The organism is Streptomyces sp. NPDC032161, assembly GCF_040636995.1.
Taxonomy (GTDB): Bacteria; Actinomycetota; Actinomycetes; order Streptomycetales; family Streptomycetaceae; genus Streptomyces.
On the sequence record NZ_JBEZVN010000001.1, the window covers coordinates 173015 to 230685 of the forward strand.

Consider the following 57671-nt stretch of genomic DNA (forward strand, 5'->3'; position numbering starts at 1 on the left):
CACTCACCAGCAGGAGCGTTAGTTGAGCCCGATGAGTCAGGCCGCGCAGAATCTGAACTGGTTGATCACCAACTTCGTGGACAACACCCCCGGGGTGTCGCACACGGTGGTGGTCTCCGCCGACGGACTCCTGCTGGCCATGTCCGAAGGTTTCCCCCGTGACCGTGCCGATCAGCTCGCGGCCGTCGCCTCCGGTCTGACCTCGCTGACCGCGGGTGCCTCCCGGATCTTCGAGGGCGGCGCCGTCAGCCAGACCGTGGTGGAGATGGAACGGGGCTTCCTGTTCCTGATGTCCATCTCCGACGGATCCTCGCTGGCCGTGCTCGCGCACCCGGAGGCCGATATCGGTCTGGTCGGCTACGAGATGGCCCTCCTGGTCGACCGCGCCGGCACCGTCCTCACCCCGGACCTCCGAGCCGAACTCCAAGGCAGCCTGCTCCAATAGGCGGCCACGAACCGACCACCAGGAAACGCCCTCAGACCCTCGCCCGTCCGGCCGCCTAGAGCCCCCACCGGCCCTTCAGACGGCAAGCCGACACTCTGCTGTCACGCCCGGAGGATTCATGACCCCGCCACCCGCCTCATCCGACCCGTACGGCGCACTGCACCACGCGTCGTACGACGGAGAAGGCGACCAGCCGCTGGTCCGCCCGTATGCCATGACCGGCGGCCGGACCCGGCCCCGCTACCAGCTCGCCATAGAGGCACTGGTCTCCACCACGGCCGACCCCGCGCACATGGCGACACTGCTCCCCGAGCACCAGCGGATCTGCCACCTGTGCCGCGAGGTCAAGTCGGTGGCCGAGGTCTCGGCCCTGCTGTCGATGCCGCTCGGCGTGGCCCGGATCCTCGTCGCGGACCTGGCGGAAGCCGGCATGGTGGCCATCCACCAGCCGGGCAACGGAGAGACCGGCGGCGCGCCGGATGTGACACTGCTCGAAAGGGTGCTCAGTGGACTTCGCAAGCTCTAGCGGCGGAGCGGCCCGGGCCACCACCTCGGCGAAGATCGTGGTGGCGGGCGGCTTCGGCGTGGGTAAGACCACGTTCGTCGGTGCCGTCTCGGAGATCAACCCGCTGCGCACCGAAGCCGTGATGACCTCGGCGTCCGCGGGCATCGACGACCTGACGCACACGGGCGGCAAGACGACGACGACCGTCGCGATGGACTTCGGCCGGATCACGCTGGACCAGGACCTGATCCTGTACCTCTTCGGTACGCCCGGACAGGACCGCTTCTGGTTCATGTGGGACGACCTCGTCCGCGGCGCCATCGGCGCCGTCGTCCTCGTCGACACCCGCCGCCTCGCCGACTGCTTCCCCGCCGTCGACTACTTCGAGAACAGCGGCCTCCCGTTCATCATCGCCCTCAACGGCTTCGACGGACACCAGCCCTACACCCCCGACGAGGTCCGCGAAGCACTCCAGATCGGCCCCGACACCCCGATCATCACGACGGACGCCCGGCACCGCGCCGACGCCAAGAGCGGACTGATCACCCTCGTCGAGCACGCGCTGATGGCACGGCTCAAGTAGGTGCAAGTCGGTAGAGCGGTACGGTAGTTGCAAGCCCGACCCGCGGGGGGCGGGACTGTGTCCTTAGACACGATCCGCCCCCGCCTTCATAACGTTTCGACAGAGAATTGCCGCGTATTCAGCACCCGATGCGGTCAATCGGTGCCGCTGCGCTCACATGAGCCTCGCCTTTTGGCGGGGCTCGCTCTTTATGCCCGTTTTATCCGAGGCTTGGACCACTCGGAATGGCTGATTCCGAGTGTTTGGAACGCGACCGCTCCCCGTGCTGGAATTCGACGAACTTCTGAGTAGTACGGCCCTGAACGAAATACGGCACACCGTAGGTGCCGACGCCGAGAGGTTGTTGTTCGAGTGAGGCGAAGCAAGGATGGCTCCGCGGCGCAGCCTGAGCGGGGCAATTTCACTCCGCCGTCGCGTGCCGCGGCGCCGCCCGCCGATGCGCCCGCGCACACGGGGTCGGGCGGCAGCACCAGTCGACTGGCCCCGCGCAACTGGCGGGTGCCCACCCGGCTGAACGCCATCCTCCTCATTCCGGTACTGGTCGGCCTGGTCATGGGCGGCTTCCAGGTGAAGGGCTCGGTCGACACCTGGCGCGGGGCCCAGGACGCCGAGAGGACCGCGCTGATCGTCCGCGCGGCCTCCGAGTACGGCCAGGCCCTCCTCGACGAACGCGACCTCTCGGCCCGCCCCCTCCTGTCGAACGAACGCGACAACGCCACGATCGACCGGGTCCGGGCCACCACCGACGCCGCCGCGGCCAAGTTCGACGAGGCCGTGAAGGGGATGCCCGCCAAGCGCGGCCTGGAACGGCGCCTGCAGCTGTTCCGGCTGGAGGAGCCCAAGCTCCCCGAGCTGCGCAAGTCCGCCTACGCCGAGGGCATGGACCCGGTGAGGACGGAAGAGGGCTACGTCCAGGTGCAGCACTCCCTCATGGAGTTCGCCAACGAACTGGGCCTGGGCACCGGCAACATCACCAGCTACGGCCGCACGGTCTACGCGATCCAGCTGGCCCAGGCCGCAGAATCGCTTCAGCGCTCCATCGGCATGCATCTGCTGGTGCGGCCGAGCCGGAAGGGCGCCACCTTCGACGCCCAGGTGAAGGCGTTCGGCTCGTACAACTACCTGGAACGGATCGCGCTCGACGAGTTCGGCTCCGGTGGCACGGAGGCCGACTCGAAGCGGCTGAAGCAGGTCATGACCGCCCAGGCGGCCGCCGGGGCGAAGGAGCTGAAGAAGGCCGAGGAGCGGGCCGAGGCGGCCGGCACCCCCTTCGTCGACCCGCCGAGCGTCGACGGCTCGGTCTTCGACGGCATGGCCCAGCAGATCGCCCGGGGCGAGTCCCCCGAGAAGCTGGCCGCGAAGGGCATCACGCCGGAGACCTGGCTGGCGGCCGCCACCGCCAAGTTCGACGGCTACGCCACGATCGAGAAGGAACTCGTCGACAAGGCGGTGGCCGAGGCGGCGGACATCTCGTCCGGCGCCCGCAACGACGCGATCGTCGACGCCGCCGTCGTGGTCGTCGCGCTGCTGGCCGCGTTCGTCCTGGCCGGGCTGATGGCACGGCAGATGAGCCGTTCCATGCGCGAGCTGCGCACGGCCGCCTTCCAGATCGCCGAGCAGCGGCTGCCGATGCTCGTCGACCAGCTGTCCAGGAACGATCCGGGGCTGGTCGACACCCGTGTCCGGCCGCTCCCGATCGACAGCCGCGACGAGATCGGCGAGGTCGCCCGCGCCTTCGACCAGGTACACCGCGAGGCGGTCCGGCTGGCGGCCGAGCAGGCCATGCTGCGGGGCAACGTCAACGCGATCTTCACCAACCTCTCGCGCCGCAACCAGTCGCTGATCGAGGGCCAGTTGACCCTCATCACCGATCTGGAGAACAACGAGGCCGACCCGGACCAGCTGGAGAACCTGTTCCGGCTGGACCACCTGGCCACCCGCATGCGCCGCAACGGCGAGAACCTCCTCGTCCTCGCCGGCGAGGAACCCGGCCGCCGCTGGAACCAGCCGGTCCCGCTGGTCGACGTGGTGCGGGCCGCCTGCTCCGAGGTGGAGTCGTACGAGCGCATCGAGGTGTCCGGCGTACCGGAGACCGAGATCCACGGCGAGTCCGTCACCGACCTGGTGCATCTGCTGGCCGAGCTGCTGGAGAACGCCACCACGTTCTCCTCGCCACAGACCAAGGTGCGGGTCACCGCGACCCGGCTGCCCGACGGCCGCGTGATGATCGAGATCCACGACAAGGGAATCGGGCTCACCCCCGAGGACTTCGCCGACATCAACCACCGGCTGGCCAACCCGCCGACGGTGGACGCCGCGGTGTCGCAGCGGATGGGCCTGTTCGTGGTCGGCCGGCTGTCCGACCGGCACGGCATCCGGGTCCAGCTGCGTCCCTCGGGGGAACAGGCCGGGACCACTTCGCTGGTCATGCTGCCGGACGCCATCACCCACGGCGGCGGCGGCGGTGGCGAACCGGCCGAGGCCCAGGGCGACTTCACCGTCTCCTCGATCATTCCCGAGCAGCAGGAGACCGAACAGCCCGCGCCCCGGCCCCAGATGCGCACGGCGGCCGAGCTGGGCTTCGACGACTCCCGTTACGAGCAGCCGCCGGCCGGTGCCGCGCCGCTGGACCCGGTGGGCCGCTCGCTGCTGCGCGAGGAGCGCCGGGCGGCCCTGGGCGCCCAGACGGCCGGTGAGCGGTCGCAGTTCGGCCAGGAGCCGCACGCCGCCGGCCGGCCCGTCGACGGCGCGTACGCGCAGAACGGGTACCCGGAGCACGGGTACCCCGGGAACGAACAGGCCCGGAACGGCTACTCCCAGGAGACGTACGGGCAGGCGCAGTACGGACAGGAGCCCTACGGGCAGGACCAGTACGGTCAGGACCGGTTCCGGCAGGAGCAGTACGGGCAGGAGCCTGGACAGCAGCCGTACGCCCCGGAACAGTACGGGCGGGACCAGTACGGCCGGACCCCGTACGAGGGCGGCTACGCTCCGCACCCCGACGACGACGGCTCGGCCGCACAGCCCGGTGCCGTCGCCCCGGGCGAATATCCGGAACCGGCATATACGGAACCGGCATATGCGCCCGGCGATTCCTCCAGGACGATGCCCGAGGAGACGTTCGCCACCGACCCGCAGCAGGACGAGTGGACGGACCGGGACGGCTACCCGCAGACGCCCGAGCCCTCGCCCGGAACGGAAGCGGAATCTGCCCCGAGCACCTCCGCCGAGGCCCCGGAAAGCGTAGGCTTCAACCGTCCGGGACCCACCCCGAACTCCGGCCACGAGCTGACCGAAGCCGGTCTGCCGCGCCGGGGCAGCCAGCAGCACTGGCAGCCCACCGGGCGCGGAAACACCCGGCCGCTCGCCGCGCAACAGCCGCAGCAGCAGGACGAGCTGCCGCCTCGACAGTCGCCCCCGCGGCAGGACGCGAACGGCTCCGACGACTGGCGTTCGAAGAACGACGAACGCTGGGAGCGGGCCGAGAAGCTCCGTGAGCCGAAGGCGGGCGGGGTCACCCCGTCCGGACTCCCCCGGCGGGTGCCCAAGGCCAATCTGGTCGAGGGTACGGCGGAGCAGACGCCGCAGGGCGGCCCACAGGTCTCCCGCGCACCCGAGGACATCCGCGGCAGGTTGAGCAACCTGCGGCGGGGCGTACTGCGGGGACGTAACGCGGGTTCGGACACGAGTAACACCTACAACCAGGAGCGTTAGTGTGAGCCCGATGAGCCAGGCGGCGCAGAATCTGAACTGGTTGATCACCAACTTCGTGGACAACACCCCCGGGGTGTCGCACACGGTGGTGGTCTCCGCCGACGGACTCCTGCTGGCCATGTCCGAGGGATTTCCGCGTGACCGTGCCGATCAGCTCGCGGCCGTCGCCTCCGGTCTGACCTCGCTGACCGCGGGTGCCTCCCGGATCTTCGAGGGCGGCGCCGTGAACCAGACCGTGGTGGAGATGGAGCGCGGCTTCCTCTTCATCATGTCCATCTCCGACGGATCCTCGCTGGCCGTGCTCGCGCACCCGGAGGCCGACATCGGTCTGGTCGGCTACGAGATGGCCCTGCTCGTCGACCGTGCGGGCAACGTCCTCACGCCGGATCTCCGGGCCGAGCTGCAAGGAAGTCTTCTCAACTAGCAAAAGGAAGTCTTCTTAACTGATAAACGGACAGTGCGTTTCGCGCCACCGGGTCATAAGGTGCGGTGGCGCGGCCCCACTGGGATCGGGACCGGCAGGCGGAGGAGGAATCGTGACAACACCCCCAGACGGGCACCGGTACAACGGCGGCCAGAACGTGCCGGGTGAGCACGGGAGCAATCCCTTCAACTTCCCCTCCGCGCCCAGCGGACAGCGCACGCAACAGCCGTACCGGCCGTTCCGGCCCCATCGGTGGCCGCAGCAGCCGGAACACCCGCAGCAGCCGTCGAGCGGCCCGCAGGAGCCCGCCTGGCCCCCGCAGCGGCCGTACCGCGACACCCCGCCCCGACCGCCCCGTATCCAGCCCGTGCCGCCGCGGCAGGCCCCCGAGCCGGCCGCCCCCGCCGCGCACAATCCGCTCGTCCGTCCGTACGCCATGACCGGCGGCCGGACCCGACCGCGCTACCAACTCGCGATTGAGGCGTTGGTCAGTACCACGGCCGATCCGTCGCGGCTGCAAGGGCAGTTGCCCGAGCATCAGCGGATCTGCCGGTTGTGCTTCGAGATCAAGTCGGTCGCCGAGATTTCGGCACTGCTCTCGATACCCCTCGGCGTTGCCCGGATCCTCGTAGCCGACCTGGCAGAGGCCGGACTCGTCGCTATCCATCAGCCCGGCGGCGACGAGTCCGCCGGTGGCCAGCCAGATGTGACACTGCTCGAAAGGGTGCTCAGTGGACTTCGCAAGCTCTAGCGGCGGAGCAGCCCGCTCCACTACCTCGGCGAAGATCGTGGTGGCAGGGGGCTTCGGCGTGGGTAAGACCACGTTCGTCGGTGCCGTCTCGGAGATCAACCCGCTGCGCACCGAAGCCGTGATGACCTCGGCGTCCGCGGGCATCGACGACCTGACGCACACCGGGGACAAGACCACCACGACGGTGGCGATGGACTTCGGCCGGATCACGCTGGACCAGGACCTGATCCTGTACCTCTTCGGTACGCCCGGACAGGACCGCTTCTGGTTCATGTGGGACGACCTCGTCCGCGGCGCCATCGGCGCCGTCGTCCTCGTCGACACCCGCCGCCTCGCCGACTGCTTCCCCGCCGTCGACTACTTCGAGAACAGCGGCCTTCCCTTCGTCATCGCCCTCAACGGCTTCGACGGACACCAGCCCTACACCCCCGACGAGGTCCGCGAAGCACTCCAGATCGGCCCCGACACCCCGATCCTGACCACGGACGCCCGGCACCGCGCCGACGCCAAGAGCGCGCTGATCACCCTCGTCGAGCACGCGCTGATGGCACGGCTGCGCTAGTGCCGTGACCGGCATGCCCTGGTCCCGGTGGCGTCCGCGGGTGTCACCGGGCACGGGGCGGGTGCCACCGGGAGCGAGGCCCGGGAAGAGAAGTCCGTACGACGTACTGATGCCCCGCACTCACCGGAGGACCGGGAGTGCGGGGCATCAGCGCGTCGTGGTGTCCGTCAGCGCTGCCAGGAGTGCGGGGCACGGAAGCCCGGGGTGCGCTCCAGACGGCGCCACCCGGCGGTGCTGCGGCCGCGGTGGGCGGGGGTGGCGTCGGGCTGCGCGGCGGCGCGGGCGAGCAGGACGGCGGTTATCGCGGCCAGTTCCTCGGGGGCGGCGGTGCCCTTCTCGACGCGCAGCACGGATGCTGTGGCAGTGCTCATGGGAGGTCTCTCCGTCTTCTCGACAGGTCTTCTCGGCAGGTCTTCGCGGACCCGGCGGCTTCGCGGTGTTCCCGCGACCCCGGCCGCGGACTACTGCGGGGGGTTGCCGTGCTTGCGCGACGGCAGGTCGGCGTGCTTGGTGCGGAGCATGGCGAGCGAGGCGATCAGCACCTCGCGGGTCTCGGCGGGGTCGATGACGTCGTCCACCAGGCCGCGCTCCGCCGCGTAGTACGGGTGCATCAGTTCGGCCTTGTACTCCTTGACCATGCGTGTCCGCATGGCCTCCGGGTCCCCGGCCTCGGCGATCTGTCGGCGGAAGATCACGTTGGCGGCGCCCTCCGCGCCCATCACGGCGATCTCGTTGGTCGGCCAGGCGTACGTCAGGTCGGCACCGATGGACTGGCTGTCCATCACGATGTAGGCACCGCCGTACGCCTTGCGCAGGATCAGCGAGATCCTCGGCACGGTGGCGTTGCAGTACGCGTAGAGCAGCTTCGCGCCGTGCCGAATGATTCCACCGTGCTCCTGGTCCACCCCCGGAAGGAAGCCGGGTACGTCCAAAAGAGTGATGATGGGGATGTTGAAGGCGTCACACATCTGGACGAAACGGGCCGCCTTCTCGGATGCCTCGATGTCCAGGACACCGGCCAGGACCTGCGGCTGATTGGCCACGATCCCGACGACCTGGCCGTCCATGCGGGCGAGGGCGCACACGATGTTGCGGGCCCAGCGCTCGTGGATCTCCAGGTAGTCGCCGTCGTCGACGAGTTCCTCGATGACCTTGTGCATGTCGTACGGACGGTTGCCGTCGGCGGGGACCAGGTCCAGCAGGACGTCGCCGCGCCGGTCGGCCGGGTCGTCACCGGCCACGGCCGGCGGGTTCTCCCGGTTGTTGGAGGGCAGCAGGCCGAGCAGGTACCGGACCTCGGCGATGCAGGTCTCCTCGTCGTCGTACGCGAAGTGGCACACGCCCGAGGTCTCGGCGTGCACGTCCGCGCCGCCGAGCCCGTTCTGGGTGATCTCCTCGCCCGTGACCGCCTTCACCACGTCCGGACCGGTGATGAACATCTGCGAGGTGTCCCGCACCATGAACACGAAGTCCGTGAGCGCCGGGGAGTAGGCGGCGCCGCCCGCGCACGGGCCGAGCATCACGCTGATCTGCGGGATGACGCCCGACGCCTTGGTGTTGCGCTGGAAGATCCCGCCGTACCCGGCGAGCGCGCTGACGCCCTCCTGGATACGGGCACCCGCGCCGTCGTTCAGCGACACCAGCGGGGCACCCGCCGCGATCGCCATGTCCATGATCTTGTGGATCTTGGTGGCGTGGGCCTCGCCCAGGGCGCCGCCGAAGATCCGGAAGTCGTGCGCGTAGACGAAGACCGTACGGCCGTCGACCGTGCCCCATCCGGTGATCACGCCGTCCGTGTGGGGCTTCTTCTGCTCCAGGCCGAAGCCGGTCGCCCGGTGCCGGCGCAGCTGCTCGACCTCCCGGAACGACCCCGGGTCGACCAGCAGCTCGATGCGCTCACGCGCCGTCAGCTTGCCCTTGGCGTGCTGCGCCTCGGTCGCCCGGTCACTCGGTCCGCGACGGGCCTGCTCACGCAGCGCCAGCAGCTCGGCCACTCGGCCGCGGGTGTCGCTCGGCTCGCCCGGGGTTTCGTCCACAACGGTCATGCACCGACCCTACGAACCCCGGCAAGCAAATCCTGCCGTCGACTCCGTACAGTCTCCCGACCCGATTCCTGGTGGAGCCTGACAGTGCCAGGGCGCCATGCAGGCGAAGTACCAGCTTTCGCCGGTCCGGAGTTGTGCGGTTCCTATAAAGCTCACCTGTGGTCTGCCGCACACTGCTGTCAGCCTCGGGGTGTGCTCCGGTCGGGTGTTCCGCACGAGGGTACGCCCCCTCGGAGGGGGCGCGGTCCGCGGTGCCGGGGGCTCGGGACGACCGTCGGCCCCGGGCAACGGCCGGGCGGGCCGGAAGCTCCGGGGGGTCTCGTCGGGGGCCGGGCAGGGGAAGCAGGCAGGCCCGGGGAGGCCCGCCGGCTCATGGAGTCCGGCGGGCCTCCCCGGTCGCGGCGTCGCCTATCGGACGTCGCAGCGCAGGGTGCGCCCGTCCGTCCCCGGCCGGACCCTCAGCACCAGGCGCCGCCCGGTGGCGAGCACCTCGATGCCCGGGTCCGCCGAGACGACCCGGTGCACCGGCCGCTCCCAGACGACGTCCACCGGGGCGCCGCTGCGGTCGGGCCCGCTGACGCACACGGTCATGGTGCGTCCGCGCTCGCGCACGAGGACGCTCGCCGGGGCGGTGACGGAGAGCGGGCCGGCCTCGCCCGGCTGCCAGAAGTTGGCGGCGATGACGCCCAGGGAGCGCACGGAGACGGCCTGAGCGGCGGCGGTGTTGGCGTGCACGGTGAGCCACCGCCGGTCGGCGGCGCGGGCGGTGACGGCGCGACGGGAGGCTCCGGGCATCAGCAGGTACGCGTAGGCGGCATCGACCGGGTCGGTGCCGTGGTCGAGCCACAGGGTCTGGTAGCGGCGGGTGCGGCGCTCGGTGGAGCTGGTGGTGTTGATGTCGGACCAGGCTCCGGTGCGGTCCTCGCGCAGCGTGCGCAGTCCGGTGGCGCCGCCGGGGAACACCCAGCCGCCGTGCCCGTCCAGGTGGGCCCAGCGGGAGCCGGGGTCCGTGGTGAACGCGGCGGTGCCGTTCTCGCCGATCATGCGGTTGTCGACGACCGTCTCGACGGGTGTCGAGTCGGTGCCGGTGATACCCGCGCCGAGGCAGACGACCGTGTCGTCGAGGCAGAACCACGACTTGCGGGCCTGGAGCGTCGAGCCGAGGCCCTTGAGGTGCTGGCCGACCGCCGCGAACTCGCCGTCGGTGGTGCCGCCGACCCAGGCCGTCGAGGGCTTGGCCGCGCCCCATTCACCGCCCGCCCGGTCGGCGAGCCGCTTGGTGGACACGGTCGTGCCGGGCAGCCGGTACGGGTCGACGGTCGGCCAGAACCAGTCGGTGTACTGGTCGCCCTGCCGGTCGCCGGGCCACCAGTAGAGCATTCCGGCGCCGGTGTGCCAGCCGCGCGGGTTCTCTCCGTTGCCGCACTCGTAGTACGAGATCCGCTTGGAGGCCATGGAGAGGCCCGCGGCCCAGTGCGGACGGCGGTGCACCGCTCGGTCCATGCCGGCGAAGAGGTGGTGGCCGATCCGCTCGGGCGCGGCGCGCACGGCACTGGCCTGGACGGCGTGCAGCCGGGACAGGTCCGCGATGCCGTACTGGGGTGCGGCGAGGACGGGGCTGGTGCGGTCGCGGGCGATCCAGCCCTTGATCATGCCGTGCCAGCGGTCGCGTTCCTCCGCCGAGGCGCCCTGGGCGAGGAGCGCGATGCCGGCGATGATCCCCTGCCCGTGGAAGTGGTCGCCGCGCAGGATCCTGAGGTCGTCGCTCTTGAGCACGCCGCGGCTGATGGCCCGGCCGTTGACGCTGTCCATGACCAGGCCGTTGTAGATCAGCGGGGCGTAGGCCTTCTCCACGCTGTCGAGGATGATCTGCCGGTTCGGGTCGGTGACGGCCCAGGTGGACCCGGCGAGCAGCGCGAAGAGGCGGCCGAGCCCGTCGAGCATGACCTGGCCGTAGGTGCCGGAGTAGGCGATGGTGGTGTGCTGGATGAACGACCCGTCCGTGTACAGCCCGTCCCCCGTGGTGACGTAGGGGAAGACGGGCGAGAGCGCGTCGCGGGCCAGCTCGATCTTGGCCGGGGTCCGGCCGAGGACGCCGCGCATGACGACGGAGCGGCACAGGTCGACGCGGTTGGCGCCGGTGGAGGTGCCGCTGTAGTCGCGGAGCACGGAGTCGGGAACGAAGTGGTCGACGGCCGCGCAGGCGGCCTCGACGCGGGCGGTGCCCAGGTGCTCGTACAGGACGGCGGTGATGTCCATGAGGAGGCGCGGGCTGCCGATCTGCCATTCCCACCAGTTGCCGTACGGCTTGACGGAGGCGTGGTAGGCGGTCGCGGCGAGGTGGTCGTAGCCGCGCACGATGTCGGCGAGGAGGGCGGCGTCGCCGGTGGAGCCGGTACCGGGCTGGGCGTACGCCTGGGTCATCGTCCACAGCCTGCTGTACGCCTGGGTGATGCCGGCCGGAGGGTCGTAGGGGGCGTCGGGCCACAGCGAGCCGGGCTGCGGGTCCATCGTCGACCGGAACGTCCGCGCCCGGGTGCCGAGGGCGGTGAGGCGGGACGCGTAGGGTTCGGCGGTCGCGTCGAAGCCGGTGCCGAGCGTGATGACGGTCCACCGTCCGCGCAGCTCGTCGAACTCGTCGGCGCCCGCGGCGCCGCTGCCGGTCGCCGCCGTCGCGGAGACGGACCCGGACGTGCTCGCTGCCGCGGCCGTGCCGGGGACGGCGACGGCCAGGGCGGCGCCCGCCGAGAGGGTGAGCAGGGTGCGGCGTGACCATTCGGGCGGTGTGGGCATGTGCGGCTCCGTTCTTCGCGGGGTCGTCGGTGTCGGGGTGGTGTGTGGGGGTGTGGGGACGGGGCGGGTGTCCGCCGGGCGGCGCACCCGCCCCGGGTCTCGGGAGGGGGCTCAACTCCCGCAGTGGAAGCGGGCGTCGCCCCAGTCGGCGTGGTCGTTCCCGTTGCCGTCGCCGCCGTCGTCGACGATCAGGTCGACGTACCGGGCGCCGGTGATGTCGGCGGTGAGCCGCCAGGGGCCGTCGGTGGCCTTCAGCAGCGGTGACCTGGCCTTCTCGGTGCCGTCGGCGGCGACGGCGAACCGCACGCTGCCGCGCGTGGTCTGGATGTCGTCCACTCCCACCTCGGCGGTGAAGGAGGCGCAGTTGCCGCCCAGGTAGTAGCGGACCCGCGCCGGGGCGTGGGTGCCGAGGCCCTTGGCGTGGACGGTGCCGCCGATGGTGAGCGGGGTGCCGTCGCCGGTGCCCTGTTCGCCGTTGGAACGGTCGCGCTCGACCGGCCCCCAGCCGTTCTCGGCGGAGACCTGGTCGAGGTCGCTCGCCCAGCTGTCGGTGGTGGGCGGGGGCGGCAGGGTCCGTACGGAGGTCTGCGCGCCGAGCGTGCGCCGGGCGCCGCCGGCCGTGTAGGAGACCTCCGAACCCAGCTGGTACGTCCGGTACTTCGCGTCGACCGGCGGGGTGACGCGCCAGCTTCCGGTGACCTCGGCGCCCGGGGCGACCGTGTCGAAGGCGACGGCTCCGGCGGGCTCGGCCGTCCACCCCTCGGGGACGGTCAGGCTCAGCGCGACACCGTTCGCCGCGGTGGTCTCGTGGTTGGTGAAGGCCGCCCGGACGGTGTGCGCGGTGCCCGGCTCCAGGGCCTCGGCGCCCGGGTCGACGGTGAGCGTGCCGCAGGCGGCGAGCCCGTCGGCGGGGGCCGGTCCGAGGTCGGTGACGGTGAACGCGTCGAGGACGAAGTCGGCGCCGTCCGGGGCGTCGCCACGCTTGCGCAGCCCGGTCCAGGTGTCGCCGCAGCCCGCGGTGACGGTCTCGGTGAAATGGCCGGTGACGCGCTGCTGCCCGATCGGGGTGGCACGGGTCCCGACGGAGCGCGGTGTGCCGTCGGCGGCGATCCGGTCGTAGCCGTCGACCCACTCGTACGCCCCGGCGTGACTGGACTGGTAGTCGTACTCGACCCGGTAGCGGTGGCCGTCGGTCATCGGCACGGTCCAGGGCGCGGTGCGGTAGACGAGTCCGGGGTTCTCCTCGTGGGACTTGAGGGACTCCCCGCCGCCGATCACGTCGTCGACGAGCTTCCCGTTCCAGCCCGACCGGGTGTACGGGGCGTGCGGCCGGGAGATGACGGTGCGAGGGTCGGTGGAGCCGCCCGCGTCGCCCTTGAGGAAGGGGCCCCAGCCCTGGTCGACGTCCTCGAAGTCCTCGTACACGACGGTGTTCTTCCTGGTCGCCGGGGCGTTGGCGACGATGCGCACGTCGTCGACGCGGACGCGCGCCGCGGCTCCGCCGGCCGCCTCGACGCGCAGGGTGGTACGCCCGTGCGCCGGGGCGGTGAAGTTCACCTTGACGCGCTGGAAGTACGTGTCGTGCCAGTCGGAGGCGGCGACCTGGTCCTTCGCGGTGGAGCGTTCGACGGATACGGCCTTGCGGCCGGTCCTCCCCTTGGTGTCATCGCCCACCGAGAGGGTGGTGCGCCGGGTCTTCCCGGGCTCGACCTCGATGAGCGCGGAGGCGGTGTAGCGCCTGCCGGGCGTGAGCCCGTCGATGCGCTGCTGGATCCCCGCCGGTGAACTCCCTCCGAACCGGGCACTGTTGCGCCCCCGACCGTCGGTGTCGCGTGCGACGGTCCCGGTACGCGTCCAGGAATCGAGCCGGGCGTCGTTGAAGCCGGGGTCGCGGACCGGGGTGTCCTCGCCCCAGCGGGGGTCGGCGGCCTTCGGCGCACGGCCCGGGTAGAGGACGTACGGCTGTCCGGCCTCGGCGGTCAGCGTGATCCTCCCGTCGACGGCCCTGACCGTGCCGGCCCTGACCCGGCCGTTGTCGGTGAGCTCGTAGACGGTGTACGGGCCGTCGGACGGCACGGCCCAACTGGTCCTTCCACCGGTTTGGTTGTAGTGGTAGAGCTTCTTGCCGCCGTCCCAGGGCAGCAGGTAGTCGGTGCCGCTGAGGACCTTGCGCCCGTGGTCGTAGAAGGTGCGCCGGCCGTCCTCGACCGTCCCGCGAAGGCCGCCCGTGAACGTGATGTCGTTCCCGTCCCAGCGCGTGATCCTCTGCTGCTGGAGGAACTTGGCGGGCAGGTCGCGCTGCCAGACGTTGGCGTAGAAGGCGTTCCAGTCGGTCTCGCCGGTCCAGCCCTCGAACTCGGCGATGGCGGTCTGCCCGAGGACCGGATCGTTGTTCCAGGTGTCCCGCTCGCCGTTGCGTATGAAGCGGATGATCTTCGAGTTGAGGCCCTTGTTGGTGGCGCCGCCGTAGTCGAGGTCGTTGGCCCAGTGCGACCAGAGGGTGCCGCGCTCGAACTTGTCGGACCACTCGCTGCCGACGTTCCACCCCTGCTTCCGCAGGATCTGGAGGGTTTTGTCCGCGATCCAGCCGTGCGTGTAGTAGACGTCGATGTAGAGGAAGCCCAGGTTGCGGTCGGTCTCGTCGCGCAGTTGCTGGAAGCGCCGGGCCAGGTCACCGCTGTTGAGGTCGCGGCGCTGGTCGATGTAGTAGCTCTGACCGAGCCAGTTCCAGCCGGGCCTGTTCTTGTCGACGAGTTGCTCGTCGAACTCCCTGGCCTCCGGGTACGCCTCCGTGGCGTTGACGTGGACGCCGAAGGTCGCGCCCCACTTCTTCCCCTTCCTCAGAAGGGAGTTGAGGTCCTTCAGACCCCCGGCGCGCTCGTTGTAGTCGCCGCCGTAGTCGGGGTGGGCGGAGTCGTGCCCCTCGGAGGCGTACCCCTTGAGCACCGCCAACTGCCCGAGCCCGTCGGTCGCGAGCGAGATCCGCTTGACGTCGTCGAGCGTGCGCAGGAAGGGATGGGTGGCCTGGCTGGCGAAGTTGAACGGGATGTGGGTGATGACCCGGTCCGGGGTGTCCTCGCTGCCGGGCGCGGTGATGCCGATGGTCCGGAACGCGATGGCGCCGTCCTGCCAGTCGACCCTGCGGTCGCCGTTGGCGTCGGGGGTGACGACGACCTTCGCCCAGGGCAGGTCGTCGCCGCTCTCCGGCTTCGGCGCGCCCTCGCCCCGGTAGGTCCACTGCCCGGACCAGACGCCGACCCGGACCCCGCCGCCGTCCCCGCCCTTGCGGGCCTGGTGCCAGAACCGGGCGTCGTCACCGCCGGTGGCCCCGGAGGGTTTGTCGTACGAGGAGTTGGACTCGACGGCGGCGGCGAGCGAGCCGGTGTTGACGATCGCGTACGAGGCCCCGACGGGCGCCGCGTCCGGGGCGGTGTCGGCGGTGACCGGGGAGAAGACGTCGGCGGTTCGGGTGGAGTCGTTGTCGAGCCGGGTGAAGGCGGTGGCCGCGCCGGTGTCGGCGGAGCCGACGGAGGCGAGGTCGTGGCCGGGTATCTCGATGGTCCCGACGCGGTGCGCGCCGGTGTCGCGGACGGCCGTGATCCTGAAGGTGGTGGCACGTCCGGAGACGGAGAGCGAGGCGTCGATCTCCACCCCTGGCAGATCGGGGAAGGTGAGCGTGTAGCGGGCGGTGGTGGTGCCGACGCGGGGCGCGCCCTTGAGCCGTACGGGGTGCGGAGTGCCGTCGAGGGTGACGGAGGTGACCGGCCGGGTGCTGCCGAGCAGCCGGGCCCCGCTGGACCTGTCGGTGTACGCCAGGACGCGCGGGAAGTCGTCGGCGACGGCGACGGACAACTGCGCGGAGGCGATGACGGCGGCGTCCGCCGGTACGTCCGCCGTCTCGGCCGCGACGGGTGAGTCGGCGGCGGGGGCCGCGACGGGTGAGGGGGCGGCGAAGGCCGTGGCGGGGAGAGCGGTTCCCACCAACGCCAGTACTGCGGCTGAGGCGGCGGCTGTGGCGCCCGCCGAAGTGAATCTTCGCGACATGTGCACTGCGTAGTCCCCGCGCCCGGACACCGTCAATGACCTGCGACGACTCCGTGCGCTCCAGTCCAACAACCGCGTTACGTAAGTCCAAGTGACGGTGCGTGTCCGCTGCCCGGGGCACGGTGACGGACCGTCCGCCACGCGAACGGCGCCGTCGGCACGGGGCGGGGTGCTCACTCCCCCGCGTACAGCCTCCGCAGGTCGACGAGGACCACTTCGCCCCGCGCTTCCGCCTTCCGCAGCTCGCCGCTGAATCCGGCACCGCTGTAGCACGCGAGCCGTACGGCCGAGGTGTCGGTCCCGCGGTCCGCGAGCAGCGCCGCGATGTGCCGCAGCCGGTCCAGGTGCCCCTCTCCCATGACCTGGTCCCATTTCGCCTCGCCCAGGGAGAGCAGGACGCCGTTGTCCTGTCCGACAGCCCCGCGCACGACCACGTCGACCTCGTGGCCGGTACGCGCCCCCGGGTCGGCGACCGTCCCGTACGAGACATCGATCGGCATGCCCCCGAACGTCTCCGGTGCCGCGAAGTGCGTCACCCATTCGCGGCAGATCTGCTCGAAGTGCGGTCCGACCACCGCCGACCGGAACCGGGCGCGCGAGCTCTCCCAGACCTGCTCGGCGAGTCCCCGGTCGAGCAGAGGGAGCTTGGTCCGGGAGACCACGTGGTCGAACGCGATCAGCGGTTCGCCGATGCGGTACACGCTCCGGTTCCTCCGGAAGGCGTCCACCTCACGGCGTACGAGACCGCATTCCTGGAGCACCGTGAGCGGATGCGTGATGTCCCCCGCCGTCCGGCCCAGACAGCCGGCGATCCCGCCCGCCGTGGCGTTTCCCGCGGCCAGGGCCCCGAGAACGGAGTGGTAGAGCGCCCGGTCCCGCAGATCCGCCTCGTCGGCCAGCAGGTAGCGGGCCTCCCGGTAGAGCGGCGAGCGCGGCGACAGGGCCGTACGACACACCCACGCGTCGAAGTCGTCGAGCCCGTCCGGGACGTCGTCGCGTACGAACTCACGGCGGTAGGCGGGGGTCCCGCCCACCACACTGTGCACGAGCAGCGCGAGCCGGGGATCGTCGATGCCCCAGAAGGCCGCGGCCTGCCGGAAGTCGAGCGGCTGGACGATCAGTTCGAGGCTCGCCCGCCCCCTGAGCGGCGATGTGCCACCGAGCAGCCCGCCCATGAACGCGAGCGAGCTGCCGCACAGCAGAAGCCTGGTCCGGGACTCCAGCCGCTCGGGTCGGCGCGGACCGTAGGCCACCTGGACGATCGACGGCAGCGACGGCGTGGCACGGGCGAGGTACGGGAACTCGTCGATCACCACCGGCACCGGCTGCTCCCGCCCGAGCGCGAGCAGCGCGTCCACGCCCTGCTCCCACCGATCGAACCGCAGCGCCCCGGCCGCCCCCGTGTACTGGCCCAGTTCCTCCCCGAACCTCCGCAGCGACTCCGCTTCCGTCGCCTCGTACGCGCAGAAGTAGAAACCTCCGGCAGCCCGTGCGAGCGAGTCCAGCAGGAACGACTTCCCTTGCCGACGCCGCCCGGAGACCACGCCCAGCGTGGCCTCGGGGCCGGGATCGGCGGCGAACGCGGTGAGCTCGCTCCATTCCCAGTCCCGGTCGAACATGTCGGAGGGTTTCGCGAACGTGCGGGGTGCGGCGGAGCCGCGAAGCTTCCCGGTCACAGGGCCACCACCTAGCGCGGTTTACGGAATCACACTTCCCAGAAGTACGTTTCCGTTAACGACGCCACCCACCTCGGGACACGGGTTCGCCCCGCGCCGCCGCGCCGCGAACTCGCACCACACCACCTTGCCGGGGTTCCCCTCCCCCACCCCCCATTTGTCCGCGAGCGCCGCCACCAGCAGCAGCCCCCGCCCGCCTTCCGCATCGGGAGCCGGTACCGCATCGACCGGTCCCACCTTCCCGTCGCCGCTGTCGTGGACCTCGACGCGCAGGATGCCGTCCGCCGGTTCGAGCCGCATGCACACGAGGTACCCGCGCCCCGGCGGGACACCGTGCAGCAGCGCGTTGGTGACGAGTTCACTCACGCAGAGCAACACGTCGTCGGCGCGGGACTCGCACGCCCAGTCGATGAGCGCCTTGCGCACGAACTGCCTTACGAGCGGCACGGATCGCCGTTCACGGCTATGGAACGACTTGCAGAAGTACGGGAGGTGATTTGACTCATTCACACCACCAAGGTCACACAACGTCACTAGCGTTGATCAGTGTGTGAGGCCGTACGTCGCACACGTACGGCCTCTGACGGGCCATCCAGGTTTCACAACGGGGAGAGGCAATCCATGCACGCGGCGAAGAGGAACAAGCGGATCACGTCCTGGCATCTGATCGGCGCCCAGTTGGCGACGTTCCGCAAGGCGACAGGGATGACGCAGGCGGCACTGGCGGACCGGTGCTGCGTGGGCGAGGAGACGATCGCATCGATCGAACAGGGGCGCAGGCCGCTACAGGCGGACTTCGCGGCCCAGCTCGACGAACTGCTGGAGACGAAGGGGGTGTTGCAGGTCGCGGTGGCGAAGGTGCCGAAGAAGGAGCGGTTCCCGGCGTTCGTGCAGGACTTCATCGACTACGAGCAGGATGCGGTGACGCTGCTGTCGTACGAGAGCCAGGCTGTACCGGGCCTGCTCCAGATCGAGGAGTACATCCGGTTCCTCTTCTCCTGCCTCTACCCGCCCCTCGAAGAGGAAGAGCAGGAAGAGTGGGTGGCAGCCCGACTCGACCGGCAAAGGCTCCTCGAACGCAAGCCTCGCCCCATGCTGCACTTCATCCTGGAGGAGAGCATCCTTCGCAGCGAGCTGGGGAACCCCGCCATAATGCGACGACAGATCGCACACCTGCGCCACTGCATGGAACTCCCCTTCCTGGGGCTCCAGATCATGCCGATGAAACTCCCGAGGCATGCCGGGCTCTCGGGGCCCATGGTGCTGCTGGAAACTCCCGATCACGACCATCTCGCTTACGTCGAGGGACAACTGACCAGCTACCTGCACGAGGAGCCCGACGACGTCAGTGTGCTCCAGCAGAAATATGGGATGCTGCGTTCGCAGGCGCTCTCCGTCGAGAAGAGCGCGCGCCTACTGGACGAACTGCTTGGAGAGAAATGACCAGCGCAGCACACCCGGCTCCCCGTACCACCGCCCTGGCCTGGTTCAAGTCCAGCTACAGCACCGACCAGGGCGGCAACTGCATCGAAGTCGCCTACGACTGGCGCAAGTCGAGCCACAGCAGCGACCAAGGCGGCGCCTGCGTCGAGGTGGCCGCCCACCCCGCCGCCATCCACATCCGCGACTCCAAGGTCACCAACGGCCCCGTCCTCACCGTCCAGCCCACCACCTGGACCGCCTTCATCACCACCGCCACTGTCTGACAACTCGCCGTCCTCGGCCCGCCCTTCGGGCCGGGGTGGTCGGCGGGTGGTCTACGGCGCCGACAGGGCGGTGCGCTCGACTTTCTCCAGCCAGCCGGTGTCCCAGCGGGCGAACCTCACCGGCACAGCATCGTCGTCGCCTTCCCGGGCGACGGCCACCGACCCCAAGGCAGCCCTCCGCTGCATTCACCGGCAGCCACGCGCTGATGCACCCGGGGACCGGTTTGTCGCCATCGGCATCGTGACAGCGGACGGGAACGCAGGCAGCATTCTCCGCTCAGAGCTCCGGACAGCCCCTTGGAGGGTTCACGTGATCCGCGCAGCACACCCGGCTCCCCTTACCACCGCCCTGGCCTGGTTCAAGTCCAGCTACAGCAGCAGTCAAGGCGGCAACTGCATCGAAGTCGCCTACGACTGGCGCAAGTCGAGCCACAGCAGCGACCAAGGCGGCGCCTGCGTCGAGGTGGCCGCCCACCCCGCCGCCATCCACATCCGCGACTCCAAGGTCACCAACGGCCCCGTCCTCACCGTCCAGCCCACCACCTGGACCGCCTTCATCACCACCGCCACTGTCTGACAACTCGCCGTCCTCGGCCCGCCCTTCGGGCCGGGGTGGTCGGCGGGTGGTCTACGGCGCCGACAGGGCGGTGCGCTCGACTTTCTCCAGCCAGCCGGTGTCCCAGCGGGCGAACCTCACCGGCACAGCATCGTCGTCGCCTTACCTTCGTGAACTCCTCAGGGATGTCCCGCTAAATGATCTCCGGGCCTCTCCGGGGGCCTCAGCGAAACTCGTGGACCACCTGGATCTCGCCGACCATGTGAGCGTTGAAGTCGTCCAGTTCCTCAGCCGGAATCCACAGTTCGAGGATCGTCCGCCCTCCGGCCTGCCGGACGGGGTACCGGCTCAAAAAAGCCGACTCGACCTCGAATCGCGTCACGAAGCCGACACCACTGTGCTTCACGTTCCAGTCCCTCGCGATCTTGATCGCGTAGTCCTCGTTGAGGACCGGGTAGAAGATCGGCTGCTCGGGGAGCCGAGGCGGCCAAGCACGCCAGTTCAGCTCACGGACCAGGTCCAGTTCCTCGGGGCCGGTGGGGCGCCACAGGGTCGTCGTTGCTCGTCGGCTGGTCATGTGGTGAATCGCCCTCTGAACGCGGGAGGCGCCGCTGGTACGGCTGCTCTGGGACCGGACGATACCGCTCCTCCGCGCCTACGCACCCTGACCGGTCGGCCGCGCCGGGCCGGGCGGTGAATCCGGCCCCCGCGCTACCGGCCTGTCGCCGCGGACGGCATATGCGCCGCCGTCGTCCCGGAACCCCGGCCCATCAGGACCGTCACCGCGTAGACGGCGAGTCCCAGCAGGGTCATCGCTCCGGCGAAGAGGTTCACGGCGATGAAGCCTCCGCCATTGTTGAGGACGGCGGCGCCGAGGAGCGATCCGAGGGTGATGCCCGCGCCGAAGGCCGCCGTGTTCGCGGTGCCGACGAGCACGGACCCGCTTCCGGCGAAACGCAGGACGAAGGTCTGGAGCGGGGTGAGCAGGCCGAACCCGCAGGCGCCGAGGACGAACAGCATGGGGATCGTGACGGCACGGGACGAGGCGGTGAACGCGAGCACCGCGAGCGCGGCGGCGAGCAGGAGCAGCAGGGTGACGACGGTCGCGTGAAGTGCCCGGTCGGCGGCCCTTCCCGCGAGCCAGTTGCCCACGACGAGCCCGGCTCCGTAGATCACGAGCAGCCATACGACATCCGTGGCGGAGAAACCGGTCACGGTCGTCAGGAGCGGCTCGATGTAGGTGAACGAGGCGAACAGGCCACCGAACCCGATCGCCGTCGCCGCCAGTGCCGACCAGAGGCGTGGGTTCGCGAAGGGGCGCAGGCTGCTGCGCAGATCCGTCGAGATGGCGCTGTCGTGTCCGGTGGGCACGAGTGCGGAGATGCCTGCAAGGCTCACGGCACTCACGACGGTGACGACGAGGAACGCGCCCCGCCACCCCCAGACCTGTCCGGTGAGGGTTCCCAGGGGCATCCCGAGCACGTTCGCCAGGCTCAGCCCGGTGAACACCACCGCGATGGCGGCGGCCTGCCTCCCGGCGGGCACCATCCGGGAGGCGGCGACGGAGGCGACACCGAAGAAGGCGGTGTGCGACCAGGCCGTGGCGAAGCGGCTCGCGAGAAGGAACGTGAAGGTCGGACTGAACGCGGCGACGAGATTGCCGACGGTGAAGATCACCATCAGGATCACAAGCACCTTCTTCATCGGCAGCCGCAGGGTCGCCAGGGCCAGCAGCGGCCCGCACATCTGCCCGACCGCATAGGCCGTGGTCACGAGTCCCGCGTCCGCGACCGAGATGTCGAAGTCCGCGGCGAGCGGGGACAGCAGTCCGTTGGTGAGGAACTCGGTGGTTCCGATGGCGAAGGCGCTGAGAGCGAGCGCCACGAGGGCGAGAGGCATCGAGCTGATCGTTCCTGGGGTCGCGGATCACGGTGACGGTCCTCAGGGTCGATCCGCGTGCCGGCGCCTGCCAGCCCTCCCTTCTTCCTACGCTCCGCGTTCCTGTCACTGACAGGGTCACCCTGGGGCCCCTCCCGGGCCTCGGCGGGCCGATACCCTGGGGGCATGAAGGTGCGTACCGAGCTCGGGGAATTCCTCCGCGACCGACGCGCCCGCATCACCCCGGAACAGCTCGGGCTGCCCACCGGACGGGCCAGACGCGTTCCGGGGCTGCGGCGGGAGGAGATCGCCCGGCTCGCCGGGATCAGCCCGGCGTACTACACCCGGCTCGAACAGGGGACCGGTACCAACGCCTCCGACCAGGTCCTGGGCGCTCTCGCTCGGGTGCTGATGCTCGACACCACCGAGTCGGCACACTTGTTCGACCTCGCTCGCCCCGCCCCGTCGGGCGGACTCCGCCCGCCGCCCGCCGAGCACGCCCCGGAACCGGTCCACGGTCTGTTGAACGCGATGCCGCAGGTACCGGCCGTCCTGCTGGGCCGCCGCAACGACGTGCTCGGGTGGAACCGCCTCGGACACCGGCTGCTCGCGGGCCACCTCGACTTCGACGCCCCGGCCGACCCCGTCACCCGGCCCTCCGCCTCCCGGATGCTGTTCCTCGATACGCGCACCCGCGCCATGGAGGCCGACTGGGAGCACTACGCCCGGACCCATGTCGCCTACCTCCGCAGACTGAGCGGGCGACACCCGGGCGACCGGCGCCTTGCCGACCTCATCGGCGAACTCACCGCCCGAAGCACCGAGTTCGCCGCCATGTGGGCGCGGGGCGACGTCCGTGAGTGCACCTATGGCGACCGCACCCTGCGCCACCCCGAGGTCGGTACCCTGACCGTCACGTATCAGGTCATGAACCAGCCCGCCCTGCCCGACTGCCGGATCGAGTTCTACACCGTCGAGCCCGGCACCCCGTCCTCGGACGCCCTGGTCCGCCTGGCCGACGCCGCCCTCGGGGGCAGGCAACGGTGACGCGGGGCCGCGACGACACCCCGACCGGAGCGCCGCCGTCAGGTGCTCGTGAGGACGACGAGCTGCCGGGTCGCCCGCGTCATCGCCACATAGCGGTCCACCGCTCCTTCGACGCCCTCGCCGAACGCGTCCGGGTCGACGAGAACGACCAGGTCGAACTCCAGCCCCTTCGACAGCTCCGGGGTCAGCGACCGGACGCGGGGCATCGGCCGGAATGCGGGATCGCCGATGACGCAGGCGATCCCGTCGGTGTGCTCCGCGAGCCAGGCGTCGAGGATGGTGTGCAGGTCCGAGACCGGTCCGTGGACGACGGGGACGCCACCGCTGCGGATGGAGGTCGGCACGTTGGCGTCGGGGAGCGCGGCCCGGACGACCGGCTCGGCCTCCGCCATGATCTCCTCGGGCGTGCGGTAGTTGATGCTCAGGGAGGCCAGGCCGATCCGGTCGAACCCGACGCGCTCCAGCCGTTCCCGCCACGATTCCGTGAACCCGTGCCTGGCCTGGGCGCGGTCCCCGACGACGGTGAAACTCCGGGACGGGCAGCGCAGCAGCAGCATCTGCCACTCCGCGTCGGTCAGTTCCTGCGCCTCGTCCACGACGACGTGCGCGAACGGACCGGCCAGCAGGTCCGGTTCGATGCCGGACGGGACGGTCCCGCCGGCCAGTGTGTCCTTCATGTCCTGGCCGTGCAGCATCGTCACCGCGCCCTCGCCGTCGTCGTCCGCCTGGAGGATGGTGTCGATCACCCTGGCCATGTGCTCCCGTTCGGCGGCGAGAGCGGCTTCGCGCCGTTGCCTGCGCCGCGACGCCTCCGGGTCGCCGAGCCGCTGCCGCGCCGCGTCCAGGAACGGCAGGTCGGACACCGTCCAGGCTGCGGCTTCCGTACGCCGCAACAGCCGGACCTCGTCCGGGGCGAGCCAGGGGGCGCACATCCTCAGGTAGGCGGGTACGGACCACAGGTCCGCGACGAGGTCGGCCGCTTCGAGCAGCGGCCACGCGCGGTCGAAGGCCGTGAGAAGCTCCCTGTTCCGCAGCAGCGAGGTGCGGAGCAGCTGCTCCGGAGCGTCGCCCCCGTGCTTGTCCACCAGGATCGTGAGCAGTTCCTCCCAGACCTGGTCGCGCGCCTCGTTGTGCGCGGTACCGGGTTCCGCCGCTTCGAACGCCGCGGCCCAGTCGGCCGCGGTCAGCGGGACGTCGGACCAGTGGGTGGTGACCGTCATCGCCTCGGTGGGCGGCTCCTCGTAGAACCGGACGGCCGTCTCGATCGCCCTCACCAGGTCCGCGGACGACTTCAGGCGGGCCACCTCCGGGTCGGTCTCGGTCCCTGCCCCGGCCCCCTCGGCGACCAGGTCCCGCAGGGTGCACGTCTGCACGCCCTCCTCGCCGAGACTGGGCAGGACGTCGGCGACGTAGCCCAGGTACGGCTGGTGCGGGCCGACGAACAGCACGCCGCCCCGGCGGTGACCGACCCGCGGATCGGAGTGGAGGAGGTAGGCGGAGCGGTGCAGGGCGACGACGGTCTTCCCCGTGCCCGGACCGCCGTCGACGACGAGGGCGCCTCGCGATCCCGCGCGGATGATGGCGTCCTGGTCGGCCTGGATGGTGCCGAGCACGTCCCGCATCCGCTCCGACCGGTTGGCGCCGAGGCCGGCGATGAACGCGGACTGGTCGTCGAGCGCGGCGTGACCGACGTACCCGTCCGGGGTGAACACCTCGTCCCAGTAGTCGCTGATCCGGCCGCCGGTCCAGCGGTACCGGCGACGGCTCGCCAGCCCCATCGGATTGCCGTGGGTGGCGCCGAAGAACGGTTCGGCCGCCGGGGAACGCCAGTCGACCAACAGCCTGCGCCCCGAGTCGTCCGTCAGGCCGAGCCGTCCGACGTACACGGGCTCGGCACCGTCCGCGCCGACCATGCGGCCGAGGCACAGGTCCAGGCCGAAGCGGCGCAGGGTGCGCAGGCGGGCGGTCAGCCGGTGGATCTCCGCGTCCCGGTCCATCGCCTGCCGTCCCAGACCTCCGGGCGCCCTGCGCTCGGCGTCGAGGCGAGCGGACAGCTCGGCGATCAGTTCGTCCAGGCATTGCGCGATGGCCGCGAAGTGCCGCTCGTCGTCGGAGACCAGCGCCGGATCGGCCTTGGCGGCGAGGCGGTCGGGAAGGTCGAAAGCGCTGGTGGTCAGGGGGTTCACTGCATCAACTCCGATGTGGGCCGTCGGCGGCACGGTTTCGTCGTACGGCCGCCTGCGGCCATGGGTCGGTCACGGCCATTGGTCGGTCGCACGGCCGATGGGGCCATTGCTCCGCCGTACGCCCGCTCGCGGTCATGGCGCGCGGCGGGGGCGCGGCGAGGTGCGCCGCAAGATCTGCGGACCGGCGTGACAGACCTGCTGGTTGTCGCCGATCGCGGTCGTGGTCCCGGTCGTCGGTTTTCGGTTCCGGTCGTCGGTCCCGGTTTCCGGCTGTTGGTCGCGGTCCCGGTGGTCGGACGCGGTCGCGCTCGTCGGTCACGCGGAGGCGGGCCGCCTCTCCCGGACCGCCAGGTCGAACAGCAGCCGCGCCGCCACCGCTGCCCCGTCGATGCGAACCATGCCGGCCACCGCCTTCGCCCGCGCCCGGGTCTCCGGGGTCAGGACGGTCCCGAGCGCGTCGGACAGGGACTCGGTGGTCGGGGTCGAGCCGTCGTGTGCCGCGCCGATGCCCAGCTCCGCCGCCCGGTCGGCGAAGTAGGGCTGGTCGGCGCCCTGCGGTACGACGACCTGGGGCGCCCCTGCCCAGGTGGCCGTGGTCGTGGTGCCCGCGCCGCCGTGGTGCACGACGGCGGCCACCCGGGCGAACAGCGCCTGGTGGTTGGCCTCGCCGACGGCGAAACAGTCGTCCCGGTCGTCGGACGGGACCAGGTCGGCCCAGCCCCGGGAGACGATGACGCGGCGGCCCCGCGCGCGAACCGCCTCGACGGCCGCGCGGGCGATGTCCTTCATGCCGGGCATGGAGATGCTGCCGAACCCCACGTACACCGGGGGCTCCCCCGCGTCCAGGAACTCCACCAGCTCGCCCGGGAGCGGGCGCTCGTCCGGGAGGAGCCAGGCACCCGTCTGTACGACGTCGAGGTCCGACGGCTCCGGCCACGGGGCCAGGACCGGGTCCGTCGCCAGCCACGGACGGCGCGTGAAGACATGGCCGCGGACGTCGGCCACCGTCGGCAGGCCGATCGACGCCCGGTGGGAGTTGACCGCCGGGCCGAACAGGTCGTTCGCGTCCCGGGCATCCCGCTCCCACAGCACCCGGTTGTCGGTCACGTCCGGTGGCAGCGGCCTGCCGGGGCGCGGGATCGGCGGGTGGTGCGGCGACGGCAGGCTGACCGGCTGGTGACTGGCGTACACGTAGGGGATGCCCCGTTTCTCGGCCACCGCCCGCATACCGGCCGCCGCCGGGAGGATCCCGGTCGCCAGCACCGCATCGCATCCCTCGGCCGCCGCTCCGGCCCGGTCCAGGTACGCGGCCATCAGCTCGGCCGCGCGCCGGGGCACATCCGCCGGTGACGGGGGCGGCGTCCCGGTCATCATGGCGCGCACCGACCAGCCGACCGGCACCATCTCCACACCGACCCCGGCCAGCCGCTGCGCGAACTCCTCGTCCGGCGGCGCGCACACCCGCACCTCCGCACCCAGTTCCCGCAGCCGCACCGTCAGCCCCAGCAGCGGCTCGACGCCCCCGCGCGAGTCGAAGGCCGACAACAACACACGCACACGCATTCCGTGCTCCCATTTCCGCAGAACCCGACCCAGGGCGGAGATTCTGCGGCACGATGGGGGCCTTGCCGCAAGGCCCCCAGTGCGCTATACGTTGAGAGTGGCAAGGAGCGGGAGCTCCCCCTTGACCATCCACCGCACGGACGCCGACCGCCCTTCCGGGCCTGGGGCTCCGCTCAACTCCCCTCAAACGCCGAAGCGTTGGATCAGCGTCCGCATCGTCTCGAATGCGGGCTTCGGGGCGTAGTCGTCGGTGGTGAGCCCGAAGCGGTGGAACAGACCCGGGTTCGTACTGTCCGCGTCGCGCAGTGAGAAGTGGGTGTAGCCGCTCAGGTGGAGTTCCTTCGCGTGCGCGGCGACGACCCGGACGACGGTGTCGACGACCTCGGCCTGACGCCGCGGGGAGCGTTCCGGTCCGGTGGGCCAGCCGTGCTCGGTGATGTGCAGCGGCAGGTGTCCCAGGCCCGCCGGTGCCAGCACCGCGTCACGGTGGTGGCGCAGCAGCCCTTCGACGGAGGCGGCCAGATCGGCGGCGGGCACGGGACGGAACACGTCCGGGAAGAAGTCCAGCCCCACGTAGTCGAGTTCGGCGATGAACTCGGCTCCTCCGAGAGCGGTGAGGTCGGTGACGAAGGAGGCACCGGGCCCGAAGAGCGGCGTGGTGTTGAAACCGACCCGCAGATGCGTGTGTCCGAGTTCGCGCGCCCGCGCCTTGGCGGCGGACACGCCCCGGACGATCGCCTCGCGCACGCCCGGGTAGTAGCCGTCGAGCACGGGGTTCGACGTGACGTTCGGCTCCTCCGCCACTTGCAGCGCGTCGGTCGACGCCCCGTATTCGGTGACGAGTTCGCGCAGGAAGGCGCAGTATCCGTCTGCGTCGGCGTCTGTCGGGCGGTACTGGGCCACCAGGTCCAGGCGGCGGCCCCGGACGGCGTAGCGGGTCGCGTCGGCGGGCGTCTCGATCGGGTGCGGCCCGTCGCCGAGGCGGGTGTCGCTCCTGAAACTCGTGTAGGCGCGCACCAGGAACGGGCGCCCGGCCGGGCCCTGGAGTCGGTCGAGGGCGTGGGAGATGCGGGCGGGGTCGTCCGGCGGGCCGACGGCCAGCTCTCCGCTGTCGTCACCGGCGACCGAGCCCGGGTAGATCCCGAAGAGCAGTCCTGCGGGATCTGTCGGGCGCAGCCCCTCACGGGCCTTTGGGAGCAGCCCTTCGGAACCGGCCGGGCGCAGCCCCTCGCGGGCGTTCGGGAGCAGCCCTTCGGAACCGGCCGGGCGCAGCCCCTCGCGGGCGTTCGGGAGCAGCCCTTCGCGGGCGTTCCGGGGCAGCCCCTCCTGGGTGTCCGGCGTCATGCGTCCTCCCCCGCTCCACTTTCCCGATCCCGCTCCTGCCCGGCCGCGGGCCGCGCGGCCGGGGCTCCGGGCCAGGCCAGTCTCCCGGTCCGGATGTCGTCGACGACCGTGTCGATCCAGGCCAGTTCGGCGCGTGCCAGACTCGACGCGTACTCCGCCTCGATGACGTGCAGCCGGGGCACACCGGCCGTCAGCGCTTCCGCGAGGCGTTCCTCGTCCGCCGCCGTACGTCGCCCGAGGCGCCGGGCCCGTTCGGTGAGGGCCTCGGCGGCCCCCTCCGGCCCGAGTGCTCCGAGGTAGCTGACGGCGCCCAGGAACTGCGAGAACTCCCTTTCCGGCGTACGGATCTGCTCGTCCAGCCGCCGTACGAGTTCGTCGCGCCCCGCGCCCGTGAGCGCGTACACGGTCCGCTCCGGGCGATTGCCCGAGCGCTGTCGGCCCTGAGCCGTCACCCATCCCGCGTCCGTCAGGGCGGCGACGATGTTGTAGAGCGTGCCGCGCGTGATCGCGGCCGCGTGGTTGTCGCTGCGTCTTCGCAGCTCGGAGAGCATCTGATACGGGTGCGAGTCCTGCTCCAGGAGCAGGCCCAGCACGGCGAGCACGATCGGGTTGTCGAGTGCGCGACGAGGCATGGTCGAAATCTATCAGTCCAAATAGACTGATGAGCGACGCCCTGACGAAATCGGCCAACTCACGTGAGCGGCGGGAGTGATAGAGAGTCTGGGCATGGAGTTCTTCTGCTACCACCGCGACCGACCCGGCTCCACCGCGCTCCGATACGCACTGCTGGAGGAGCACTTGCGCTACATGGACCGGTACGAGAAGGAGATGACCGCCCGCGGCCCCACGCTCGCGGACGACGGCGTCACCCCCACAGGGAGCGTGCACATCGTCGGCCTGGCGGATCCCGCCGCCGCGCGGGCGTTCGCCTTCGACGAGCCCGGCTACCAGGCCGGCGCGTACCGGGACGTGCTGCTGCGCCGATGGCGCAATGAACTCGGGCGCAGCATGTGGGACTTCTCCGGCGGCCGCGCCGGGGGCCGCCGGTTCCTGGTGCTCGGCCTCGGCGCGGAGCCGGGCACCGGCCCCGACACGCCCACGGGCAGGGACGAGTTGATCGCGTACGGCCCGCTGCTGTCCGACGACGGCGCCACCTGGCTAGGTACGGCGGCACTGGTCCGGGCGCCGGACCGGGACACGGCCCGCGCCGCGCTGACCCCGGGCCTGTACGCCGATGTCGAGGTCCACAACTGGCGTTTCGGCGGGCGGCCCGTCACGGGCTGAGAGGGCCCCAGGATCTCCCGCCCCTCCGGTACTCCGAACCCCGGGATCCTGGAATGTCCGGAGCCCCGGACTCCCGGGTTCTCGGGATTCCGGGGCTTCGCCTCTCCACAAACGCCTGCCTCTTCACAAACGTCTGCCGCTCCACAAACGGGTGTCGGCCCCCGACCGGTCGCCGGGGGCCGACATCACGCGCGTGTGCAGTGCGCGTGCGTGGTGCGATGTGCGGCGTACGGTCAGCAGCCGCCGCAGTTGTAGTACGTGACGTCCCAGTGGTTGCCCTCGTCGGCGTAGATGTTGCCGGAGCCGGCCTTGTACTGCGGGGCGCCGTCACCGCGCACCCCGATGTAGGTGAAGGTGTTCTTGACGTAGTTCGTCAGGCAGGTCGACTTGGCGAAGTCGAGCTTGTAGCCGTTCCAGTGCGAGTACGTGCCACTGGCGTGCCCGGTCTCGGTGCCGCCGGTGATGTTCAGCGCGCAACCCGTGGCGCTCTTGAGGGTCTGGGCGCCCTGGGCGGTGGGCAGGTTGAGCTGGTCGAACGAGGTGCAGGTCGAGACGTTGCGGTCGGAGCAGCCTCCGGAGGACGACCACGTGATCCCGGACGAGCTGAACCGGGCGGTGGCCTGGGAGTGGGTGAGCTTGGTGACGGCATGCGCCTCGGTGGCACCGCCGCCGAGGACACCGATGCCGGGCGCGAAGAGGACACCCAGGACGAGGGCGAAGGCGGTCAGGACGGGGCGCAGTGTCATACGGGACACCATGGGGGACTCCTCCTGGTCATGACAAACAAGGGCCAGGGAGATGGTGCCCGACTTCTACGCGCGTCGCCAGGGGGTGACGGGATCGAGTGGACCGTATCGCCGACTCCGGCACCCACACCCGAACGAGGCCACATGTTGAAACTTGAACAAGACGGCTGCTACAGTCATTCTCGTTGAAGGTTAAACAACACCTCGATCGCCGCTCGCCCAGTCCCCCGAGGAGAAGTCATGGCCCTGTTCAGCCGCAAGAAGAACGACACCCTGTCCGCCCCCGCCGTCGCCGCCCCCGACGTGGATCCGGCCCTGGCCGCCCTCACCGGCGAATACACGATCGACCCGGCCCACAGCAGCATCGGCTTCACCGTGCGGCACGCCATGGTCACCAATGTGCGCGGCGCCTTCGGCGAGTACGAGGGCAAGCTGGACCTCAACGGTCACAACCCGGCCCACTCCAGCGCCTCGATCGACGTCAAGATCGCCAGCATCGACACCGGCATCGCCGACCGCGACGGCCACCTGGTGAGCGGCGACTTCTTCGACGCCGAGAAGTTCCCGGTCATGACGTTCCGCTCCACGCACGCCGAGCAGCTGGGCGGCGACAAGTACCGCATCGCCGGCGACCTCACGATCAAGGACGTCACGCGTCCGCTCGCCATCGACCTGGAGTTCAACGGCTCCGCCACCGACGTCTACGGCAACGAGCGCGTCGGCTTCGAGGGCAGCGCGGACATCCTGCGCTCCGACTGGGGCCTGACCTGGAACGCGGCGCTGGAGACCGGTGGCGTGATGGTCAGCGACAAGGTCAAGCTGAACTTCGACATCTCCGCGATCAAGGCCGCCCCCCAGGCCTGACGCCCCTGACGCCCCTGACGCGTTCTCCTCCCCCTCGTGCTCCCCGCCCCCGGCCGGTCCGGGCCGGAGCACGACCACGAGCGCGCCCGCCTTCCCCCTACTCCCCCGCCAGGGCCGGAAGGCGGGCGCTCGGCATACGCGGTGCCGGACCGGTCACCGGTGGCCCGGCTCGTCCTCACCGCCCCGCCGCCCACCGTCCCCGCCGTTCGGGGTGCTCCCGCCGTCGGGGGCGGTCCCGCCTTCCCCACCAGCCCCGCCGTTCTCTCCGTTCCCGACGCCGGTGTCCATGTCGTGGCCGTCGGTGCCGAGTCCGTCGAGGTCGAGGTCGAGACCGGTGCCCGTGTGGTCCTCGGACTGCTCCCCGACCGTCTGCTCCGACCAGATCACCTTGCCCGTCTCGGTGTAGCGCGTGCCCCAGCGTTCGGCGATCTGGGCGACGAGGAACAGGCCCCGGCCGCCCTCGTCCGTCGTCGCCGCGTAGCGCAGATGCGGCGAGGTGTTGCTGGTGTCGGACACCTCGCAGGTCAGGCTGCGGTCGTACAGGAGACGGACCTCGATCGGTCCGGTGCCGTAACGCACCGCGTTGGTGACGAGTTCGCTCAGGATCAGCTCGGTGGTGAACGCCTCCTCGTCCAGGCCCCGTTCGGCGAGCCATTCGGCGACGTTCTTGCGGACCCCGGCCACGGCCGCCGGATCGGTGGCCACGTCCCACTGCGCGACCTGGTCGGGATCGAGGATGCGGGTACGGGCCACGAGCAACGCGACGTCGTCGATCGGCGGGTCGGGCAGCATCGCTTCGAGCACGTCGTCGCAGGTCTCCTCAGGCGTGCGGTCGCGGCCGGCGAGCGCGTCGCGCAGCAGCTCCAGCCCGGCGTCGATGTCCCGGTCGCGGCGCTCGACGAGACCGTCGGTGAAGAGGACCAGCCGACTGCCCTCCGGCACGTGGAACTCGGTCGCCTCGAACGGCATCCCGCCGATGCCGAGGGGCAGACCGGCCGGGCCCTCGGGGAACTCGACGGTGCCGTCGGGAAGGACCAGCGCGGGGCCGGGGTGGCCGGCGCGGGCCACCGAGCAGTTCCCCGACACGGCGTCGTAGATCGCGTACAGGCAGGTCGCGCCGCTGATCTCGGCGCCGCAGTCGTCGGCCGCCTCGGCCAGGTCCATCCGGCTGACGACCTCGTCCAGGTGTCCGAGGAGTTCGTCGGGGGCCAGGTCCAGGGCGGAGAAGTTGTGGATGCTGGTCCGCAGCCGCCCCATGGTGGCGGCGGCGTGCAGACCGTGTCCGACCACGTCGCCGACGACCAGCGCGACCCGGGCTCCGGGCAGCGGGATCACGTCGAACCAGTCGCCGCCCACCTCGGCCCGCGCCGGCAGATAGCGGTGGGCGATCTCCAGGGCGTTCTGCTCGGGCAGGCCGCGGGGCAGCAGACTGCGCTGCAGCGCCACCGCCATCTCGTGCTCACGGGTGTACCGGCGGGCGTTGTCCACGTTGACCGCCGCCCGGGCGACCAGTTCCTCGGCGAAGGACTGGTCGTCGTCGTCGAACGGTTCGGCTCCGCTGAACCGCCAGAAGTTCGCCAGCCCCAGGATGACGCCGCGCGCGTGCAGCGGAACGGAGAGCACCGCCCGGAAGCCGAACCGACGAAGGTTCTCAGCCCGCTCGGGATTCCAGTTCCGCCACCCCAGCCGGGCGATCACATCGGGCCCCAGCCCGCTCTCCGCGATGTCGATGCGCATGGCCGCGGTCCGGCTGGGCAGCAGGCCGACCTGGCGGCCGACCGGATACAGGGGCTGGCGCGGATCCGTGGACGCGATGGCGGTACGGCGCATGTCCAGCGGGACCGCGGCACCGATGGCGGGCTCCTCCCCGGGCGGTGTGGGATCGGCGAGGTCGACGGTGGTGACGTCGGCGAATCCGGGGGTCGCGACATCGGCCAGCTCCTGGGCCGTCCGGGTGACGTCAAGGGTGGTGCCGATCCGGGCACCGGCCTCGTAGAGCAGCATCAGCCGCTCCCTGACCAGGGCCGCGCGGCCGGTGACGGCGCTCAGCTCCGTGGTGTCGCGCAGTGTCACCACGGAGCCGACAGGGCCGCCGTGCTCGTCGGTGTGGCGCACGTTGACGGCCAGCAGCCGGTTGCCGCTGCGCAGCACCTGGTCCGTGACGATCTCACCGCCGGTGAGGAGCGCGGTGGCGTCCGCGTCCAGCCCCAGGTCCGTCACCGCCCTGCCCTCCGCGTCCGGAGGCAGGTCGAGGAGCCTGCGCGCCTCGTCGTTCGCCAGAGTGAGCCGCTGGTCGGCGTCGACGATCAGGACGCCTTCGCGTACGGCGTGCAGCACCGCGTCGTGATGTTCGTACATACGGGTCATCTCGGCGGGCCCGAGTCCGTGTGTCTGCCGACGCAGCCGTCTGCTCAGGAGCACGGCGCCACACGCGGTGACCGCGAAGGCGGCCACCGCGGTGGCGATGCTGAACGAAATGGACCGGTCGGCCACTTTGTTCACAGCCTTGTCGGTGATGGCCACGGACACCAGACCGGCGATCGACCCGTCGGACCGGGTGACAGGCACCACCGAGTTGACCATGGGCCCCAGGGTGCCCGTAAAGCTCTGGGTGAAGCTCCGGCCGGTCAGCGCCTGCTTGTACGGACCGCGGAGCGGCTTGCCGATCAACGCGGGGTCGGGGTGGGTGTAGCGGATGCCCTGGGGGCTGGCCACGACGACGGACGCGACGTGGGCCCGCTCGCGGACCTCCTCCGCGCGTGGCTGCAGGATCGCCGTGGGGTCCTTGCTGTCCAGTGCCGCCACGGTGCCCGGCGAATGGGCGAACGTCTCGGCCACGCTCAGTGTGCGCATCCGTGCCTCCTGCAGGCTGTCACGGCGCCCCTGCAGCACCAGCGCGATCGCGCCGCCGGCGATGAGCAGGAGCACCAGCGCGAGCGTGAAGCAGAAGACCTGGCCGGCCACGGAGCGCAGACTGAACAGGGAGCGCAGATCACGGCCCAGGAAGCGGTGTGTCATGTCTCGGCCGGGCGAGGCTGGGGTGGCTCGGCCCGAACGCCCCCCGTCGTGCCGATGTGATCGCACGGAGTGTCGCAGCCTCGCCCAAGATCGGCCGATACCAGACATAATCTAAGGTCTAGCACGAATCGGACTTGCCCGAGAAGTAGCCGTCCGGCGGCTCAGAATCCGCCGCCGTCGAAGCCACCGCCTCCCCCGAAGTCGCCTCCCCCGCCGAAGTCCCCACCGCCGAAGCCTCCGCCGTCGAACCCGGACGGGTCGAAGTCGGAGCCGGAGAAGTCCCCGCCGCCCCAGCCGCCGAAGTCGCCGCCGCCGTACTCCGCGGCGTACGCCGGGCTCGACAGCATGGAGCCGAGCACGGTGCCGACCAGCAGACCGGGGAGCAGTCCGCCGCCGAAGTAGCCGCCCGCCCAGGGGCCGTAGGCGGGGCCCGCCTCCCAGTACGGGCGGCGGCGGCCGTCGTCCGTCTCGACGTTGCGGCTCAGCGGCTCCTCGCCCGCGCGCAACCGGGCCTCGTCCGCCGCGCAGACCGGGACCTCGCGAGCCGTCCCCCCGGAGGGGGACCACCGGACGTCGGTGACCGAGGGTCCGTGGCGGGGGTCGAAGAAGCACGGCGGGCGCCGGACCGGCGGTTCGCAGCCGGTACGACGGGCCTCCAGCACGGCGAGGGAGAAGCGACCGTCCGCCAGCGCCCGCGTCACCGCGCGTACGTCGGAGGGGTGGCGGGACCGGGCCATGAGGGTCTTCGCGGTCTCGTAGGAGTCGAGGGCCCGTTCGTAGTCGGCGCGCATGGCGTCGTCGGCACCCGGTTCGGCGGGACGGAAGTCGAGGCGCTCCAGGGTCTCGCCGTACGCGGTGATGTCCTCGTCGACGACCACCCGGAGCCTGTCGAGGGCGGCCCGCTCCTCCTCCGCCCTGCGCCTGCGGCCCCGCCGGGCGACCAGGTAGGCCGTGCCGCCGCCCAGCACCAGGATCGCGCCGAGCACGATCAGTCCGGCGGCGGGAGTCCCGCCCCGACCGGTGGAGCCGCCCCAGGAGGCGGGGGCGCTGCCCCTGGCCTGCTCGACGGCCCGGTCGACGAAGGCGTTCAACTGGGTCGCGGCGTCGGTGTCCGTCCCGGGCGTCTTCACGGCGGCGGTGAGATTCCGGACCGCCTGTGTGGGCATGACCTGCGGGTCGGCGCCCGCGGCGAACCCGTCGCCGAGGCGGACCGCATAGACACCGGTGATGCCGGTGTCGGTGCGCAGGGTGGGCAGCACGGTCTGTTCCGGGAAGGCCGCGGTACGCGGCAGGACCGCCACGAACACGGGTTTGTCGGCGTTCTTGATCTTCCGCGCCAGGGCCGCCGCCTGGCTCGGGGAGAGCTGATCGGCGGCGACCGGGTCGACGTACACCGGGCTCTTGCGCAGCGCCCGCGCGACGTCCTCGACGGTCGACGCGCCGACGGCCGCCCCGCGATCCCGTTCCGACACGGCCGGGACGGGCGCGACGGCCGGGGCAATCGGGGCGGACCTGGCGGCGAGGACGGCCGGGGCCGGTGGACTGGCCGGGGCGTGCGCCGTGGCGGGCAGCGCCGACGACAGCACCAGCAGGAGCAGCCCGGCCAGCCAGATCAGGAACGCCCTGTTCCGCATACTTCGACGCTAACCCGGGCGGGCGAACCGTGCTCCGCCGGCCGCCGCGCCACCCGCCACCGACCGCCCCACCGAGCACCGCCGCCCGCCACCTCGCCGGGGCTACGCCCCGCCGGGGACCGCCGCGCCGCCGTGCTACTCCGTGGGCTCGATCCCGGCCCGCAGCAGCCCGTACGTGTACGCGTCCTCCAGCGCCTGCCAGGACGCCGCGATGACGTTCTCCGCCACGCCGACCGTCGCCCACTCGCCGTCGCCGTCGCTCGTGGTGATGAGGACGCGCGTGGTGGACTCCGTGCCGGTGCGGCCTTCGAGGATGCGGACCTTGTAGTCGACCAGTTCCAGCTTGGCCAGCTGCGGGTGGATCCGCTCCAGCGCCACGCGCAGCGCCCGGTCGAGGGCGTTGACCGGGCCGTTGCCCTCGGCGGTGGCGACGATCCGCTCGCCCTTGGCCCAGAGCTTCACGGTCGCCTCGTTGGCGTGCGTGCCGTCGGGGCGGTTCTCGACGATGGCCCGCCAGGACTCGGTGCGGAAGTAGCATCGGCGGCGGCCCTCGGCCTCGGCGCGCAGCAGCAGTTCGAAGGAGGCGTCGGCCGCCTCGTAGGTGTAGCCCCTCAGCTCGCGCTCCTTGACGCGCTCGACGACCCGGCCGACGAGTTCGCGGTCGCCGCCGAGGTCGATGCCGAGCTCCTTGCCCTTGAGCTCGATGGAGGCGCGGCCCGCCATGTCGGAGACCAGCATCCGCATGGTGTTGCCGACCAGCGCGGGGTCGATGTGCTGGTAGAGGTCCGGGTCGACCTTGATCGCGGAGGCATGCAGCCCGGCCTTGTGGGCGAAGGCGGAGACGCCGACGTAGGGCTGGTGGGTGGACGGGGTGAGGTTGACGACCTCGGCGATCGCGTGCGAGACGCGGGTCATGTCGGCCAGGGCGCCCTCGGGCAGGACGGTCTTGCCGTACTTGAGCTCCAGCGCGGCGACCACGGGGAAGAGGTTGGCGTTGCCGACGCGCTCGCCGTAGCCGTTGGCGGTGCACTGGACGTGGGTGGCGCCCGCGTCGACGGCTGCCAGGGTGTTGGCGACGGCGCAGCCGGTGTCGTCCTGGGCGTGGATGCCGAGCCGGGCGCCGGTGTCGGCGAGCACGGTGGAGACGGTGGCCTGGACCTGGGCGGGGAGCATGCCGCCGTTGGTGTCGCAGAGGATGACGACGTCCGCGCCGGCCTCGGCTGCGGCGCGGACCACGGACTTGGCGTACTCGGGGTTGGCGCGGTAGCCGTCGAAGAAGTGCTCGCAGTCCACGAAGACCCGGCGGCCCTGTTCGCGCAGGTGGGAGACGGTGTCGCGGACCATCTCCAGGTTCTCTTCGAGGGTGGTGCGCAGGGCGAGTTCCACATGGCGGTCGTGGGACTTGGCGACCAGGGTGATCACTTGGGCGCCGGAGTCCAGCAGCGCCTTGACCTGCGGGTCCTCCGCGGCCCTGCCGCCCGGTCGGCGGGTCGCGCCGAAGGCGACCAGCTGGGCGTTCTTGAACTCGATCTCCTGCCGGGCGCGGGCGAAGAACTCCGTGTCACGGGGGTTGGCGCCGGGCCAGCCGCCCTCGATGAAGCCGACGCCGAAGTCGTCCAGGTACCGGGCGATCGTGAGCTTGTCAGCGACCGTCAGATTGATGCCTTCACGCTGGGCCCCGTCACGCAGCGTGGTGTCGAAGACATGGAAGCCGTCGTCGGTGGCCTGGGCCGTGGCCTTGGTGGTCATGCTGGTCTGACTCCTGTCGGATGAGTGGATCCGGACGATCTGGCTCCACTTGCCCCCATCATCCCGCGTGCCTCGCCCCGGCCGTGGTGAGGGCCGGAAAACGAAAAAACCCCTCGCGGGTGCGAGAGGTCTGCGCGCGGGTCTGGGGCACGGTGGCCGTGCCGCACGGGTGGTGCGGGACGGTCACTGCGGACCGGCGCGCCTGTTGCCAATAATCATGACGAACGAGGGCACGGAAGCAGTGTCGCACAGGGTCGCCTCCGTGCCGTGCCGTGTCTCAGGATGCGGGCGTGACGCTCGTGGTCCCGGCGGCACCGGAGGGCTCCGCCCGTTCCCCTCCCGGCCTTCCGGTGCCGACCCGCCCGAGGTCGATGTCCCGGGTCTCCCGCATCGTGAGATAGACGACCAGGGAGACCGCGGCGCAGCCGGCCACGTACCAGTAGAAGCCGGACTCCGCCCCCGCCTTCTTGAACCAGAGGGCCACGTACTCGGCGGTGCCGCCGAAGAGCGCGTTGGCGAGGGCGTACGGGAGCGCGACGCCCAGGGCGCGGATGCCGGTCGGGAAGAGTTCGGCCTTCACACAGGCGTTGATGGAGGTGTATCCGGTGACGACGACCAGGGCGAGGAGCGCCAGCCCGAAGGCGGGCCAGAAGGTTCCGGCGTGCCGGAGCAGCGTCATGATCGGCACGGTCAGGAAGGTGGAGCCGATCGCGAAGGTGATCAGCAGCGGGCGGCGGCCGATCCGGTCGGAGAGCAGTCCGGCGAGCGGCTGGAGGCACATGAAGACGAAGAGGGCGCAGAAGCTGACGAGCGAGGCGGTGGACTTCTCCATCCCGGCGCTCTTGGAGAGGAACTTGGTCAGGTAGGTCGTGTACGTGTAGTACGCGACGGTACCGCCCATGGTCAGGGCCATCACCAGGAACGCCTCGCGCCTGTGCCGCCACAGCGCCCGCAGCGTGCCCCGGTCCCGCTGCTCGGCGGCGCCCGACTCGGCGTACACCTCGGTCTCCAGCATCGAGCGGCGCAGGTAGAAGACGACCGCGGCGCCGAGCGCGCCGATGATGAACGGGATCCGCCAGCCCCAGCTGTGCAGGGCCGCCTCGGACATGGTGCGCTGCATGACGATCTGGAGGCCGAGGCCGACGAGTTGGCCGGCGGTCATGGACACGTACTGGAAGCTGGAGGCGAAGCCGCGCCGGCCGGGGGCGGACGCCTCGGTGAGGTAGGTGGCGCTGGCGGCGTACTCGCCGCCGACGGAGAGGCCCTGGAGGAGCCGGGCCAGCAGCAGCACGGCGACCCCGCCGTATCCCGCGGTGTCGTACGTCGGCGCGGCGGCGATGAGGATCGCGGAGGCCGACATGAGGGTGACGGTCAGGGTGAGCGCGGCCTTGCGGCCTCTGCGGTCACCGATCCGGCCGAGCAGCCAGCCGCCGACCGGTCTCATGAAGAAGCCCACGGCGAAGATGCCCATGGTGTTCATGAGGTTGGCGGTCTCGTTGCCCTCGGGGAAGAACGAATCCGCGAAGTAGACGGCGAAGGTCGCGTACACGAACCAGTCGAACCACTCGACCATGTTGCCCGCGGAGCCGATCCAGATCTTCTTCCACTGCTCTCGTCCCATGGTCCGTCACCGTGCCCGAACGGCCGGGAGCGCAACAAGGGCGCAACGGGCAACGATCACACGTACTTACGTGCGTTTCGTTCACGAAGCCGCGGGCGGCTGCGGGGCGATGAGCGATTCGTCGACGAACTCCCGTACCTGATCGAGGACTTGAGTCCGTCCGGTACCGGGAAGACCGACCGCGACATGGACGCTGAACCCGTCGAGCAGGGCCCGGAGCCGGGTGGCGAACCGTTCGGCGTCGACGGTACGGAACTCCCCGCGCGAGGCCCCCTCCGCGAGCAGCGCCACCAGGTCCCGGTGCCAGGCGCCCTCGATCGCGGACTGCCGGGCGCGGGCGTCGTCGTCGGCGTTCTGCGAGCGGTTCCAGACCTCCAGCCAGAGCGTCCAGTGCGGGTCGCGGGGGCCGTCGGGGAGATACAGGCCCAGGTACGCGTCGAGCCGTTCGCGTACCGTCCCGGGCCCGGCCAGCAGGGTGCGCCGCCGCTCGCCGAGTCGGCCCTCGCTCCACTCCAGGGTGCGGAGCAGCAGTTCGTCCTTGGTACGGAAGTAGTAGAGGAGGTGGCCGCTGCTCATGCCGACCTCACGGCCCAGCCCGGCCATGGTGAGGCCGTCGAGGCCCCGTTCGGCGATGGTGGCCATGGCGGCGGCCAGCACCTCCTCGCGGGGCGGGGCGGTGTTGCGACGGCGTGGGGCGGAGGGCACGGTTCGGACCTTCGGCTGCTGTTGTCGGGTGGCCTCGGTCGTCGGGACCCTCGGCCGCTGTGGTGGCCCGGCTCCCGGAGTCCGTCGGGTGACCTTCGACCGGAGGGTCACCCGGGCAGGCTCTCAGACCTTCGGCTGCTGCTGGGTGATGCAGTGGATGCCTCCACCGCCCGCGAAGATCGTACGCGCGTCGACGAGGGTGACCGTGCGGTCGGGGAACAGTTCTCGGAAGATCGCCGCCGCCTCCTCGTCGCGCGGGTCGTCGAAGGCGCACAGGACCACGCCGCCGTTGCAGAGGTAGTGGTTGATGTAGGAGTAGTCGACCCACTCCCCCTCGGCCTGGAGCACGGTGGGGGCGGGGACCTCCACGACGTCCAGGGAGCGGCCCCGGGCGTCGGTGGCGGCGCGCAGGATGCGGACGGTCTCGCGGGTGATCTCGTGGTCGGGGTGGGCCGGGTCCGGCTGGACGTGGACGACGACGGTGCCCGGGCGGGCGAAGGCGGCGACGATGTCGACGTGCCCGAGGGTGCCGTACGTGCCGTAGTCGCCGGACAGCCCGCGCGGCAGCCAGATGGCCTTCTCGGTGCCGAGCCGGGCGTGGATCTCGGCCTCGACCTGCTCGCGGGTCCAGCCGGGGTTGCGCTCCGGGCCGAGCTGGACGGTCTCGGTGAGCAGCACGGTGCCTTCGCCGTCGACGTGGATGGCGCCGCCCTCGTTGACGAGCGGGGAGCCGTGCACGGGGACGTCGGCGAGTCCGGCGACGGCGCGGGCGATGTGCCGGTCGTGCTCCCAGCGGGCCCAGTCCTGGGCGCCCCAGCCGTTGAACGTCCAGTCGACGGCGGCCAGTCGGTGCCCGTCGGTGACGAAGGTGGGTCCGATGTCGCGCATCCAGGCGTCGTCGAGCGGGCGGACCGCCAGGTCGATGTCCGGGCCGAGGAGCGCGCGGGCGCCGTCCTCCTGACCGGGGCCGACGACCATCGTGACGGGTTCGAAGCGGCGGACGGCGCGGGCGACGGCGGCCCAGGCGCGCCGGGCCTCGTCCAGTTCGGCCTCGGTGGCGAAGGTGGGGTTGGGGCCCGGCCAGGCCATCCAGGTGCGCTCGTGCGGGGCCCACTCGGGGGGCATGCGGAAGGTCATGGGGTTGTCCTTGAGTGATTCTCGGGTGCTCGGGGAGACGGGTCGCCGGAGGGCGCCCGGCCGTCGGACGGCGCCGGACGCCGGGGAGCGCCGGGCGTGCGGGAACACCGGACGCCGGGGGCGCCGGGCGTCAGAGGAAGTAGAGGCGGTTGAGGGAGACGGACTCGGCGGGCTCGGAGCGCAGCGGGTCGCCGTCCAGCGTGACCAGACCGCTGCGGGTGTCCACGTCGACCGCTCCGGTACGGGAGTTGTGGACGAGGTCGCCGGGGCCGATGCCGCGGGTGCCGCGTACGCCGACGCGGCGCCGCCGGGTGGGCATCAGGTCCGCGCCCAGCTCGGTCGCCGCCTGCGAGACGAAGGCCACGGAGAGGTCGGCGGCGGTCGCCCCGTACGCCCCGAACTGCGGTCCGAGGACGAGGGGTTCGCAGGTGTCGGTGGCGGCGTTCGGGTCGCCCGTGACCCCGTACGCCGGGAATCCGGCCTTCAGCACGAGTTGCGGTTTGGCACCGAAGAACTCGGGCCGCCACAGCACGATGTCGGCGAGCTTCCCGGTCTCGATGGAACCGACCTCGTGCGCGAGGCCGTGGGCGATGGCGGGGTTGATGGTGAGCTTGGCGATGTAGCGCAGCACCCGGGCGTTGTCGTCCGCCGGTCCGTCGCCGTCCAGCGGCCCGCGCTCGGCCTTCATCTTCCCGGCCATCGCGAAGGTGCGGCGCACCGTCTCCCCGGCGCGTCCCATGCCCTGCGCGTCGGAGGAGGTGATGCCGATGGCGCCCAGGTCGTGCAGCACGTCCTCGGCGCCCATCGTCCCGGCCCGGATCCGGTCGCGGGCCATGGCGGCGTCGCCCGGCAGATCGGTCTTGAGGTCGTGCACGGAGACGATCATCCCGTAGTGCTCGGCGACGGCGTCCCGGCCGAAGGGCAGGGTCGGGTTGGTGGACGAGCCGATGACGTTCTCGACGCCCGCCATCCGCAGGACGTTGGGGACGTGTCCGCCGCCGCAGCCCTCGATGTGGAAGGCGTGGACGGTACGGCCTTCGAGCACGCGCAGGGTGTCCTCGACCGACAGGCACTCGTTCAGCCCGTCGCTGTGCAGGGCGACCTGTACGTCGTGCTCCTCGGCCACGCGCAGCGCGGTGTCCAGGGCGCGGGCGTGGGCGCCCATGTCCTCGTGGACCTTGAAGCCGCAGGCCCCGCCCTCGGCGAGCGCCTCGACCAGGGGGGCTCGTCCGGAGGACGAACCCCGGCCCAGGAAGCCGATGTTGACCGGCCAGGCGTCGAAGGCGTTGAAAGCGTGGCGCAGCGCCCAGGGCGAGTTGACGCCGACGCCCCAGACCGGGCCGAACTCCTGGCCGATGATCGTGGTGACGCCCGAGGCGAGCGAGGCCTCCATGATCCGCGGCGAGAGCAGGTGGACGTGCGTGTCGACGGCGCCCGCCGTGGCGATCATCCCCTCCCCGGAGACGATGGTGGTGCCGGTGCCCACGACGACGTCGACGCCGTCGAGGGTGTCCGGGTTGCCCGCCCGCCCGATGGCCGCGATGCGTCCCTCGCGGATGCCGATCGACACCTTGCGGATGCCCTGCACGGCGTCAATGACCAGGACGTTGCTGATGACGACGTCACAGGTGTCGCGGACGGCCGCCGCCTTGAGGTGCAGCCCGTCGCGGGCGGTCTTTCCGAACCCGGCGAGGAACTCGTCGCCGTACGCCTGGGCGTCGGACTCGACGCGCACGGTCAGCCCGGAGTCGCCGAGCCGGACCAGGTCCCCGGCGCGCGGGCCGTGCACGGAGGCGTACTCGTGTCCGTCGATTCCGTCGATGCTCATCGCCGCCCTCCTCGTTCGGTGCCGTGCTCGGATTCCGCCGCGCCGCCCGGCTCCGGCGCCGGTACGTCCTCCCGTTCGGGCACTGGGCCGGCGCCCAGGTAGCCGCAGGCCGCCGCGCGCCGCAGGGCCTCCTCGCGCGCTCCGGGCGCGTCGAGCGGGCCGTCGACGAGCCCGGCGAACCCGATGGAGATCCGGTCCCCGCCGATGGGCACCAGTCCCACCTCGACGCTCTCCCCCGGCCCGAACCGGACGGAGGACCCGGCGGGGACGCACAGCCGCGTCCCGTACGCGGCGGACCGGTCGAAGTCGAGCCGGGGGTTCGCCTCGAAGAAGTGGAAGTGCGAGGTCACGGAGACCGGGACGGTCGCGGTGTTGCGGACGGTCAGTCGCGTCGCGGGCTCGGGCCCGGGGGTGACGGGACCGGGGACGACGGCCCCGGGCGCGTCCTCGCCGAGCCCGGCGCCGTCGCCCAGCGGGCGGGGCACCACGGCGAGCCGCGAACCGTCGTCGAAGACGGCCTCCACATGGACCTCGGTGACGACGTCCGCGACACCCGGCAGCACGTCGTCGGGCCCGAGCACGGAGCGCCCCGCCTCGATGGCCTCGGCGAGCCTGCGCCCGTCGCGGGCCGCCTCGCAGACCGTGTCCGCGATCAGTGCCGTCGCCTCGGGGACGTTGAGCCGCAGCCCTCGGGCGCGGCGGGCCCGGGCCAGTTCGGCGGCACCGAACAGCAGCAGCCGGTCCCGTTCCGTCGGGGTCAGTCGCACGCCTGCACACCTCCTGTTTAGAGCAGCACTCTAACCATGAGGGTAGGGAAATGAGAAAGATGCCTTCACCACATTCGAGTGCCGCTCGACAGGCCCCGGCGACGGGCGGAGCTGCGGTCGGCGCAACGGGCGGACACGACGAAGGCCGCGCCCGGCATGGAGCCGGGCGCGGCCTCGGGATCGCGCGATCGGGAAGTACTCCTCACAGGACGCACTGCCGCAGAACATGGCGCGAACACACGCGTCGTACGGGACAGCCCTCAGCGGAGCGGGTGCATCCAGCCGTGGGTGTCCTCGGCGACCCCGCGCTGGATGTCCAGCAGCCGCTCACGCAGCTTCAGCGTGACCTCGCCGGGACCGCCGTCGCCCTGGGTCCACTCGCCGCCCTCGCATTTGACGGTGCCGACGGGGGTGATGACGGCGGCGGTTCCGCAGGCGAAGACCTCCGTGAGGGTGCCGTTCCCGGTGTCCTCGCGCCACTGGTCGATGGAGACGCGGCCCTCCTCGGACTCGTAGCCGAGGTCGCGGGCGACCGTGAGCAGCGAGTCACGGGTGACGCCGGCCAGCAGCGAACCGGTCAGGGTCGGGGTGACGATCCTGTTCCCGTACACGAAGTACAGGTTCATGCCACCGAGCTCCTCGACCCACTTGTGCTCGACCGCGTCGAGGTAGGCGACCTGGTCGCAGCCCTTCTCGCTCGCCTCGGCCTGGGCGAGGAGGGAAGCGGCGTAGTTGCCGCCGGTCTTGGCGTCGCCCATGCCGCCGGGGACGGCCCGCACCCGGTTTTCGGAGAGCCAGATGGAGACCGGCTTGACGCCGCCGGGGAAGTAGGCGCCGGCCGGGGACGCGATGACGACGAAGAGGTACTCGTTGGCGGGCTTCACCCCGAGACCGACCTCGCTCGCGATCATGAACGGGCGCAGATAGAGCGACTCCTCGCCGCCGTGCGCCGGAACCCATGCCTTGTCCTGCTGGACCAGCAGGTCGCACGCCTCGATGAACGTCTCGACCGGCAGCTCCGGCATGGCCAGCCGGCGCGCCGACGCCTGGAACCGGCGGGCGTTCGCGTCGGGGCGGAACGTGGCGACGGAGCCGTCGGGCCGGCGGTACGCCTTGAGCCCCTCGAAGATCTCCTGGGCGTAGTGGAGCACGGTGGTGGCGGGGTCGAGGGAGAGCGGACCGTAGGGGACGAGCTGGCCGTCGTGCCAGCCCCGGCCCTCGGTCCACCGGATCGTCACCATGTGGTCGGTGAAGTACCGGCCGAATCCCGGCTTGGCCAGAATGGCCTCGCGCTCCGCGTCGGACAGCGGGTTCGAGGAGGGCTTGAGCTCGATCGTGGGCGTCGTCATGAGTGCGTGTCCTTCACCTGTCGTGTGTGTGGGACCGCACTCGCGCCGCTCCTGCCGGGCGGGCGCCGGGACGTCCGGAACCGGACCGGCCCGCACACGAAGGGTGGGCGTCACGGGTCCTGGCGCGCCTCTCCGCCGTGGTGTCGCCCCTCAGCATGGTCGTGAATCGGCCATGTGCGGTCCGTCACCCGGCAGCCGCGCGCCCCGGTTCCCGCTCCGCTTTCCACCCTTCATGTGCCGGTCTGTCCGGCCGCGAGTCGCGGCCCCGTTCGATTATCGCTCCCGGGAGGCCGCGCACGAAATGACGCGAATGCGGTCCTGTGCTCGGTGGTGGCACCCGGGACCGCACAGAAGAAGCCGCCGGGTGCTGTCTGCGACCCGGCGGCCTCGATACGGAGTCGTCGGGTCAGCTCGCTACGCGTACCGCGAGCGCGTCGCCGATCTGGTCGGTGGTACGCGGCGATCCGCCGTCGCGCTCCGCCAGGTCGGCGGAGACGGCGTCCTCGATACGGGCGGCCTCGGCCTCGTGCCCGAGGTGGCGCAGCAGGAGGGCGACGGAGAGGATCGTGGCCGTCGGGTCGGCCTTGCCCTGGCCCGCGATGTCGGGCGCGGAGCCGTGGACCGGTTCGAACATCGACGGGAAGTCGCCCGTCGGGTTGATGTTGCCGGAGGCGGCCAGGCCGATGCCACCGGTCACGGCGGCGGCGAGGTCGGTGAGGATGTCACCGAAGAGGTTGTCGGTGACGATGACGTCGAAGCGCTCCGGCTGGGTGACGAAGAAGATCGTCGCGGCGTCGACGTGCAGGTAGTCGGTGGTGACCTCGGGGTACTCGGCCGCGACCCTGTCGAAGATGTTCTTCCACATGTGGCCCGCGTACACGAGGACGTTGTTCTTGTGAACGAGCGTCAGCTTCTTGCGCGGGCGGGTGGCGGCCCGCTCGAACGCGTCACGGACGACGCGCTCGACACCGTAGGCGGTGTTGACGCTGACCTCGGTGGCGACCTCGTGCTCCGTACCGGTGCGCAGCGAGCCGCCGTTGCCGGTGTACGGGCCCTCGGTGCCCTCGCGGACCACGACGAAGTCGATGTCCGGACGGCCCGCCAGCGGGGTCGCGGTGTTCGGGAACAGCTTCGACGGACGCAGGTTGACGAAGTGGTCGAAGGCGAACCGCAGCTTCAGCAGGAGCCCGCGCTCCAGGACGCCGGACGGCACGGAGGGGTCCCCGATCGCGCCGAGCAGGATGGCGTCGTGGCCCTTGAGGGCTTCGAGTTCCGCGTCCGGCAGGGTTTCGCCGGTGCGGTGCCAGCGCCGGGCGCCGAGGTCGTACTCCTTGGTCTCCAGCTTCACATCCTGCGGGAGAACGGCCCTGAGGACCTTGAGGCCCTGGGCCACGACCTCCTGGCCGATACCGTCACCGGGGATCACTGCGAGATTGATGCTGCGAGACATGTCCGCACCTTACTGCCGCGTCCCACCCCATGACACGACACGTCCACCATGTGGACGCGTCGGTAGCTGTCACGCGGTCGCGGACCCGGCTGTCGTCAGTGCCCCGTGGAGCCGCCGTTGTCCCTGCGGTCGAGGGCGCGCTGGAGGGCGGCGGCGGCGTTCCGGCGCTCCGACTCGGTCGGACGGTGGGTGTGACGGACGCGGCGGGCGGTCGTCTCGGCCATGATGGATCGACTCCTTGAGATCGCGAGGACTTCGAGATCGAAAAACCGTGAACGTGATGTCGAGATCGGGATTTCGAGGCGCCGGAAGGGGCGGGGAGTCGGCGCCGCAGGGGTTTCCTGCGCGGGGCGCGCGCACTCACGACCGCCGGTCGCTGGATCGAGCGAGACGTTCGGCTCCTACAAAGCTAGGACAGCTCGGCCGGTCTGTCTCCACAATTACTCGGACTTCCTACTATCTGAGACGGAGAACACTTCGCCCGCCCGCGTGCCCCCGTCCCCCGCCGTCACCGGCCCGCGTGCCTCACCGGCCTTCCCGCCCCACCGGCCCGCCCCGGCTCACAGCACGTCGCCGTCGCGCCAGTCGAAGACCAGCGCCCCGGGATCGGCGGACAGGTCCTCGGGTCCGGCGGGCGGGTCCTCGGGGCGGCCGGCGGTCAGGTCCCCGGAGGGAACGGGCAGCGCCCCGCCCGCCACGCCCCTGACGTACGTGGAGCCCTCCTCCTCCGGCAGCCGCTCGATCCCGTGCGGCCCCTGCACGGCGATCCGTCCGGGCCACACCCACCAGCCGCGCCCGGCGTACATCGCGGCGCCCTCCTCCGAGGCGGAGAGGGCCGCGAAGGCGTAGGCCCTGTCCACGACCTGTTCCAGGGCGGCCATCACCCGCCCGCCGAGCCCCTCCCGGCGCCGGTCGGCGCGGACCGCCACGGCCTCCACATAGCCGATCCGGTACGAGCGGCCCGCCAGGACCACCCGGCGCTGGCCCACGCTGCCGTGGGCGAGAACGCCGCTGTCGTCACGGATGTAGGCGTGGATGCCGCCGAGGGTGTGGTCCCAGTCCTCGTCGCTGAAGTCGCCCTCGAAGGCGGTGTCCAGGAAGGTCCGGATCTCGTCGAGGGCGGCCGGGGCGAGCTGATGGGTGTGCGCGGTATGCAGGGCGGGGGCGGTCGGCTCGGTCATGGCCGTCAGCCTGCCACGCGGAGAACCCGACGGGCACCGAATAACGACCTGGGGAGCGATGGGGAGTGGATCAGGGAGCGTCGTCATGCGGCTTCGATCGCAAGGCGGAGGAGGGAGTCGATGCGGCGCATCGACAACCGACGACAACGTCGCAAGCGGAGTCGCAGGGCGGCGCGAGCCCGCTCCCTATCGCTCCCCAGGTCGTAAGCCTCCCCCGCCCCGCGAGAGCCGCGCACGGGCGCCGCACATGGGCGCCGCGCACGAGCCACCGCCCCGTCGTCCACCGGACACTGACCGACGGTGCGCACATGATCTGTCCGGCCGCACTCTGGTCCGGACCACCGTCCGCCCGTCACACTGCCCGCATGTCCGACATCACAGCCCCGCCCAGGCCCTGGGCCCCCGTCCACGGCGAGCCCTACCGCCCCGTCCCCTACCGGCCCGAACGCATGCCGGCGGACGAATCCCTCACCCGCGCCGCGGAGTTGAGGCGACGGATGGACGAACGCAGGACCGTGCGCCGGTTCTCGGCGGATCCCGTCCCCGAGCGGGTCCTCAAGGACGCGATCGCCTGCGCCGCCACCGCCCCGTCCGGCGCCCATCAGCAGCCGTGGACCTTCGTCCTGGTCAAGGACCCGGAGGTACGGCGCCGCATCCGCGAGGCGGCCGAGAACGAGGAGCGGATCAGTTACGACGGCAGGCTCGGCGAGGAGTGGCTGGCGGCGCTGCGCCCGCTCGGCACGGACGCCGTCAAGTCCCACATGACCGACGCCCCGGCGCTCGTCGTGGTGTTCCAGCAGCGGTACTGGCTGGGCGAGGACGGTACCAAGCGCAAGCACTACTACGTCGACGAGTCGGTCGGGATCGCCGTCGGCATGCTGCTGTCCGCGCTGCATCTGTCGGGCCTGGCCGCGCTGGTCCACACGCCGAGCCCGATGCGGTTCCTGGGCGAGGTGCTGGGCCGGCCGGAGAACGAGAAGGCGTTCGCGGTGATCCCGGTCGGCTATCCGGCCGACGACTGCGAGGTGCCCGACCTGGTCCGCAAGTCGCTGGACCAGGTGCTCGTGGAGGTCTGAGCCCGCGGGCCCCTGGCCGCGACGGACCCGGCGCGCGAGGGGGCGCGATGGAAACCGCCTCCCGGCCGGCAGGGGAACCGGTCGGGAGGCGGAGTTCGGGCGGGGCGCCGGTGGGGCGGCGCCCCGCGAGGGCGTCGGCCCCCTGGCAGGGGGCCGACGCGAGGGATATCAGCCCTGGTGGGGGTAGGTGTACTCGGTCGGCGGGACCAGCGTCTCCTTGATGGCTCGGGTCAGGGTCCAGCGCTGGAGGTTCTGCGGGGCGCCCGCCTTGTCGTTGGTGCCCGAGGCGCGGCCGCCGCCGAAGGGCTGCTGGCCGACCACGGCACCGGTCGACTTGTCGTTGATGTAGAAGTTGCCCGCGGCGTACCGCAGCTTCTCCATCGTGTACGCGGCCGCGGTGCGGTCGCCCGCGATGACGGAACCGGTCAGCGCGTAGTCGGAGACCGACTCCATCTGCTCCAGCATCGCGTCGTACTGGTCGTCCTCGTAGACATGCACGGCGAGGATCGGGCCGAAGTACTCGGTCGTGAAGACCTCGTTCTCCGGGTCGGTGCACTCGATGACGGTCGGGCGGACGAAGTAACCGACCGAGTCGTCGTACGTGCCGCCCGCGATGACCGTGCAGGACGGGTCGGCCGCGGCACGGTCGATGGCCGCCTTGTTCTTGGCGAACGAGCGCTCGTCGATGACGGCGCCGATGAAGTTCGACAGGTCGGTGACGTCGCCCATGGTGATGGAGTCGACCTCGGCGGCGAACTCCTCCTTGAAACCGGAGTTCCAGATCGAGGCCGGGATGTACGCGCGCGAGGAGGCCGAGCACTTCTGGCCCTGGAACTCGAAGGAGCCCCGGGTCAGCGCGGTCTTCAGGACGGCGTGGTCGGCCGACGGGTGGGCGACGACGAAGTCCTTGCCACCGGTCTCGCCGACGAGCCGCGGGTAGGTGCGGTAGTTGGCGATGTTGTTGCCGACCGTCCGCCACAGGTGCTGGAAGGTGGGGGTCGAGCCGGTGAAGTGGATACCGGCCAGGTCACGGTGGTTCAGGGCCACCTCGGAGACGGCGAGGCCGTCGCCCGTCACCAGGTTGATGACGCCCTTGGGCAGGCCCGCCTCCTCCAGGAGCCGCATCAGCAGCACGGCGGCGTGGGTCTGCGTCGGGGACGGCTTCCACACCACGACGTTGCCCATGAGGGCCGGGGCGGTGGGCAGGTTGCCCGCGATGGCCGTGAAGTTGAACGGCGTGATCGCGTAGACGAAGCCCTCCAGCGGACGGTGGTCCATGCGGTTCCACACGCCCGGGGAGTTGGCCGGGGGCTGCTCGGCGAGGATCTGGCGCGCGTAGTGCACGTTGAAGCGCCAGAAGTCGACGAGCTCACAGGGGGTGTCGATCTCCGCCTGCTGGGCGGTCTTGGACTGGCCGAGCATCGTGGAGGCGGCCATCGTCTCGCGCCAGGGGCCGGCGAGCAGCTCGGCGGCGCGCAGGATGATCGCGGCACGGTCGTCGAAGGAGGTCGCCCGCCAGGCCGGGGCGGCGGCCAGCGCGGCGTCGATCGCGTCCTGCGCGTCCTGCTCCGTGGCGTTGGCGTACGTGCCGATGACGGCCTTGTGGTTGTGGGGCTGCACGACGTCGAAGCGCTCACCGCCGCCCATCCGCTTCTCACCGCCGATCGTCATCGGCAGCTCGATCGGGTTCTGGCTGAGCTCCTTGAGCTTCGTCTCCAGGCGGGCGCGCTCCGGGGAGCCCGGGGCGTAGGTGTGGACCGGCTCGTTGACCGGCGCGGGGACCTGAGTCACAGCGTCCATGAGTGCCTTGTCTCCTCGTGTCGGGGTTCGGGGTCGGGGGTCGGCCGAGCGGGTCAGCTCTTGGTGAGGACGGAGCGGCCGAAGAACAGCAGGTTCGCCGGCTTCTCCGCGAGACGGCGCATGAAGTAGCCGTACCAGTCGGTTCCGTACGCGGTGTACACACGCATGCGGTGGCCCTCGGCGGCGAGCCGGATGTGCTCCTCGCTGCGGATGCCGTACAGCATCTGGAACTCGTACTCGTCCAGTTTGCGCCCTGCCTTGCGACCCAGCTCCTGGGCGATGGCGATCAGCCGGGGGTCGTGCGACCCGATCATCGGGTAGCCCTCGCCCTCCATCAGGGTCTTCAGGATGCGGACGTACGCCTTGTCGATCTCGGCCTTGTCCTGGTACGCGACGGAGGCGGGCTCCTTGTAGGCACCCTTCACGAGGCGGACGCGGCTGCCGGCGGCGGCCAGGCGGCGGGCGTCCTCCTCGGTGCGGAACAGGTACGCCTGGATCACGCAGCCGGTCTGCGGGAAGTCCTTCCGCAGCTCCTCGTGGATGGCGAACATGGAGTCGAGGGTGGTGTGGTCCTCCGCGTCCAGGGTGACCGTGGTGCCGATCGCGGCGGCGGCCTCGACGACCGGGCGGACATTGGCGAGCGCCAGCTCGTGGCCGCCGTCCAAGGACTGCCCGAACATGGACAGCTTCACGGACGTCTCGGCCCGGGTGCCCAGCTCCAGGTCCTTGAGACGGTCGATCAGCTCCAGGTAGGCGTCACGGGCGGCGGCGGCCTGCTCGGGGGTGGTGATGTCCTCGCCCACCACGTCGAGGGTGACCTCGAGGCCCTTGTCGGCGGCGTCCCGGATGATCGGGACCACCTGGTCGACGGTCTCACCGGCGATGAACCGGTCGACGACCTGCTTCGTGCCGGGCGCGGCCGAGATGAAACGGCGCATCTTGTCGCTGCGGGACGCGGCGAGAATCACGGGACCCAGCACGGGGCACCTCCACGGAAAGTACGAACGAAGGCCGTACCGGTGCGCGGGCAAACGCGGCGATACAGCACGGAGAACCACCGTGAAATCTAAGGATCTCTCCGATCCTGGGCCATCGACAGCTGTCACGCATCCGTTGCCCAGATCTCAGACATATGTCTGAAGGGGTGCGAGAATGGCCGGGTGAAGCGCGATTACCAGGAGCTGGTCGACGAGATCTCCGGACTGCTCGGCGCCCCCGCCACGCTGGAGAACCGCGATTTCGGCCTGATCGCCTTCGGGGCCCACGACAGCGACGACGACACGGCGATGGACCCGGTCCGCACCCGCTCGATCCTGACCAGGCGCTCCACGCCCGCCGTCCGTGCCTGGTTCGAGGGCTTCGGCATCACCCGCGCCACCGGCCCGGTCCGCATTCCGCCCGCCCCGGAGGCCGGGGTGTTCCGTGGCCGGATCTGTCTGCCGGTACGCCACCGGGGGGTGGTCCTCGGTTACGTGTGGCTGCTCGACGCGGACCCCGGTCCGACCGAGGAGCGGCTGGAGGCGGCGATGGAGGTGGCGGCCCGGATCGGGGTGCTGCTCTCGGAGGAGGCGCGGGCCGGTACGGACCTGTCGCGGGAGTTCGGCGCGGTCCTCACCGCCGGGCGGGGCTGGCAGCGCGACATGGCGGTGGCCGCGCTGCGCGAGTCGCTGGGCCGGGACGCGGAGGGACTTCACACGGTGGTGTGCGTGTCGCCGTGGCCGGACGAGGCGCCGTCGGTCGGTACGGTGCCGTCGGCGGCGGCGCTCTCCTCGGCCGCGGCGCCCGGACCGGCCGGTCCGCCCTCGCTGGCGGCGCTGGTCCGGCTGCGTTCCGCCGACTCCCTCGACCCGGCCCGCACCGCGGCCGGGCGGCTGTGCTCGACCGCCGGACGGGGCGCCACCGCCGGGATCGCGGCGGCCCGCCGGGGTCTGGCGGATCTCCCGACGGCCTGGCACGAGGCGTCGGCGGCGGCTCGCGCGGCGGCGGCCGAGTCCCGCTTCGGAACGGTCACCGAGTGGTCGGCGATCGGCCCGTACCGGATGCTGACGGCGCTCCCCGCGGAGTCGGCCGCGGACCCGGCGGTCCGCGCCCTGCTGGCCCCCGCGCACGCGGACCTGGCCCGCACCGCCGAGGTGTTCCTCGACTGCGCGGGCCAGGCGTCGCGGACGGCCGCCGCGCTCGGCATCCACCGCCAGACGCTCTACTACCGGCTCTCCCGCGTCCACCAGCTCACCGGCCTCGACCTGAACGACGGCGAGGACCGGCTGCTGCTGCACATGGCCCTCAAGGGCGCCCGGCTCTGAGCGGCGAGGAACGGGACACGAAGCCGGACACGAAAGGGGCAGGGCCCGGGGCGCGAAGACGGCTGAGGGCTGTCCCGCAATCCCTGGCGGGACGGCCCTCAGGGCATATTTCGTCGCGGGCCGGACGGGACTTTCGAAACACGCCCCAGCGGCCACGGGGACGCCGAGCCGCCGTCGCGCGAACACGACCGGGCGCGAGGCACCGGGCCGTGGGGACGCGAGGCCGGCCCTCGCTCCCCGTCAGCGGTCGTCGTCCGGAGCCGTGACCGGGCGGTCGCTGACGAGGGCCGCGAGCACCAGCGGGGCGTCGCCGTCGCTGTGGCCCACGGTCACCCCGGCCCAGCGGCCCGTACCGCCCACCGGGCCCCACACCACCAGGTCGCCGTAGAGGTCCTGCCGGAACAGCGCCTCGAACAGCGGATCCACCCGGGCGCCCTCCTGCCGTCGCAGCAGCGGCACATGGAGCAGGACCGCGTGATGCGGGCCCCAACGACGGTCCAATTCCGCGGCCAGGGCGGCGAGATGGGCCTCTGCCGCCTCCTGCGCGTCGTTCCACTCCAGGGCGTACACCCCGGTCAGCGCATCGCCCTCCCACAACGGAACGATGCGGAAGCCGTCGCCGCCGGTTCCGGTCCACTCCCCCGTCTCCGGGTCGCCCTCGGCCACCACGGGGCCGGGCCCCGGCAGCGGGACCGTCAGCAGCGCCTCGACGTCGGCCAGCGCCCGGGCGAGGGCGAAGGGCTCCCCGGCGCGGCAGGTCACAGCACCGCCCGGTCCATCGGACGGGGCAGCGGATCCAGCGCACCGGCGTCGCGCAGCCGCTCGTAGGCCGTCACCACCTCGGCGGTCACGTCCGCGCCCGCGTCCGCGATGCGCAACAGCACGCCGCCTCCCGGCAGTTCCTCCCGGGCGGCCTTCAGGTCGCCGGGCACGAGGGCGGCGCGCCCCGGGGAGAGATAGCCGGCCCGGCCCACCACGGGGTCGCCGACGGAGTACCCGGCGTCGTCCTCCAGCGCGTCGAGCACGTCGTCGTCGCTCACGTCACCGAAGTCCGGCTCCCACTCCCGGGCGAGCACGGCGAGGAGATCCGCCCCCGGGACCTCGGCACCGTCCGGCACGTGGAGCGTCATCACGAACGACTGGAGCAGGAACTCCGGTGCGCCCCCGGCGAGTCCGCTCAGCTCGATCCGCAGACCGGGCGCGTCCGTGCGGTGCAGCCGCAGCGCCGTGCCCGTGAGGTCGGACCAGCCCTCGGCCGCCTGCGCCACGCGCAGGGCGCCGAGCAGCGCCCCCTCGTCCGCGGGCAGTTCGGTCTCCGGGCCGGTCCCGTGCACCTGCCGCCACGGGCCCGCCCCGGTGGCGCCGCCCGGTGGCACCGCCCCGGGGAGCAGTGCCGTGATCCCGTCCAGCGTCCGCTTCCAGCGTCCGGCGAGCGCCTCGGCCGACTCCGGCCGGGGCCCCCAGAAGGCCCGCACTACACGTCGCATGCACTTTCCTCCGTCGAGCTTCGTCCTCGGGCGCGGCGGGCGGTCCCGGCCGAACGCGGCCGGACCGCCACCGCGTGCAGGCTACTCGTCGAAGGCCCCCGGTTTCCTGGTGCTGTCGTTCGGCTTCGGCTTCGTGTGCACCACCTTGATCGGCAGGCCCTCGTCCCGGAACGCCTGGCGGGCCGCCTTCGCCACGTCGGGGTCGGAGAAGTGCCACTCCACGGCCCGGCCGCCGGACGCCTCCACCTGGGCCCTCGCCTCGGCGACGAACTTGTCCTTGCCGGACTTGGTGAGCGTGCCCGGTTCGGTCTGGGACAGGTAGCTCTGGTAGCCGTTCTTGGCCTCCAGGAAGGTCTGCCTGCTGGAGTCCCAGCCGTCGTACTCCACGGCCGGCTTGCCCTCCTTGGGGTGCGGCACGACGTACTCCTGGCCCCGGTTGGTTCCGGTGACCTGCTCCTGGTAGCGCAGCCAGGACTCGTTCTTCCAGTTGGGCGCGGGGTTGCGGTCGCGGCTGGCCCAGTAGCCGTCGCCCAGGTCCGCCTCACCGAGCTTGTGGTCCTTGAGGTCCTCGGCCCAGGACGGCGGGTTGTAGTTGCGCGGGTCGGAGGTGTCGTTGCGGGTCGGCTCCGGGTACTTCTTCTTGTCCAGCTCGGCCTTGCGGGCCCGCTCCGGCTCCTCGAGGCGCTTCTGCTCCAGATGGGCGGCCCGCTCCTCGGCGCGCGCCTTCTCCGCCGCGGCCTTGGCCGCCTCGTCGCAGCCACCGTCCGCGAGGACGACCCGGCCGGTGGAACCGGACGCCAGCACGCCGGTGCCGGACCCCGCGACCCCCATGGTCCCGCCGCCGTAGCGCACCAGGGCCGGGCCGGACGCGATGACGCAGCCCGTGCGGCGCGCCGCGTCCTCCGCCGCGTCGGCGGCGTCGTCGGCCTCCTTGGCCGCCTTGCGCACACCGTCGAGGTCGCCGAGTTCGGCGGCCTTGCGGGCGCGGCGGGCCGCGCCTCCCGCATCGTCGACGGCCTTCGCCACCGTCTCGGCGATCTTGCCCAGCTTGCCGAGTTTGCCGACCTTGCCGACGACCTTCGCCACGTCGTAGCCGGGGATGAAGAGGGAGCCGACGTTCCAGATCACATCGGTGACGGCCCGGGTCTTCTCCCCGTTGTTCCAGCGGTCACGGACCTCGTCGCCGACGAAGACGTCGTCACCGACCTTGACGACCGTGTTGACCGACGCCGAGCCCCAGTCCCAGAGCGCCCCGAGGTAGTCGCCCTTGTCCCACTTGTCGGCGGCGTCCTTGGAGTCCTTCGACCACTGGTCGCCGAGCTGCTTGCCGTAGTCCGCGATGCCGGACCAGGTCTCGGGCTTGAACAGGTCGATGATCCCGGTGATGTCGCCCCAGACGCCGTCGACCGCCACGCCCTTGACGACCTGGGTCGTACGGTCCCAGGCGCAGCCGAAGAAGCCCCAGCCGCTGCAGTCCTCCTCGTCGTCCTTGCCGCCGCCGTCGTTCTTCCCTTCGCCGTCCTCGTCGGACGCGGGCGTGTCGTAGGCGGCCTCGGGCTCGTCGTCGTCCTCCGGGTACGTGTCCACGCCGCTGCCCGGCCGGCCGTCGTCGGGACCACCCGTGCCGCCGCTGCCGCCCGTGGAGCCGGACGAGGTACCGGTGGAACCCGAGGTGCCGCCGTTCGCCCCACCACTGCCGCCGTCGGCGTTCCCGCCGCTCGATCCGCCCCCGTTCGCGTTCCCGCCGCTCGCGTCGCCGCCGCCGTCGCCCGCGCCGGAGGGACCGCCGTTCGTGCCGCCGGTGACCGTGGCGCCGCCGTCCGCGCCCGCGCCGCCTCCGTCCGCGCCCGCGCCGCCTCCGTCCGCGCCCGCGCCGCCTCCGTCGGCGCCTCCGCCGTTCGCGGCACCGCCGTCCTTCCCGGGACCGGCCTCCACATGGCCCGAGCCGTCCCCGGACGCCGGGCAGGAATAGCCGCTCAAGGAGCAGATCGCGGCCTGGAGTTCCGCGGTGATCCGGCCGCCGAGGCCGCTCAGCGTCATGGCCGCGATCAGCGCGACGACGATCAGCACCAGGCCCAGGTACTCCAGGGCCGACTGCCCCCGGTCCCGGCGCCAGGTGATCATGTGGGAGAGCGAGAACCGGCGCTTCGCGCCACGTTCCCCGACGGGCTTCGCGCCCCGCTCCACCGGTGGCAGCAGGAACCAGGAACGGCTCTGCGCCCGCGTCAGGAGGACCAGGATCAGGATGGGCAGGAGCAGCTGTACGAAGCCACGCGCCGAGCCGTCCCCGATGTTGGCCACGCCGCCCAGGACCAGCCACGCCTGTACGGCAACCAGCCCCCACCAGACCCGTTTGCCGCCGGTGCGCAGGCGCCGGGCCAGCAGCAGGCCCAGCACACCGGGCGCGGCGGCGTACAGCAGGATGCCGAGGACCTGGGCCCCCATCGCGTACACCGCGAACGCCGAGCCCAGCAGGCCGAGCCCGCCCAGGACCGTCGCGCCGAACAGCACGAACAGCAGCAGCCGTGCCGTGTTGAGCGGACGCGGAAGCTCCCGGTGCCCCGGTCCCACCGGGGTCGGTCCCCCGGGAACCGGCACGCCACCGACAACAGACATACGTGCCCCCCGACCCCCGATGTCAGCAAGTCACATGACAGCGACTCACCCTAGGGTCGGGGCCGTCCCGCGTCATGGGCCTCAGGGCCCAACGCCGGGCCCACCCCGGGCGTGTGAGTCACCGTCACCGCCCGGAGGGGCCGTCGCCCGCATGGGCGAGCCCGCGCGGGCAGGTGCCGCGTGGGTGGGTGCCGCGTGGGTGGGTGCCGCGTGGGCGGAAAATGCGGGCGACGGGGTGGCAGGGGATGCGAGGGAAAGGGGTCCGTGGGCAGGCGGCGCGCTCCGGGCCGTACGCGGGCAGGGGACGCACACCGCGATGTTCGCGGGCGTTCCGGTACCGCGGGAAGCATGCCGCGCGAGGAACGCGACGCGAGCGGCGTCGTCAGGACGCACGCCCTTCGAGGACCACCTTCAGTCCGTCCGTCAGGTCCTGTGCGGACGGCGCCGAATCGCTGTCCATCAGCCACTGCACCATCACGCCGGCGAGCAGTGCCTGGCAGAACAGCCCGGCCACCCGGGCCTTCTCGGGGTCCTTCTCGGGGTCGATGCCGAGCATGTTCTCGGCCAGCCCGTCCCGCCCCTCGCGCTGCGGGCCGATCAGCGCCTTCCGCAGCTCCGGGTCCTGGTCGATCCGGGAGATGACCTCCATCTGGAGCTGCCAGACCGAACGGGTCCGCTCGTAGCTGTCGATCACCCGCTCCCAGGTGTCGCGGAACTGGTCGAGCGGCGTCCCGGGGGTCCCGCCGTCCTCGTCCGTGTCCTCGCCCCGCCGTTTCGTGAGCACATCGCCCCACTCCTCGGTCAGCTTGAGGAAGGCCAGGTTGAGCAGGGCCTCCTTGGAACCGTAGTGGTATCCGATGGAGGCGAGGTTCGTGCCGGAGGCGGCCACGATGTCGCGTGCCGTCGTCCGTGCGTACCCCTTGTCCAGCAGGCAGCGCTTGGCGCCTTCGAGCAGATCCTCACGGTGTCCCATGACAGCAGCGTACCCGGCATGCAGACGTCCGTGTAAGACGTACGTCTAGATGCCGGGCAGGCCGGGTGGGCGGGGGCGCCGTGAGGGCGCGGCCATCAGTCGGTCAGGTTCACCGTACGGGCGGAGGTGGCGCCGATCTCCGTGGAGATCTCGGCGAGCACCGAGGCCGGGACGTCGTCGTCGACGGTGAGGACGACCAGCGCCTCACCGCCCGCACCCGTCCGCGACACCTGCATGCCCGCGATGTTCAGACCGGCCTCG

General features: G+C 71.5%; 48 protein-coding genes (2 of these 48 running past the window's edge). 16 read left to right on the forward strand and 32 right to left on the reverse strand.

Annotated features, from left to right (window positions below; all coding sequences use genetic code 11):
- The 8 genes from AB0E67_RS00745 to AB0E67_RS00780 all read left to right on the forward strand — a co-directional run.
- Positions 1-22 carry the 3' end of a nitrate- and nitrite sensing domain-containing protein gene (locus AB0E67_RS00745; protein ID WP_362019126.1) on the forward strand. The gene continues 3563 nt to the left of window position 1, outside the view, so 22 of the gene's 3585 nt are visible here — the last part of the coding sequence; the start codon falls outside the window, past its left edge; it ends in the stop codon at positions 20-22.
- A 9-nt stretch (positions 23-31) separates the two neighbouring features.
- A complete protein-coding gene (locus AB0E67_RS00750) occupies positions 32-445 on the forward strand; it encodes a roadblock/LC7 domain-containing protein (protein WP_362021331.1) in 414 nt (137 codons plus the stop codon).
- Positions 446-563: 118 nt separating this feature from the next.
- Complete coding sequence (locus AB0E67_RS00755) at positions 564-971, forward strand: DUF742 domain-containing protein (RefSeq protein WP_362019129.1); 408 nt, start codon at positions 564-566, stop codon at positions 969-971.
- Positions 952-1533: an ATP/GTP-binding protein gene (locus AB0E67_RS00760; protein ID WP_073784781.1), complete on the forward strand. Its 582-nt coding sequence runs from the start codon at positions 952-954 to the stop codon at positions 1531-1533. Before AB0E67_RS00755 ends, AB0E67_RS00760 begins: the two co-directional genes overlap by 20 nt.
- Positions 1534-1884: 351 nt before the next feature.
- Positions 1885-5247, forward strand: a complete 3363-nt coding sequence (locus AB0E67_RS00765) for a nitrate- and nitrite sensing domain-containing protein (RefSeq protein ID WP_362019132.1) — start codon at positions 1885-1887, stop codon at positions 5245-5247.
- A 10-nt stretch (positions 5248-5257) separates the two neighbouring features.
- Positions 5258-5671 carry a roadblock/LC7 domain-containing protein gene (locus tag AB0E67_RS00770; RefSeq protein WP_009997645.1) on the forward strand — a complete coding sequence of 138 codons (414 nt, stop codon included), beginning with the start codon at positions 5258-5260 and terminating at the stop codon, positions 5669-5671.
- Positions 5672-5783: 112 nt separating this feature from the next.
- Entirely contained in the window at positions 5784-6422 is a 639-nt protein-coding gene (locus tag AB0E67_RS00775; RefSeq protein WP_362019135.1) for a DUF742 domain-containing protein, read from the forward strand.
- Complete coding sequence (locus AB0E67_RS00780; protein ID WP_014048542.1) at positions 6403-6984, forward strand: ATP/GTP-binding protein; 582 nt, start codon at positions 6403-6405, stop codon at positions 6982-6984. Before AB0E67_RS00775 ends, AB0E67_RS00780 begins: the two co-directional genes overlap by 20 nt.
- A 167-nt stretch (positions 6985-7151) precedes the next feature.
- On the opposite strand, the gene AB0E67_RS00785 is transcribed toward AB0E67_RS00780, so the two are convergent.
- The 6 genes from AB0E67_RS00785 to AB0E67_RS00810 form a co-directional block, all read right to left on the reverse strand.
- A complete protein-coding gene (locus AB0E67_RS00785; protein ID WP_362019138.1) occupies positions 7152-7355 on the reverse strand; it encodes an acyl-CoA carboxylase subunit epsilon in 204 nt (67 codons plus the stop codon).
- Between the two features lie 90 nt (positions 7356-7445).
- Entirely contained in the window at positions 7446-9029 is a 1584-nt protein-coding gene (locus tag AB0E67_RS00790; protein WP_362019141.1) for an acyl-CoA carboxylase subunit beta, read from the reverse strand.
- Positions 9030-9437: 408 nt separating this feature from the next.
- Positions 9438-11822: a polysaccharide lyase 8 family protein gene (locus AB0E67_RS00795; protein WP_362019144.1), complete on the reverse strand. Its 2385-nt coding sequence runs from the start codon at positions 11820-11822 to the stop codon at positions 9438-9440.
- A 111-nt stretch (positions 11823-11933) separates the two neighbouring features.
- Positions 11934-15866 carry an endo-alpha-N-acetylgalactosaminidase family protein gene (locus AB0E67_RS00800; protein WP_362019146.1) on the reverse strand — a complete coding sequence of 1311 codons (3933 nt, stop codon included), beginning with the start codon at positions 15864-15866 and terminating at the stop codon, positions 11934-11936.
- Between the two features lie 173 nt (positions 15867-16039).
- Positions 16040-17485, reverse strand: coding sequence for an ATP-binding protein (locus AB0E67_RS00805; protein ID WP_362021334.1), 1446 nt, complete (start codon positions 17483-17485; stop codon positions 16040-16042).
- 78 nt (positions 17486-17563) lie between these two features.
- Entirely contained in the window at positions 17564-18052 is a 489-nt protein-coding gene (locus tag AB0E67_RS00810) for an ATP-binding protein (protein ID WP_362019149.1), read from the reverse strand.
- A 111-nt stretch (positions 18053-18163) separates the two neighbouring features.
- Here AB0E67_RS00810 and AB0E67_RS00815 point away from each other — a divergent pair, with 111 nt between their 5' ends.
- The 3 genes from AB0E67_RS00815 to AB0E67_RS00825 all read left to right on the forward strand — a co-directional run bounded on the left by AB0E67_RS00815 (position 18164) and on the right by AB0E67_RS00825 (position 19825).
- Positions 18164-18985: a helix-turn-helix transcriptional regulator gene (locus tag AB0E67_RS00815; RefSeq protein ID WP_362019152.1), complete on the forward strand. Its 822-nt coding sequence runs from the start codon at positions 18164-18166 to the stop codon at positions 18983-18985.
- The gene (locus AB0E67_RS00820) at positions 18982-19248 is read left to right on the forward strand and encodes a DUF397 domain-containing protein (protein WP_362019155.1); all 267 of its coding nucleotides are present in this window, start codon (positions 18982-18984) and stop codon (positions 19246-19248) included. Before AB0E67_RS00815 ends, AB0E67_RS00820 begins: the two co-directional genes overlap by 4 nt.
- 310 nt (positions 19249-19558) lie before the next feature.
- Positions 19559-19825: a DUF397 domain-containing protein gene (locus AB0E67_RS00825; RefSeq protein WP_362019158.1), complete on the forward strand. Its 267-nt coding sequence runs from the start codon at positions 19559-19561 to the stop codon at positions 19823-19825.
- Positions 19826-20027: 202 nt separating this feature from the next.
- Here AB0E67_RS00825 and AB0E67_RS00830 read toward each other — a convergent pair whose 3' ends face one another.
- The gene (locus AB0E67_RS00830; RefSeq protein WP_362019161.1) at positions 20028-20381 is read right to left on the reverse strand and encodes a hypothetical protein; all 354 of its coding nucleotides are present in this window, start codon (positions 20379-20381) and stop codon (positions 20028-20030) included.
- A gap of 134 nt (positions 20382-20515) precedes the next feature.
- Positions 20516-21703: an MFS transporter gene (locus AB0E67_RS00835; RefSeq protein WP_362019164.1), complete on the reverse strand. Its 1188-nt coding sequence runs from the start codon at positions 21701-21703 to the stop codon at positions 20516-20518.
- A gap of 165 nt (positions 21704-21868) precedes the next feature.
- Between AB0E67_RS00835 and AB0E67_RS00840 the strand changes: the two genes are divergently transcribed.
- The gene (locus AB0E67_RS00840) at positions 21869-22729 is read left to right on the forward strand and encodes a helix-turn-helix transcriptional regulator (RefSeq protein ID WP_362019166.1); all 861 of its coding nucleotides are present in this window, start codon (positions 21869-21871) and stop codon (positions 22727-22729) included.
- Between the two features lie 38 nt (positions 22730-22767).
- Here AB0E67_RS00840 and helR read toward each other — a convergent pair whose 3' ends face one another.
- From helR to AB0E67_RS00860, 4 genes are all read right to left on the reverse strand, one after another.
- Entirely contained in the window at positions 22768-24915 is a 2148-nt protein-coding gene (gene helR / locus AB0E67_RS00845) for an RNA polymerase recycling motor ATPase HelR (protein WP_362019168.1), read from the reverse strand.
- 315 nt (positions 24916-25230) lie between these two features.
- On the reverse strand, positions 25231-26472 hold the full coding sequence (locus tag AB0E67_RS00850) for a glycosyltransferase (protein WP_362019171.1): 1242 nt from the start codon (positions 26470-26472) through the stop codon (positions 25231-25233).
- Positions 26473-26661: 189 nt separating this feature from the next.
- Positions 26662-27630, reverse strand: coding sequence for a hypothetical protein (locus AB0E67_RS00855; protein WP_362021337.1), 969 nt, complete (start codon positions 27628-27630; stop codon positions 26662-26664).
- A 188-nt stretch (positions 27631-27818) separates the two neighbouring features.
- Positions 27819-28454, reverse strand: a complete 636-nt coding sequence (locus AB0E67_RS00860) for a PadR family transcriptional regulator (protein ID WP_362019173.1) — start codon at positions 28452-28454, stop codon at positions 27819-27821.
- Between the two features lie 94 nt (positions 28455-28548).
- Between AB0E67_RS00860 and AB0E67_RS00865 the strand changes: the two genes are divergently transcribed.
- On the forward strand, positions 28549-29106 hold the full coding sequence (locus tag AB0E67_RS00865; RefSeq protein ID WP_362021340.1) for a YciI family protein: 558 nt from the start codon (positions 28549-28551) through the stop codon (positions 29104-29106).
- 233 nt (positions 29107-29339) lie between these two features.
- Here the strand turns inward: AB0E67_RS00865 and AB0E67_RS00870 are convergent, their stop codons facing one another.
- A complete protein-coding gene (locus AB0E67_RS00870) occupies positions 29340-29864 on the reverse strand; it encodes a hypothetical protein (RefSeq protein ID WP_362019176.1) in 525 nt (174 codons plus the stop codon).
- 228 nt (positions 29865-30092) lie between these two features.
- Between AB0E67_RS00870 and AB0E67_RS00875 the strand changes: the two genes are divergently transcribed.
- Entirely contained in the window at positions 30093-30716 is a 624-nt protein-coding gene (locus AB0E67_RS00875; protein WP_362019179.1) for a YceI family protein, read from the forward strand.
- A 153-nt stretch (positions 30717-30869) separates the two neighbouring features.
- Here AB0E67_RS00875 and AB0E67_RS00880 read toward each other — a convergent pair whose 3' ends face one another.
- The 12 genes from AB0E67_RS00880 to AB0E67_RS00935 all read right to left on the reverse strand — a co-directional run bounded on the left by AB0E67_RS00880 (position 30870) and on the right by AB0E67_RS00935 (position 47155).
- Entirely contained in the window at positions 30870-33734 is a 2865-nt protein-coding gene (locus tag AB0E67_RS00880) for a SpoIIE family protein phosphatase (protein WP_362019181.1), read from the reverse strand.
- Between the two features lie 161 nt (positions 33735-33895).
- Complete coding sequence (locus AB0E67_RS00885) at positions 33896-35368, reverse strand: hypothetical protein (protein WP_362019184.1); 1473 nt, start codon at positions 35366-35368, stop codon at positions 33896-33898.
- A 135-nt stretch (positions 35369-35503) separates the two neighbouring features.
- The gene (gene cimA, locus AB0E67_RS00890) at positions 35504-37117 is read right to left on the reverse strand and encodes a citramalate synthase (RefSeq protein ID WP_362019187.1); all 1614 of its coding nucleotides are present in this window, start codon (positions 37115-37117) and stop codon (positions 35504-35506) included.
- A 277-nt stretch (positions 37118-37394) separates the two neighbouring features.
- Complete coding sequence (locus AB0E67_RS00895; RefSeq protein ID WP_362019189.1) at positions 37395-38738, reverse strand: MFS transporter; 1344 nt, start codon at positions 38736-38738, stop codon at positions 37395-37397.
- 81 nt (positions 38739-38819) lie between these two features.
- A complete protein-coding gene (locus AB0E67_RS00900) occupies positions 38820-39443 on the reverse strand; it encodes a TetR family transcriptional regulator C-terminal domain-containing protein (RefSeq protein ID WP_362019192.1) in 624 nt (207 codons plus the stop codon).
- 123 nt (positions 39444-39566) lie between these two features.
- A complete protein-coding gene (locus AB0E67_RS00905; RefSeq protein ID WP_362019194.1) occupies positions 39567-40580 on the reverse strand; it encodes an agmatine deiminase family protein in 1014 nt (337 codons plus the stop codon).
- A 130-nt stretch (positions 40581-40710) separates the two neighbouring features.
- Positions 40711-42408 (reverse strand): urease subunit alpha, encoded by a 1698-nt coding sequence (locus AB0E67_RS00910; protein ID WP_073784735.1) that lies wholly within the window; start codon positions 42406-42408, stop codon positions 40711-40713.
- Complete coding sequence (ureA, locus tag AB0E67_RS00915; protein ID WP_362019196.1) at positions 42405-43175, reverse strand: urease subunit gamma; 771 nt, start codon at positions 43173-43175, stop codon at positions 42405-42407. The genes AB0E67_RS00910 and ureA overlap by 4 nt, the downstream gene beginning before the upstream one ends.
- Positions 43176-43435: 260 nt before the next feature.
- Positions 43436-44524, reverse strand: a complete 1089-nt coding sequence (locus AB0E67_RS00920) for a branched-chain amino acid aminotransferase (RefSeq protein WP_362019199.1) — start codon at positions 44522-44524, stop codon at positions 43436-43438.
- Positions 44525-44930: 406 nt separating this feature from the next.
- Positions 44931-45974, reverse strand: a complete 1044-nt coding sequence (locus tag AB0E67_RS00925; RefSeq protein WP_362019202.1) for a 3-isopropylmalate dehydrogenase — start codon at positions 45972-45974, stop codon at positions 44931-44933.
- A gap of 95 nt (positions 45975-46069) precedes the next feature.
- Positions 46070-46198 carry a hypothetical protein gene (locus tag AB0E67_RS00930; RefSeq protein ID WP_274535421.1) on the reverse strand — a complete coding sequence of 43 codons (129 nt, stop codon included), beginning with the start codon at positions 46196-46198 and terminating at the stop codon, positions 46070-46072.
- 336 nt (positions 46199-46534) lie between these two features.
- The gene (locus AB0E67_RS00935; RefSeq protein ID WP_362019205.1) at positions 46535-47155 is read right to left on the reverse strand and encodes a GNAT family N-acetyltransferase; all 621 of its coding nucleotides are present in this window, start codon (positions 47153-47155) and stop codon (positions 46535-46537) included.
- Positions 47156-47520: 365 nt separating this feature from the next.
- Here AB0E67_RS00935 and AB0E67_RS00940 point away from each other — a divergent pair, with 365 nt between their 5' ends.
- Positions 47521-48231 carry a nitroreductase family protein gene (locus AB0E67_RS00940; protein ID WP_362019208.1) on the forward strand — a complete coding sequence of 237 codons (711 nt, stop codon included), beginning with the start codon at positions 47521-47523 and terminating at the stop codon, positions 48229-48231.
- A gap of 168 nt (positions 48232-48399) precedes the next feature.
- Here the strand turns inward: AB0E67_RS00940 and pruA are convergent, their stop codons facing one another.
- Positions 48400-50031 (reverse strand): L-glutamate gamma-semialdehyde dehydrogenase, encoded by a 1632-nt coding sequence (gene pruA, locus AB0E67_RS00945; RefSeq protein WP_362019211.1) that lies wholly within the window; start codon positions 50029-50031, stop codon positions 48400-48402.
- Positions 50032-50084: 53 nt separating this feature from the next.
- Positions 50085-51011 carry a proline dehydrogenase family protein gene (locus AB0E67_RS00950; protein WP_362019214.1) on the reverse strand — a complete coding sequence of 309 codons (927 nt, stop codon included), beginning with the start codon at positions 51009-51011 and terminating at the stop codon, positions 50085-50087.
- Positions 51012-51191: 180 nt separating this feature from the next.
- Between AB0E67_RS00950 and AB0E67_RS00955 the strand changes: the two genes are divergently transcribed.
- Positions 51192-52334 carry a helix-turn-helix domain-containing protein gene (locus AB0E67_RS00955; RefSeq protein WP_362019217.1) on the forward strand — a complete coding sequence of 381 codons (1143 nt, stop codon included), beginning with the start codon at positions 51192-51194 and terminating at the stop codon, positions 52332-52334.
- 240 nt (positions 52335-52574) lie between these two features.
- On the opposite strand, the gene AB0E67_RS00960 is transcribed toward AB0E67_RS00955, so the two are convergent.
- The 5 genes from AB0E67_RS00960 to serA form a co-directional block, all read right to left on the reverse strand.
- Positions 52575-53096 carry a hypothetical protein gene (locus tag AB0E67_RS00960; protein ID WP_362019220.1) on the reverse strand — a complete coding sequence of 174 codons (522 nt, stop codon included), beginning with the start codon at positions 53094-53096 and terminating at the stop codon, positions 52575-52577.
- Entirely contained in the window at positions 53093-53821 is a 729-nt protein-coding gene (locus tag AB0E67_RS00965; RefSeq protein ID WP_362019223.1) for a hypothetical protein, read from the reverse strand. Before AB0E67_RS00965 ends, AB0E67_RS00960 begins: the two co-directional genes overlap by 4 nt.
- 81 nt (positions 53822-53902) lie before the next feature.
- Positions 53903-56437, reverse strand: coding sequence for a Tox-REase-5 domain-containing protein (locus AB0E67_RS00970; protein WP_362019226.1), 2535 nt, complete (start codon positions 56435-56437; stop codon positions 53903-53905).
- 382 nt (positions 56438-56819) lie between these two features.
- Positions 56820-57410: a TetR/AcrR family transcriptional regulator gene (locus AB0E67_RS00975; RefSeq protein ID WP_362019229.1), complete on the reverse strand. Its 591-nt coding sequence runs from the start codon at positions 57408-57410 to the stop codon at positions 56820-56822.
- Between the two features lie 95 nt (positions 57411-57505).
- On the reverse strand, positions 57506-57671 hold the 3' end of the coding sequence (gene serA / locus AB0E67_RS00980) for a phosphoglycerate dehydrogenase (RefSeq protein ID WP_362019232.1). It continues 1427 nt past the right edge of the window; only the last 166 of its 1593 coding nucleotides appear in the window; its start codon lies off the right edge, out of view; the stop codon is at positions 57506-57508.

Coding starts and splice junctions, on each gene's coding strand:
- AB0E67_RS00975 (WP_362019229.1), bottom strand. CDS start 57,410: ATGGGACACCGTGAGGATCTGCTCGAAGGCGCCAAGCGCTGCCTGCTG.
- AB0E67_RS00840 (WP_362019166.1), top strand. CDS start 21,869: ATGAAGGTGCGTACCGAGCTCGGGGAATTCCTCCGCGACCGACGCGCC.
- AB0E67_RS00930 (WP_274535421.1), bottom strand. CDS start 46,198: ATGGCCGAGACGACCGCCCGCCGCGTCCGTCACACCCACCGTCCGACC.
- cimA (WP_362019187.1), bottom strand. CDS start 37,117: ATGACCACCAAGGCCACGGCCCAGGCCACCGACGACGGCTTCCATGTC.
- AB0E67_RS00865 (WP_362021340.1), top strand. CDS start 28,549: ATGGAGTTCTTCTGCTACCACCGCGACCGACCCGGCTCCACCGCGCTC.
- AB0E67_RS00870 (WP_362019176.1), bottom strand. CDS start 29,864: ATGGTGTCCCGTATGACACTGCGCCCCGTCCTGACCGCCTTCGCCCTC.
- AB0E67_RS00815 (WP_362019152.1), top strand. CDS start 18,164: ATGCACGCGGCGAAGAGGAACAAGCGGATCACGTCCTGGCATCTGATC.
- AB0E67_RS00875 (WP_362019179.1), top strand. CDS start 30,093: ATGGCCCTGTTCAGCCGCAAGAAGAACGACACCCTGTCCGCCCCCGCC.
- pruA (WP_362019211.1), bottom strand. CDS start 50,031: ATGGACGCTGTGACTCAGGTCCCCGCGCCGGTCAACGAGCCGGTCCAC.
- AB0E67_RS00860 (WP_362019173.1), bottom strand. CDS start 28,454: ATGCCTCGTCGCGCACTCGACAACCCGATCGTGCTCGCCGTGCTGGGC.
- AB0E67_RS00750 (WP_362021331.1), top strand. CDS start 32: ATGAGTCAGGCCGCGCAGAATCTGAACTGGTTGATCACCAACTTCGTG.
- AB0E67_RS00830 (WP_362019161.1), bottom strand. CDS start 20,381: ATGACCAGCCGACGAGCAACGACGACCCTGTGGCGCCCCACCGGCCCC.
- AB0E67_RS00970 (WP_362019226.1), bottom strand. CDS start 56,437: ATGTCTGTTGTCGGTGGCGTGCCGGTTCCCGGGGGACCGACCCCGGTG.
- AB0E67_RS00895 (WP_362019189.1), bottom strand. CDS start 38,738: ATGGGACGAGAGCAGTGGAAGAAGATCTGGATCGGCTCCGCGGGCAAC.
- AB0E67_RS00835 (WP_362019164.1), bottom strand. CDS start 21,703: ATGCCTCTCGCCCTCGTGGCGCTCGCTCTCAGCGCCTTCGCCATCGGA.
- AB0E67_RS00910 (WP_073784735.1), bottom strand. CDS start 42,408: ATGAGCATCGACGGAATCGACGGACACGAGTACGCCTCCGTGCACGGC.
- AB0E67_RS00880 (WP_362019181.1), bottom strand. CDS start 33,734: ATGACACACCGCTTCCTGGGCCGTGATCTGCGCTCCCTGTTCAGTCTG.
- AB0E67_RS00920 (WP_362019199.1), bottom strand. CDS start 44,524: ATGACGACGCCCACGATCGAGCTCAAGCCCTCCTCGAACCCGCTGTCC.
- AB0E67_RS00770 (WP_009997645.1), top strand. CDS start 5,258: ATGAGCCAGGCGGCGCAGAATCTGAACTGGTTGATCACCAACTTCGTG.
- AB0E67_RS00785 (WP_362019138.1), bottom strand. CDS start 7,355: ATGAGCACTGCCACAGCATCCGTGCTGCGCGTCGAGAAGGGCACCGCC.
- AB0E67_RS00755 (WP_362019129.1), top strand. CDS start 564: ATGACCCCGCCACCCGCCTCATCCGACCCGTACGGCGCACTGCACCAC.
- AB0E67_RS00935 (WP_362019205.1), bottom strand. CDS start 47,155: ATGACCGAGCCGACCGCCCCCGCCCTGCATACCGCGCACACCCATCAG.
- AB0E67_RS00925 (WP_362019202.1), bottom strand. CDS start 45,974: ATGTCTCGCAGCATCAATCTCGCAGTGATCCCCGGTGACGGTATCGGC.
- AB0E67_RS00940 (WP_362019208.1), top strand. CDS start 47,521: ATGTCCGACATCACAGCCCCGCCCAGGCCCTGGGCCCCCGTCCACGGC.
- AB0E67_RS00905 (WP_362019194.1), bottom strand. CDS start 40,580: ATGACCTTCCGCATGCCCCCCGAGTGGGCCCCGCACGAGCGCACCTGG.
- AB0E67_RS00805 (WP_362021334.1), bottom strand. CDS start 17,485: ATGTTCGACCGGGACTGGGAATGGAGCGAGCTCACCGCGTTCGCCGCC.
- AB0E67_RS00795 (WP_362019144.1), bottom strand. CDS start 11,822: ATGCCCACACCGCCCGAATGGTCACGCCGCACCCTGCTCACCCTCTCG.
- AB0E67_RS00885 (WP_362019184.1), bottom strand. CDS start 35,368: ATGCGGAACAGGGCGTTCCTGATCTGGCTGGCCGGGCTGCTCCTGCTG.
- AB0E67_RS00800 (WP_362019146.1), bottom strand. CDS start 15,866: ATGTCGCGAAGATTCACTTCGGCGGGCGCCACAGCCGCCGCCTCAGCC.
- AB0E67_RS00820 (WP_362019155.1), top strand. CDS start 18,982: ATGACCAGCGCAGCACACCCGGCTCCCCGTACCACCGCCCTGGCCTGG.
- AB0E67_RS00790 (WP_362019141.1), bottom strand. CDS start 9,029: ATGACCGTTGTGGACGAAACCCCGGGCGAGCCGAGCGACACCCGCGGC.
- AB0E67_RS00965 (WP_362019223.1), bottom strand. CDS start 53,821: ATGCGACGTGTAGTGCGGGCCTTCTGGGGGCCCCGGCCGGAGTCGGCC.